Origin of the sequence: Parapedobacter pyrenivorans (assembly GCF_014636865.1) — a bacterium.
Classification (GTDB): Bacteria; Bacteroidota; Bacteroidia; order Sphingobacteriales; family Sphingobacteriaceae; genus Parapedobacter; species Parapedobacter pyrenivorans.
The window spans coordinates 298,718-356,388 of sequence record NZ_BMER01000001.1 but is presented as its reverse complement, the minus strand read 5'-3'; the positions used below and the strand labels follow the sequence as shown (position 1 = coordinate 356,388).

The 57,671-nt window shown below is 50.1% G+C and carries 38 protein-coding genes; 14 read left to right on the top strand and 24 right to left on the bottom strand.

From position 1 onward, the window contains the following. Positions 1–31: 31 nt before the first annotated feature. From IEV98_RS01350 to IEV98_RS01335, 4 genes are all read right to left on the bottom strand, one after another. Positions 32–619: an RNA polymerase sigma factor gene (locus IEV98_RS01350; protein ID WP_188504142.1), complete on the bottom strand. Its 588-nt coding sequence runs from the start codon at positions 617–619 to the stop codon at positions 32–34. A gap of 246 nt (positions 620–865) precedes the next feature. Continuing rightward, positions 866–2,641, bottom strand: a complete 1,776-nt coding sequence (locus IEV98_RS01345; RefSeq protein ID WP_188504141.1) for a DUF4091 domain-containing protein — start codon at positions 2,639–2,641, stop codon at positions 866–868. Positions 2,642–2,746: 105 nt separating this feature from the next. Beyond that, positions 2,747–5,587 carry a hypothetical protein gene (locus IEV98_RS01340; RefSeq protein ID WP_188504140.1) on the bottom strand — a complete coding sequence of 947 codons (2,841 nt, stop codon included), beginning with the start codon at positions 5,585–5,587 and terminating at the stop codon, positions 2,747–2,749. 156 nt (positions 5,588–5,743) lie between these two features. Then, on the bottom strand, positions 5,744–7,228 hold the full coding sequence (locus IEV98_RS01335; RefSeq protein WP_188504139.1) for an NAD(P)H-hydrate dehydratase: 1,485 nt from the start codon (positions 7,226–7,228) through the stop codon (positions 5,744–5,746). A gap of 122 nt (positions 7,229–7,350) precedes the next feature. Here IEV98_RS01335 and IEV98_RS01330 point away from each other — a divergent pair, with 122 nt between their 5' ends. Next, a complete protein-coding gene (locus IEV98_RS01330; protein WP_188504138.1) occupies positions 7,351–7,671 on the top strand; it encodes an iron-sulfur cluster assembly protein in 321 nt (106 codons plus the stop codon). Between the two features lie 25 nt (positions 7,672–7,696). On the opposite strand, the gene IEV98_RS01325 is transcribed toward IEV98_RS01330, so the two are convergent. The 14 genes from IEV98_RS01325 to IEV98_RS24675 all read right to left on the bottom strand — a co-directional run bounded on the left by IEV98_RS01325 (position 7,697) and on the right by IEV98_RS24675 (position 27,045). Then, entirely contained in the window at positions 7,697–8,308 is a 612-nt protein-coding gene (locus IEV98_RS01325) for a hypothetical protein (RefSeq protein ID WP_188504137.1), read from the bottom strand. 2 nt (positions 8,309–8,310) lie between these two features. Then, entirely contained in the window at positions 8,311–9,561 is a 1,251-nt protein-coding gene (locus IEV98_RS01320; RefSeq protein WP_188504136.1) for a cation:proton antiporter, read from the bottom strand. Between the two features lie 28 nt (positions 9,562–9,589). Further along, entirely contained in the window at positions 9,590–10,066 is a 477-nt protein-coding gene (locus IEV98_RS01315; protein ID WP_188504135.1) for a cation:proton antiporter regulatory subunit, read from the bottom strand. A gap of 118 nt (positions 10,067–10,184) precedes the next feature. Beyond that, positions 10,185–11,765, bottom strand: a complete 1,581-nt coding sequence (locus tag IEV98_RS01310; RefSeq protein ID WP_229738507.1) for a calcineurin-like phosphoesterase C-terminal domain-containing protein — start codon at positions 11,763–11,765, stop codon at positions 10,185–10,187. A gap of 117 nt (positions 11,766–11,882) precedes the next feature. Further along, on the bottom strand, positions 11,883–13,718 hold the full coding sequence (locus tag IEV98_RS01305) for a carbon starvation CstA family protein (RefSeq protein ID WP_188504134.1): 1,836 nt from the start codon (positions 13,716–13,718) through the stop codon (positions 11,883–11,885). Positions 13,719–13,779: 61 nt separating this feature from the next. Continuing rightward, positions 13,780–14,868 carry a hypothetical protein gene (locus tag IEV98_RS01300; RefSeq protein WP_188504133.1) on the bottom strand — a complete coding sequence of 363 codons (1,089 nt, stop codon included), beginning with the start codon at positions 14,866–14,868 and terminating at the stop codon, positions 13,780–13,782. Positions 14,869–14,873: 5 nt separating this feature from the next. Then, on the bottom strand, positions 14,874–18,023 hold the full coding sequence (locus tag IEV98_RS01295) for an FAD-dependent oxidoreductase (protein ID WP_188504132.1): 3,150 nt from the start codon (positions 18,021–18,023) through the stop codon (positions 14,874–14,876). 13 nt (positions 18,024–18,036) lie between these two features. Then, positions 18,037–19,305, bottom strand: a complete 1,269-nt coding sequence (locus IEV98_RS01290; protein WP_188504131.1) for a polysaccharide pyruvyl transferase family protein — start codon at positions 19,303–19,305, stop codon at positions 18,037–18,039. Between the two features lie 34 nt (positions 19,306–19,339). Beyond that, complete coding sequence (locus IEV98_RS01285) at positions 19,340–21,022, bottom strand: RagB/SusD family nutrient uptake outer membrane protein (protein ID WP_188504130.1); 1,683 nt, start codon at positions 21,020–21,022, stop codon at positions 19,340–19,342. 12 nt (positions 21,023–21,034) lie between these two features. After that, a complete protein-coding gene (locus IEV98_RS01280; protein ID WP_229738506.1) occupies positions 21,035–24,355 on the bottom strand; it encodes a TonB-dependent receptor in 3,321 nt (1,106 codons plus the stop codon). A gap of 169 nt (positions 24,356–24,524) precedes the next feature. Further along, a complete protein-coding gene (locus IEV98_RS01275) occupies positions 24,525–25,694 on the bottom strand; it encodes a FecR family protein (RefSeq protein ID WP_188504129.1) in 1,170 nt (389 codons plus the stop codon). Positions 25,695–25,778: 84 nt separating this feature from the next. Beyond that, on the bottom strand, positions 25,779–26,384 hold the full coding sequence (locus IEV98_RS01270) for an RNA polymerase sigma factor (protein ID WP_188504128.1): 606 nt from the start codon (positions 26,382–26,384) through the stop codon (positions 25,779–25,781). Between the two features lie 99 nt (positions 26,385–26,483). Beyond that, a complete protein-coding gene (locus IEV98_RS24795) occupies positions 26,484–26,789 on the bottom strand; it encodes a hypothetical protein (protein ID WP_503826835.1) in 306 nt (101 codons plus the stop codon). Positions 26,790–26,832: 43 nt separating this feature from the next. Then, positions 26,833–27,045, bottom strand: coding sequence for a carbon starvation CstA family protein (locus IEV98_RS24675; RefSeq protein WP_371870648.1), 213 nt, complete (start codon positions 27,043–27,045; stop codon positions 26,833–26,835). 250 nt (positions 27,046–27,295) lie between these two features. Between IEV98_RS24675 and IEV98_RS01255 the strand changes: the two genes are divergently transcribed. Next, positions 27,296–27,577, top strand: a complete 282-nt coding sequence (locus IEV98_RS01255; protein WP_188504127.1) for a CBU_0592 family membrane protein — start codon at positions 27,296–27,298, stop codon at positions 27,575–27,577. On the opposite strand, the gene IEV98_RS01250 is transcribed toward IEV98_RS01255, so the two are convergent. Then, on the bottom strand, positions 27,545–28,159 hold the full coding sequence (locus IEV98_RS01250) for a TetR family transcriptional regulator C-terminal domain-containing protein (protein ID WP_188504126.1): 615 nt from the start codon (positions 28,157–28,159) through the stop codon (positions 27,545–27,547). The two genes, IEV98_RS01255 and IEV98_RS01250, sit on opposite strands and share 33 nt — an antisense overlap. A 401-nt stretch (positions 28,160–28,560) precedes the next feature. On the opposite strand from IEV98_RS01250, the gene IEV98_RS01245 reads away from it, so the two are divergent. The 6 genes from IEV98_RS01245 to IEV98_RS01220 all read left to right on the top strand — a co-directional run bounded on the left by IEV98_RS01245 (position 28,561) and on the right by IEV98_RS01220 (position 36,938). Continuing rightward, the gene (locus IEV98_RS01245) at positions 28,561–31,869 is read left to right on the top strand and encodes a SusC/RagA family TonB-linked outer membrane protein (RefSeq protein ID WP_188504125.1); all 3,309 of its coding nucleotides are present in this window, start codon (positions 28,561–28,563) and stop codon (positions 31,867–31,869) included. 18 nt (positions 31,870–31,887) lie between these two features. Beyond that, entirely contained in the window at positions 31,888–33,678 is a 1,791-nt protein-coding gene (locus tag IEV98_RS01240; protein WP_188504124.1) for a RagB/SusD family nutrient uptake outer membrane protein, read from the top strand. A 43-nt stretch (positions 33,679–33,721) separates the two neighbouring features. Beyond that, complete coding sequence (locus IEV98_RS01235) at positions 33,722–34,114, top strand: hypothetical protein (RefSeq protein ID WP_188504123.1); 393 nt, start codon at positions 33,722–33,724, stop codon at positions 34,112–34,114. A 113-nt stretch (positions 34,115–34,227) separates the two neighbouring features. Beyond that, the gene (locus IEV98_RS01230; protein ID WP_188504122.1) at positions 34,228–35,091 is read left to right on the top strand and encodes a metallophosphoesterase family protein; all 864 of its coding nucleotides are present in this window, start codon (positions 34,228–34,230) and stop codon (positions 35,089–35,091) included. Positions 35,092–35,093: 2 nt separating this feature from the next. Next, positions 35,094–35,978, top strand: coding sequence for an endonuclease/exonuclease/phosphatase family protein (locus tag IEV98_RS01225; protein ID WP_188504121.1), 885 nt, complete (start codon positions 35,094–35,096; stop codon positions 35,976–35,978). A gap of 12 nt (positions 35,979–35,990) precedes the next feature. Beyond that, positions 35,991–36,938 carry an endonuclease/exonuclease/phosphatase family protein gene (locus IEV98_RS01220; protein ID WP_188504120.1) on the top strand — a complete coding sequence of 316 codons (948 nt, stop codon included), beginning with the start codon at positions 35,991–35,993 and terminating at the stop codon, positions 36,936–36,938. Positions 36,939–36,956: 18 nt separating this feature from the next. Here the strand turns inward: IEV98_RS01220 and IEV98_RS01215 are convergent, their stop codons facing one another. Together IEV98_RS01215 and IEV98_RS01210 are read right to left on the bottom strand one after the other, a co-directional pair. Then, positions 36,957–37,199: a quinol oxidase subunit 4 gene (locus IEV98_RS01215; protein WP_188504119.1), complete on the bottom strand. Its 243-nt coding sequence runs from the start codon at positions 37,197–37,199 to the stop codon at positions 36,957–36,959. A gap of 44 nt (positions 37,200–37,243) precedes the next feature. After that, a complete protein-coding gene (locus tag IEV98_RS01210; protein ID WP_188504118.1) occupies positions 37,244–38,035 on the bottom strand; it encodes an MBL fold metallo-hydrolase in 792 nt (263 codons plus the stop codon). A gap of 184 nt (positions 38,036–38,219) precedes the next feature. Between IEV98_RS01210 and recJ the strand changes: the two genes are divergently transcribed. From recJ to der, 4 genes are read left to right on the top strand one after another with little or no spacing between them, the layout of a single operon-like run. Further along, complete coding sequence (recJ, locus tag IEV98_RS01205; RefSeq protein WP_188504117.1) at positions 38,220–39,920, top strand: single-stranded-DNA-specific exonuclease RecJ; 1,701 nt, start codon at positions 38,220–38,222, stop codon at positions 39,918–39,920. Then, positions 39,921–40,655, top strand: coding sequence for an LPS export ABC transporter ATP-binding protein (gene lptB, locus IEV98_RS01200; RefSeq protein WP_188504116.1), 735 nt, complete (start codon positions 39,921–39,923; stop codon positions 40,653–40,655). Between the two features lie 16 nt (positions 40,656–40,671). After that, entirely contained in the window at positions 40,672–42,189 is a 1,518-nt protein-coding gene (locus IEV98_RS01195) for a GH3 auxin-responsive promoter family protein (protein ID WP_188504115.1), read from the top strand. Positions 42,190–42,226: 37 nt separating this feature from the next. Beyond that, positions 42,227–43,528: a ribosome biogenesis GTPase Der gene (der, locus tag IEV98_RS01190; protein WP_188504114.1), complete on the top strand. Its 1,302-nt coding sequence runs from the start codon at positions 42,227–42,229 to the stop codon at positions 43,526–43,528. A 36-nt stretch (positions 43,529–43,564) separates the two neighbouring features. Here the strand turns inward: der and IEV98_RS01185 are convergent, their stop codons facing one another. From IEV98_RS01185 to IEV98_RS01175, 3 genes are read right to left on the bottom strand one after another with little or no spacing between them, the layout of a single operon-like run. Then, the gene (locus IEV98_RS01185; protein WP_188504113.1) at positions 43,565–45,385 is read right to left on the bottom strand and encodes a sensor histidine kinase; all 1,821 of its coding nucleotides are present in this window, start codon (positions 45,383–45,385) and stop codon (positions 43,565–43,567) included. Between the two features lie 14 nt (positions 45,386–45,399). Continuing rightward, positions 45,400–47,352, bottom strand: coding sequence for a sensor histidine kinase (locus IEV98_RS01180; RefSeq protein ID WP_188504112.1), 1,953 nt, complete (start codon positions 47,350–47,352; stop codon positions 45,400–45,402). A 33-nt stretch (positions 47,353–47,385) separates the two neighbouring features. Then, complete coding sequence (locus IEV98_RS01175; RefSeq protein ID WP_188504111.1) at positions 47,386–48,018, bottom strand: response regulator transcription factor; 633 nt, start codon at positions 48,016–48,018, stop codon at positions 47,386–47,388. A gap of 247 nt (positions 48,019–48,265) precedes the next feature. On the opposite strand from IEV98_RS01175, the gene IEV98_RS01170 reads away from it, so the two are divergent. Beyond that, the gene (locus IEV98_RS01170) at positions 48,266–48,445 is read left to right on the top strand and encodes a hypothetical protein (RefSeq protein ID WP_188504110.1); all 180 of its coding nucleotides are present in this window, start codon (positions 48,266–48,268) and stop codon (positions 48,443–48,445) included. 76 nt (positions 48,446–48,521) lie between these two features. Then, positions 48,522–57,671, top strand: a 9,150-nt coding sequence (locus tag IEV98_RS01165; RefSeq protein ID WP_188504109.1) for a beta strand repeat-containing protein, incomplete at its 3' end; no start/stop codon positions are given.

Genomic DNA, 57,671 nt, shown 5'->3' with positions numbered 1-57,671 from the left:
AGATCGCTAATTTTATGATGCGAATGGTTCATTATAAGAGATAGAGTGCAAATGCCAGGGCAATCGCATGTTCAGACCGGTAGTGCGCCTTGAGTGATTTGGTGGCTTTGACGATGTGGTCGCTGATGGTAGAGATGGAAATACCAAGTGTTTGACTAACGTCTTCATAGCTTTTGCCCTCTATCTTGCAGAGGGTATAGACCAGCCGACGTTGTGGGGGGAGCTGCAGAATTCCATTGGTGATGATGGCATGGGTTTCCTTGAAGGCCATTTCCTCATCGATATGCATATACGATGCGGTTGATTTTCCGATTAAATAGGCTTCGATATTTCGTCGCCTGGTTTGTAGGTGAAAGAAATCGTACACCAGGTGCTTCGCAATAGTAAAGAGGTATGATTTGAATGCTTTCGAGGGATCAATAGTTTCGCGCTTTTCCCACACGCGCTGAAATAAGTCTTGTAGAATCTCTTCAGCGACATCCGTAGATTTGACCATTTTTAGGATATTGCCATACAGTCTTTTGCTGTAAAGATAATACAGTTTTTCAAAGGCGGAGACGTCACCCTTTTTTAGTGAAATGAGTAATTCAGATTCATGATGTTGATCATTAATGTGCATACTTTTCCCTAATTTTTATTTAAGATGGTTTATCTTGCAGCCGAAAAGTGCTCACATGCGCACACTGGATGGCGGTGTATAACGCTTTGTTACTTAGTATGTATAACTGGCCGTTTAATAAACAAATCTTTGGTTCGTTCGAAAAACGCCCAATATTACACATTAAAAAAATAGGGTCATAATTTAATTATGATCCGCTTGTATGCAAATCGATTACAGCCGGTTAATCGGCGAATATCGAGCCGTCTATCTGCTTAATTCCGCTAGTACTTTCTTTCCCTGGTTAACCAATGCGGCAGTGCCAACTTCCGGTGCCGCTTTGATGTCGAACCGGGCCAGCACTTCTTCCAGTACCGCTAGTTTCTCCGCATCAGCCCCCACAGTAAATTGTTCGCGCAGGATACGGATTTTCTCGGCATCCTGAATGCCTTCCTTCATCCGCTCAAACCGGATGGAGCTCCTGCCATCGGGATAGATGACATAGGTGTCGCCGGCGGGCCATGTACGGAATCGGGAATCGGTCAACGGACTTTCGGTCCACGAATTATAAGACCAGTGCAGGTAGCCGTCGAGCCCGACAGCTCGCGTATACCAGCCCATAAAAACGGCTTCGGACGGGTCTGAAAACGTAAAGACGTTGGGGAATTCGTCAGCACAGCATACGTAGTAAGTACTGATCAGGTCATTTTCCTTCCGGAAAGCCAGATCCTTTTCATCGAACTCCGCTCCAAAAGCGATGCAAATGTCTTTCAGCATGGGGTACTGTTGGTAGCTTTTGTGGTTATCAGCCAACGCCACTCCCAGATCCGGTACAACCTTTTCCAATAGCGCCAGCGCGATCTTCATCTCTTCCGGTGCGCGCTCGTCCATGGCAATATTGGTCATTTCCAACCATCCCTTGTCTTTCAGATGGTCACGGAACGATGTGAGGAACGGCGTCCAAAGCTCGGTAAATTCCTTACTTCCTGGTTTGGCGCTCACGTTAACGGTATCTCCCGATGCCTCATCGAGGTAGTGGATTTCGTGATTCCAGGGAAGCAGTGAATAGCAATTGATCAGCTTGTCGACACCAAGATCCATCATGAAATTGACCCATCGATCAAAGATAACATAATCGTATTCCCACGTGTTGTTTGCTTTTTTTGTCCAGCGGATCATATCCTCGTAGGGGTCGAAACACTGGTTGTTCCACGGGTCTTTGTTCACATTGGCGGTGATGACTTTCTGACCGGCATCGGCCAGCATCTTCATCGGGACTTCCATCAGCTTCCAGTGTTCTTCGGACCAGACCTTCACGCCGTGCACGCGAGCGATAGCCGACGGGTGTTGCCATAGATCGAGGTGGAATATCCAGTCGCTTGGTGGTGGGAGGGTTTGCGGAAGCACTTCGATCGATATATTTAGCTTTTTCGTGCCGGCATTTTGCGTTTGCATACTTAGGGTGCCAGTATAGCTGCCCGGAGAAACATCCGAGGGGATATCAAAGCTTAGCCATACGGGTAACGTAGTATTGGCCGCCATGTCAAAGCACGCCACGTTATCCAGGGCATCTGCGGATAAGGATACGGGAAAGTCTTTGGGTTTCCGGTAACCGCAGCCGGGAGCGAAAATATCGGTTAATACATACCTGACAAACCGTGCTTGGCCGATGGCCGCATCCATCGTTGATCCGTTATCAGCCTTGAACGTTGAAAACTCAAATTCGATCTGATCGACGGCTTGGTCTGACCACAGTACAAGTTGCGCGGAAATGGTCTCGCCACGCCAGCCGCTACCGCTCCATGACGTGGATGGATCAACTTGGGGGATGGCCGATTTGGCGTACCGCTGATCGATCGTCCCAAACGAGTAGTGTAGCCCATCTACTTGCGACCAATCGACATGGGTGGTGTCGGGGTCATTGGCTTCGGTATAAGTCTCGCAAGATTTTGTCGGGCGCGATTGATTACAGGCGGCAATCAGTACGGTACCCAAGAAGAGAATAAGGTATCTCTTTTGGTTATATTCTCGTTTATATTTCATCTTTATAACGGAATCATGAACGGATTATAATCCAATGTTACATAATGCGAGCCTGTTTCGCAAATACAATGATCACGCAATCGATTGTGCAATTTTGTCGATGGATCACTTCAATACATACCAAACCTGTCCATTGGCCGGGATGGTTATGGGCAGCTGCAACGAAGTGCCGTCCAAGGACATTACTTTCGAGCCTCCATCGTTTGTGCTGACCGTCGCTTTGTCTCGCAGCCCCGTATAATAGAGGTCTACCGTGAGCGTCCGTTCGATGGGGGTATCCAACGGATTGTAGACCATCAGTAACCCTTTTTCTTCGCCCATAGGGTCGACGTGTAGGATGGCATCGTAGTCTCGTCCGTCGGGCCGCCGCAGGTGGATGATGTCGCTATCGAGTATCCGACGGTGGCGTTTGTAGAAGTCCACCCATTTTTTTACAAGCACCTTGGTTTCGGGCGTATCGTAGAGTTGGGGCCCACGGTAACAGGCCTGTACCCCCGCTCCAAAAAGATTGGCGAGACGCTGTTCATAGTGGGGGAGGTGATCATGGAGCGGTTCGATGGTAGCGGCTGGGCCACCGCCGTGGTATTCGACCAAAGGGACAAACATCCAGCCCATGGAGGGGGTCTTTTCCCAAGTACCATCGTAGATATTCTGTCGTTCGATGATTTCCTGGTATTCGCGGGGCAGCGACCAATTGGTCTCCCGGTAACCCATGGCGATTTTGGTACTACCCTGCAGAAAATACCAGTCCGGCACATTGAGATAGATTCCCCTCGACCGGCACCAGCGGTAGAAATCGCGTATTTGGACGAATTGTTTCCATTGCGAATCTTCGAGACCCCGATGACCGGGATGGTTATGCGATGCACAGACGTCGCCCGGGTAAGACCCATCGTGTTCAAGGATATCCATGCCAGTCTTTTCATAGAAAGCATAGAGCGTTTTGAAATAGCGGTCGCCCCATTCACTTAATAAGCAGGGGGAACGGCCAAATGTTGGTTTCATGCCCGGGGGCATCACCACGTCGTTGTCCGCATCGATGGATCGGCTGGCTAATAGCGAATAGCCACCCAAAGCAATCCCTTTGTTATGCGCATAGTCTCGCAATGCTTTCATTCGTTGGATGTTGGCCTCGGTGGTGTCTTCGATGTTGAACCCGCTACCGAACGTCATGATCACCATTTCGAAACCTACGTCGGCACTTTGGTCGATCGCTTTTTTGACAGAAGCGTCATCGGCACTCCGTACGTGCATGATGATCGGATTTTCCTGCGTCCAAGGGGCGATGGTGCGGTACATTTTCCGCTGTGCCAGTCCCCTTCGCTCGCGGTCGGAACTGTCGTAGAGCATTTCCCATAGGCGCATGCTTTCAAAAGGCATCCCCCGAGACACTTCCTGCCCCACACCGTGTTTCGGTTCACAGACCAGTACAGTTGGCGTTTTGAGTAGGTAGTTGACTTGTGTGGTGTAGGTAGAATCTTCGCGCCATTCCACACCGGCATTTTCCGATGCGTTTGGCGACATGGAGCCAAATGCAAAATCACTTTGCGCGAAAATCGGCGGAAGATGCCAGCGCTGTTTGTGTTCGACGGCGCTCTCCGCCTCGGTTACGGCCAGATGCTCCGTGCGGATGTTGTTGATGATAACCTCATCGTTCCCGTCATACTCGACGGTTATCCACTTGCTCAACAAGGGAATTCCGTTATATAGCTCATAATGAACATGAACCGTTAGATCACGGAGGAAATCCATGTCGCGAGACGGGGCCACCGGGTCGCCAAGTAGTACCAGGTTTTCCACACGACTTCTTCCAATATGTTCCGTTTTCGGACCTGATGTGGCGTCTCCAGACGGATCTGTTTTTCCGATCCTGATTTTTTCGGCTATGGCTGTTGTGTTGACAACGGCCAACGTTTGGTATTCTTTGCCGTTTGCCGAGACGGCGCAGCGGACTTCCCCTTCTTCCAGTTGCAGTCGTAAAAAATGGGATACGGAAGGATCCATGCCACGGAAATATTGGGTGGACCCATTGTGAAGCAATCCAAAGCTGCGATTTCCGGGCGAAAGGAATAGTTTAAGATTATCTTCGGCGTAGACCAATGTGATGCCCGGACCGTATTCGGTGGATTGGTCGGTGCCGGCATTGATCCGTGCAATGACCACGCGGGTATCCGTAGGCAGCGGTTGTTCGGCAAAAACAGGATGGTTTTGGGGGGCCATCATTTCGCCGGGCTTTCCTTCATTGATAAATGACGCGCTCCTGTCGTCGTTTGCCGAAACCAACTTCCATGCCTGGGAAAGCGTAGTAAACGGATCGTCCAATAGTTTCTGTCGTTGATCGTCACTTGTAAGCCGCACGAGATGCTGTTGGATGGTCGCCTCGTCTGCCTGGTATGAAAACCGCAGCATCGTGCCTTTTGCTTCTTCCGGTGGTTTTGATAACCATTCGCTACGGGGCGTCCACGCAAAGCGGTTTTCAAGGGGTTGACTATCCCACGATACCAACTTCAGACTGAGGGGATCGGCCTCGAGTTGCGGTATCCATGTAGGGTCGAGATAGTTTTGAACGGGTTGCCCGATCAGTCCACCCACCTTGATTTCGTGATCATTGATCCACAAGACGGCCTCGGGTGATATCGACCGGAGCAATGCTTCTCCGGTAGTCAGGTTGTCCAAACCGATGGTGGCCCCGCCGGGGGTTATTGAAAATGTACGTGTGATCAGCCCGTTGCTTAGGGCGAGATGGTTGTCTATTGTCTGATAGACTGTTGCTTTTTGGGAGACGCTATTGATCAGCCAGTCTTTTTGTACGGATGGCTGATCTGTGTACCTCGGTAGACTTGTCATGTCGTCGGTAAGCGGTTGGGCTAACGACATTCCATGAGGGAGGCTGCAGAAAGCCACGATGACAGCAGCCAGAAATCTTATTAGGGTACGATTTATCATCAGGGTTGTTATTTCTCAGCGTTGTCTGTATTAGCGTATGTGAGCAACAGAACAACTTATTGGTTCACTGCATATTTACCTAAAATAAAGTTTATCGTATTCATTTCTATTACCCTAACAATCCATCATCTTAGCGAAGATGCGCAATCGATTGTTTCAGATGCCCACCGATGCGATGGCTCGTGGGAGCTCTGCTATTAATCGCGACGCTGGCACCACCGCCATTCCCGCTGCAACCAGCTGGTTGCCGGCAGCCCCGTGCAGGTAACACGCCAGTACAGCTGCTTCCTGTGGATCGTAACCCTGTGCGAGAAACGATACCAGCATCCCGGTCAGTACGTCGCCCATGCCGCCACTGGCCATCGCCGGATTGCCGGTAGGGTTTATGCGCACGGTTCCGTCGGGCAGCACGATAAAAGTGTACCGGTTTTTCAATACGATGATCGCTTGAAGGGCCACAGCTTGCTCCCTTGCTGATTGTACGCGATCCCACCAATTGCCATGCGGACCAAATAAGCGGTCATATTCCTTCATGTGGGGTGTGAGAATGCTGTGCAGGGGTAGCTGCTTAAGCAATGCTGTCTTTCCGCCGAGGAAGGAAAGGGCATCGGCATCGACCACGAGTGGTTTTGACGAATAGGTGAGGATAGTTGGTAAGTTATCGCATGCCTTGCCGAGACCCGGCCCGATACCCACAGCGTCAAAGCTACCCCAAGTATAGGGCAAATCAGCCCAGGAGCAATACATGACTTCGGGATGGCTGGCATTTAATGCAACAAGGCCTTCTTTTGGGATACATGCCGAAGTAAGCCCTGCTCCGGAATATAGGCTTGCGCCGCAAGATAACAGTGCCGCTCCCATGGTGTCCGTACTGCCAGCAATGATCAATGCATGGCCGTAGGTGCCTTTATGGGAGAACGGTTTCCGTTTGCGGTAGATACGCTGGATATCGGCAGCTTCCACTAGCCCGAAATCGCTAGGGAGACTTTCGATAAAATCTTCGTCCAGACCGATATCGACGACCTGGAAAGCATCCATGGAATTGGCAGATTCCGGGAAGAAGAAGCTGAGCTTGGGCCGTTGGAACGTCACGACCTCATGCGCGCGAACGGTATATTCTCCTTCGGGAATGGCGCCGTCTGCCCGAAGACCGGATGGAATGTCAACGGCGACCGTCTGCCGATTGGCCTGATTGATATGTTGCGCCATTCGTAGCCAATCGCCTTCCAGCGGTTTGTTTAGCCCCGAACCCAATAATGCATCGATGACAACGTGCTGATGGATATCCGGTAATTGATCTGCTGGAAAAAACTCGGTGACGGCGATGGGTGTGTGGTATAATCTGGAAAGATTAAAGGCAAAATCATCGCTTTCATAGCTGTTAAATCGTGCAATCCATACGGTGATGGCATCGTAACCGCGCACTTGGAGCAACCGGGCAATGGCCAGGCCATCCCCACCGTTGTTTCCTGTGCCGCAGCAGACCACTATGCTCGTATTCTTGTCGGGATAAAGCTGCATAACTGCGGTTACGAAGGCCGATGAGGCTTGTTCCATCAGGTCGATGGACGCGATCGAAGTGACCTCGATGGTATGTTGGTCGGCTAGCCGCATTTGCGCGGACGTAAGGATGCTGTTCATCTGTTTTCTATTGGTCGTTTAAAGTTAAGGCTTTGTGGGTATAATGTCAAGAAGACGGAGCGCAATAGGATGAAGTGCGGAAAATACGTTAGCTTTGCATAGTCATAATTGAAGGAAGAACCATGATTATCAATGACCCCCTGCATCTTGCACCAGCTATCACCGACGTATTGGAAACCGTGTTCGATCCGGAAATTCCTGTCAATATTGTTGAATTGGGATTGGTGTATGAGGTGATTACCAAGGAAGACGGCATTGCCAAGGTAGTGATGACACTCACAGCACCGGGTTGCCCAGTAGCCGGTGATATTATAGACGAAGTACAGCGCAAAGTAGGCGAAGTGGAAGGTGTGAAGCAAGCACTGGTAGAACTGACCTTTGACCCCGCTTGGGACAAAAGCATGATGAGCGACGTGGCGCGTTTAGAGCTTGGGTTTATGTAATGGCTACCTCGGACAGGCAGATTCCCTATTCGCCAAAGGTGCGCACAATCTGCGCACGGTACTGTGTACCTTTCTCCTGAAATTCGATGGTTTTCTTGTAGGTGTCATACGTGAAGAATACTTCACCCGGCACTGGCGCATTTTCCTCGAAAAAGAGCTTGAAGCTATTCGTAAACGGCTTATTGTGGTCTACGGGCGCCCGATTTGATGAGAACGCCAGTGGCTGTACCGGCTGCGCTTTCATCCGGGTAACCCCCTCGACCTTCCACAAGGTAGCCAATGCCGCCACGAACCTGTCGCTTTCTGGGCCTGACCGGAGGAACGTGATGGTGCCGGTCTTGAATCCAACCTCTTCGTTTACGGAACCGTCGGAATTGATTCCCGCCGGGATATCCTTATCCAACTGGATGGTGAAACCCACCGTGTCCTGCTCGTAGATCGCCCTGGCGGAGTACGTGATAGCCGTATCCCCATCCCTTCGATCCAACAACCGCATCGCGATGTACTTAGGGTTCTCAGGATTGTTAGTCAGGGCAAATAAAGGCGCTGCATCCCCACTGCCGCCATTGGTTTTCGGTGCATTGCTGCATGAGGCCAGTACGACGACCGATAGTAACATGATGAGGGTGTTTTTCATAGCTACGTGTTTTTATTATCGGATTGGTTTTCCAAATCGCTCAGTGTTTTTACAGGCTTTTTTTCCACGTTATCCTTTCCAAACAATGCATTCCAGATGTTGCGCGAGTCTTTGGTCAGCAGGGGTGCCACAATCGCTAAGATTAAGACATATACGACCACAAAGGATTGGATGACCGGGAGTAAATTGCCTGCTTTGCCGATGTTGGCCATGATAATGGAAAATTCTCCCCGAGCGGCTAGCGTGAAACCGATATCCACCGAATTTCTTTTCTTCAACCCCGAAAAACGGGAAGCGAAATAGCCCGATGCAACGTTGCATATGATGGTCACCCCAGCCGCAACGGCGGCCCAGAAGACAGCACCGCCCAAGGACATGGGGTCTATGGAAAGCCCGAAGCTGAAGAAAAACATGGCCCCGAAGAAGTCTTTGAAAGGCAACACAAGCTGTTCAATACGCTTGATGTATTGCGAGTCAGCGAGGACCAATCCGGCCATGAGCGCGCCAATGGCCTCTGCCACGTGGATGGTCTCGGAGAAACCAGCTACGATGAACAGGAGGGCAAAGATAACCAATACGAACAGTTCGGATGATTTATCCTGGAGGATTTTATCGATGGCGGGAACCAGTTTCCGGCCCAAGATCAGGAAGGCCAGGATGAATCCCAAAGCGAGCAGCGATGTACCCGCTACTGTCCAAAAAGAGCTGCTGCCAGTCAATATCAATCCCGAAAGGAAGGAAATATGCATGGCGATAAACAGGTCGTCAAACATGATCATTCCCATGATTACCTCCGTTTCAGGGTTCGCGGTGCGCTTCAGGTCAGTAAGCACCTTGGCCACAATAGCTGTGGATGAGCTCGTCATGATGCCGCAAAGTACCATGATTTCCTTAAAGGGTAGGTCCATCAGCCAGCCGATGAGTAACCCCGAGCAAAAATTGAGAATGACGTAAAATGTGCCGCCCGTGAGGATAGACTTTCCCGATTTGATGAGCCTGCCGACAGAAAATTCCAGTCCGAGGTAAAACAACAGGAATAGTACCCCCAAGCGCCCCATGAAATCGATGAACGGTTTGCTTTCGGTAAAGGTGAGATCAATATTACCGAACGTCGGCGCATGCTGGCCAAGCACCATGCCAATTAAAATGAAAAAAGGAATCACTGAAAACCGGAGCCTGTTCGATATCAGTCCGACAAGCGCTACCAACCCTACGGCAATACCTATTTCTAATATCAGGGTATGTGACAGCATCCGGTTTCTTTAATCTTACGATGAGCTACTATAGTATTTCCTTTAATAACTTGATATGGCTACGCTTGCCCGCTACCACCATGGTGGTGGCTGCGGCGATGACGTAATCGGGGCCGGGATTGATGATGGTGTCCTCCGCTTTTATCGCCGCAATGATGGATGCGCCGGTACGTTTGCGCACCTCTAATTCTCCGATTGATTTTCCGATGCTTGGGGAACCGGCACTTACTTTAATCCATTCGATGCTGAGGTCATCCAGCGCAACCTCAATGGTTTCGAGGGCCTTTGGTTTGTAGGACAGTCCGCCGATAATCCCAGCCACTTGGCGTGACTCCTCATCAGACAGGGTCATCACGCACTTCGACTCGCTTTCCTCTTGGTCATAGCGATAGAGTTCGCGCCGTCCGTCGTCGTGGATGACCACAACCATGTTGTCTCCGGCCTCGGTTTCAATTTGATATTTCTTGCCGATACCAATCAGGTCTGATTCTCTTACAATTGACATAATCGTCTCTCCCTAAGTTTAAAATCCAACAAAGATACGACTTTATTGGGAATGATGAAATCACACCCGGCACCTTCCGGTGCACGGGTGTATTGGGTTGATTATTGAAAGCTGTGAGTTATGGGATGGTTACCGGCTCGGCAAGCCGATAAGAACTTTGCTGAGTGAATGTTCTGCCAAACATATCTGTGGCCCGCACCTCAATCCGGTGCTCACCGACGGGCAGGTTGGTCATTATGTTTCCGCGCCACAGATGCTTGCTGTTGACCGCATTGGAGGGCCGACGGCCCGGAACCAGCTCATCTGCCATATCCCATTGGAATAATTGGCTCAGAAAGGCCGGATCTGGTGCTTCTACGTAGTGCATTGGCCGCCAATCACCGTCACCGATGCGGTATTCCACGGTGTTACCTTCATGGCCCATAAAGAAGTTGGCGAAGATGCCGGCTTGTGTGCCGCGACCTTGGGCAACCACCTTGGGGTGAAATAGGTTGATCTGAAGGCTATCGGGCTCTCCGGCTACTTTATAGTCTATGGTGTATTGGTTGCCGTTGATACGAAGGAATGCGTAGCCTTTCGGGGTGCCATCACGCATGGTAGATGCCGGTACGCCCAGGGCATTGGATACGCCGGAATACCAATCGCCGGATGTGGTGCCTGCGTTGTATTCATGGTGGGGGGTGTCTTGCCGCCACCCATCTTCCCTGCCGTAAAAATTCTGCCGTTGGAGGTGGCTGTGCGCCGACATGGACAAGGTATTCGGGAAGTCCCTTAGCAAATCAAACAGCCGTTGCCGGTCTGCGTTGCGGAATGCGTCTTCATCGGTGTGCTGCAACGGGATGTGGAAAGCCAGTACGATCAATTTATCTTTGCTCACGTGTTTCAGGTTATTTTCCACGAAATCCAGTTGGTCCTTACGGAAACCACCCCAATAGCCCTTGCCATCACGCGGATCGGGATACAGAATATCGTCTAGCACGATAAAGTGCGCGTTACCGTAGTTAAAAGCATAGTTTGCGGGGCCAAAGCTCGCTTCAAACGTTTCATCGGCCAGGGAATCGGCGGGCGCATCGTAATCCATGTCATGGTTGCCCATCAGGTTGTACCACGGGATGCCAACTTTGGCAACGGCCTTGATATAGGGATTGTGCAAGGTCAGGCGATCACCTACCAGGTCGCCCAGGCTCAATCCGAAAGCGATGTTTGCCACCCCCTCGAGTTCGGCCACCACGCCCTTGGCGAAATAGGCGATCTCCTGCTCGGTGTAGGCTTGCGGATCGCCAAAGATCAAAGCGGTGAAATCAGTCGGTTCAACATGTTGGATCAGGGGGAAATCTACCGATTTGGGCAACCGCCCGGTTGGTGCCACACCACCATATTTAAGCGTTGGCGAGCCCTGGGGTTTGTGAATGTGGTAAAATTTCGGTAGGTTGTGTGCATCCGTGGGGATTGTGTAGCCCGATGGCTTGATGACAAAGATGATGTTGTCCAACCCTACCGGTAGCTCGTAGTGGCCGCTTGCGTTCGTTACCGCGACCTGTACACCGTTGCTTACCGAAACGCCGGCGACGCCTGGTTCGCGCCGGTCACGCCGGCCGTTGCCATTGGTATCGTTGTAGACATAACCTGTCGCGGTCATTTGAGCGTATAAGACACTGCTGAAAACCAGCATGGAAAGGATTGTGAGTAGCTTTTTCAAGATGAGTTGTTTTTTGTTTTGGGCAAATAAACGTTTTCGGGCGAAATTGAGCGTTAAGAAGCGATGACCTTATCGTTAAATCAGGTTTCTTATCCGCAGATATATCGGGATGCCCATTTACACCACCTCTTTCACCTGTTCGCCATAACTATCCACGCGTTCCGCAGGTATAGCCAACAGCCGATACCACTTCCGGAAAGCTCCGACGAAGACAAAGGCCATCAATAGCATAGCCAATATCGCCAAACCAGTGAGTAGGAACTGACCGTTGGGAACATAAATATCTACCACCTGGGCGTACCCGGCCCAGAAGGTGATGATGGCCATGAACACTCCCGGAATCGCTGAAACCAGTGCGTATTTGCCGCGGTTGAGCCTGATGAGCATGGTTGTGCACACGATCAGGCCACATGCGGCCAGCAATTGGTTGCTGATGCCGAACAATGGCCAGATGCTGCTTACGTTGCCCGTATACACTAAGTACCCCCACGCGAAGGTAAACAGCAGGCTGGCAATCAGCATACCCGGTACCCAGTTCTTGTCGCGGAAGCGGGGGAAAACCCCACCCAGCATCTCCTGAAGGAAGAAGCGTCCTACCCTTGTGCCCGCGTCGATGGCGGTGAGGATAAACACGGCTTCGAACATGATGGCAAAATTATACCAGTAGGCCATCACCTCGTCCATGAATGGGATGCTGTTGAAGATATGCGCCATACCCACGGCCAAGGATACCGCACCACCTGTACGGCCTTGGAGCTCCACGCCGATCTTGTCCACGAAATGCTGCAATTCTACTTGATGGAGAGAAGGGTTGGCCGCGAGGAAACTTTCATAAGCATGCGCAGGGGTATTGATAGCGAAATAGTCGCCCGGCATTAGCGTACACGCAGCTATCAACGCCATCAGCGCCACAAAGCCTTCTACCAGCATGGCACCGTACCCAACGAAAAGGATGTCCTTCTCATTGACGAGCATTTTGGGAGTAGTGCCGGTTGCAATGATGGCGTGGAAGCCAGAAATAGCACCACAGGCGATGACGATGAAAATAAACGGCAGCACGGGGCCACCGATGATGGGCCCGCCCCCCGAAACGAACTGTGTGATGGCGGGCATCTCCAATGTGGGATGGACGAAGATAATTCCTACGGCAAGCATCAGGATCGTGCCGATCTTCAGGTAGGTAGATAGGTAATCCCTGGGTACCAGCAGCAACCATATTGGCAATACGGAAGCCAGAAAGCCGTATACGGCAATGGCGATGGAAATTGTTTTGATATCCCAATGAAACAGGTTGCTGATGGTTTCATACTGCATAAGTCCGTGCCCGCCGATGATGCCGATAACCAGCAGGATGCCACCCAATATGCTTGCGAAGGTTACGCTGTTCTTCCTGTAGCGCATAATCAGCCCCATGATGATTGCGATAGGCATGGTGGCGATAACCGTAAACAGCGACCAGGAGGCCTCATGCATGGCACTGATGCAGGCCAGAGAAAGACCTGCAAGCGTAAGGATAAGGATAAACAGCACGGCCACTCCTGCGACAACGCCGGTGGTTTTACCAATTTCTTTGGAAGCGATGGTGGCTAGGCTCTGCCCTTTGTGACGTACGGAGGCGAAGAGTACCACCATGTCATGTACACCACCACCAAGCACACAACCGATGAGGATCCACAGCGTTCCGGGGAGGTAGCCGAACTGGGCGGCCAGTACTGGCCCCACTAATGGCCCGGCGGCCGCAATAGCTGCAAAATGGTGGCCGAAGAGCACGTTGCGGTTTGTAGCTACGTAATCGCGGCCATCGGCCATGGATATTGCGGGTGTTATGTTGTTTCCGTTCAGCTTCAGCACGCGCTGTGCCATGAAAATACCGTAAAACCGATAAGCGATAGCGAAAATCAGTAAGGATGCGAAGACAAGCGTGAGGGCGTTGATGCCGTTTAGAAATTCCATAAAAAAAGTCAAATGGTGGCTGCAAATATATAAGTTATCATCATATCACAGGCACGATATCCTACCTGTTTTTGAGAAAGTTACTCAGCGCGGCCTTCAACGGGGCATGTTGTGTGTCTACCACCTTACTGATTTTTTTCCGTTCTGCTGCGGTGAGTGGCGTACGGCTTTGCTCGAGCAACGTTAATATCTTGATGAGCACCCAAGGCTGTGTCGCCGTGGTAAATTCGGCGAGGAGCGTGGCCCGCAACGCAGGGTGGAGTTCGGTTGCCCGTTCGAGCGGTGTCAACACCCGCACTTTTTCGCTGGCTTCCAGCTGTAGATAGGCAATTGCAAGCCCATCCTGCACGGTTTTATCAGCGAGGTTGAGACCGGTCAGCGCTTTGAAGGAGAGGCTGCGTAGGGATTTATCCGTACTGGTAAGCCCCTCAAGTACGGTTCTTTCGATGGTGGGGTCAGACGGAAGGTTCCCATCAATTACCCCGTTGAGGACAAAATTGCGGTTCGCCGTGTTCGGAGCGGCCAGCAATTCGTGGGCAATGGATGGGTTTTCGGCTGTCTTACCGAGGGCAAGCAAACTCAGTTGCTCCGGCTCGCCCACATGGATGAGGTGCCAAATGGTATGCGTGGTGTACACGGCGTCTTTCACCGCTGCTTCACTGACGGCCTGTTTGGTGGCGCCGGAAACACCGTCTAGTTCTTCGCTTACATTACCTGAGGGCTCAACGAGCTCTTCAGCAGTATATTCCCGCAGATCTGACCATTCATTTTGGAGGATGTTTTCCAGGCGGGCGTAGTCGAGGGGAGCGAATTCGCTATGATCGGTCTTGGTTAGCGGCTCGCCGTATACTTCGATGCCCACATATTTGCCGGTAAAGTGCCAATAGATGCCAATATCCACGGGCCGGCATTCGCCGGTGAGGCATACCGGCGTAAAAATACGCCGGTACCAGTAACGCGTCCCACTATCGCCGGTCAAGGCGACCACAGACATCGGCTGTCCGTAGTCGTCCTTGATGGTGTATTCAAATTCGTAATGCGCAGGATCGAGGCGCTCGCTCCGCAATGTTGGACTGCTGTAGAACACCGCTGGTTGCGGGTCAAATGCCAGAAAAAGGAGGCTATGCAATATCAAAAATCCCTTGGCCATTCGTTTTAACTATTCAACGGCACATTAGGGCGAGGATAATCCAGCGAACCGACGAGGCGCTCCCATGCGGCGGCATCGTAGTTGAATTCCTTCCCGGTTATGATATGCAGTTCGGAGGCCGCGAAGGTTTTGAAGGTATGGTGCACGTCATGCAGGTAGTCAGCCAGTAATTCATAACCTCGTTTTCCGCCAGACCGCGCCAATGCGGCCGCCAGGAAAAGTTCCAGATCACCACCGTATACCCGCCAACGTGTTTTTTCGTATTGGGAAGTCCGGTATCCGCCAATATATTGGTCTTGCAGTAGCGCTTCCAAACCGGGGATAAACTGCGCATCTGGCAGCCGTTCGATAAAATAACTCAAGTTCAGGATACGGTTATGAAATGGAACCAGCTTTAGATCGATCCGGCCGTCAAAATAGTCGCTTTCTCGTTTCATCATGGGGCCTCCGGATGTGGTGTGTTCCAGAATGGTGCGGATCGTGCCTTTAGCTGGGGCATACCCCGCCCGCGCCAAGAGGGCAATGTGCTGGTTGATACGCCAATAGAGTCCCTCCAAAACATTGTGTTTGCGGCCGCGTATGAGATCGTAGTTATCCACAAAATCTGCGGGATAACCTGCTGTCCGTTCTTCTGTGTACAGTGCTTCCAAATCAGCCATGATGAGTTCATTGCCCGTTTTTTCCCCGAACCACGCGAGCGCCTGCGCGATGAGTAGCCGGGTAGGGGCATCTGATACTGACTGAAGTGCATGCTGGAGCAGCGGCACAGTCTCATCCTTTGGCAGTTTAATGCAGTCGTATAAAAACTCTCGCTTACCCTGAGACAGCGCTTCCACGCGGCGCTTAACTTCTGCCGGAGAGCCGCTCCGGTTGCCCGCGGGCTTCGATAGTAATCCTTCGGGGTAATACCCCAGCGCCGCCCATTCCTGCTGAAGGGTTGATACCTCATAGTCACGGGCGTTTGTATCGGTGAATGAGAGGTCTGCAGCGATCTGGCCGGTCAGGTAACCCAGTACGATCAGGTCCGAGGTCATCCGTGTAAACTGGTAAGCCTCTTGCGTCTGGCTGAAGCCACGGCCCGAAAGCAGCAGCCCATTCAGGTCTTTCGGTACGATGCTTCGGTATGGGATTTCCACTAAAATATCATTGGAATGCGGCAATAAAAAGCCACAGCGCGTATAATCAGACATTCCCACGTAGTGCGGGTCAAAGTCACTGCTCGCCAAGCACAATACATCCGCAAAATGTGTCCCTTCCACGGCATCTAGCAAGGTGAGCTCATATTCACCCTTGGTTCGCCTTGATTCGCGGACAGCCATCATCGGGTAGAAATCATAATGGTGGGCTTCGTAATGGGAAATGAACAGTGCACGCTGCACCTCGCCGATCCGGGTGTTGTCGATGATATCATAATCGCGATTCGTATTGGAAGGCATTTTGCCCGCACCGCGGATATCCCATTGGCTGTAGTTCTGTGTTTTGCCGGTACGGGCATCGCCGTGGTCGAAGGAAGCCCCGGCGAAAGCAGCCAGGTCACCGTCGCCTGTGGCGTCGATGGATACGTCCGCATGTACTGCTTCCAGTGAGCCATAGCGGCATACCAGCCCGCCCTGTACGTTACGGTCCGAATGCAATGCCCCACAAAGAATCGCATTCCCGAAAAACCGCCCATCACCCTGCACCGTCTGTTGCAGTAAATAAGCCATCCGCCCCAAGCGCTTACTCATGTGTGCTTCAATGGCCAGTCGATTTGCTTCATCGTCTTGCTGCTTGAAATAGGGCTGGCTGCGGTAGCCATGGTAGTAGCCCATCACACCGCACATTGTTTTGGTGCCGCCGAGGTCTTGGAAAAAATCGGCTACGATGGTACTTGCTCCTTTTGAGACCGCACCGATGGCCGCCATGGCACCCGCGGTGCCCCCGCCGGCCACGAATACTTGGCAATCGTGCCGGCCAGTGATTGCCGCGCTATCGATGGTGCATCGTTTAAGCGGAATGGCCAGTCCGGGCTCATCAACTTCCGATAATGCCACACCCCGCTTCGGGATCGTGGAACCGACGATCATCAACTCGGCGAGTGTTGCCGCGGCTGTGGATCCGTTCGGTAGCCCCGCTACCAATTGCGCAGCTTCTTGCTGGATGGCCAGCAACTGTGCGCAATCTGCCGGAGCGGTGGTATCGCTGATGATGTGGTGGCCTGAAAGTCTGGCTTTTGGCAATGTGGGATCAACCAACTTCGCCGTGGTTTCCCAGGCAAACTGCATGATCTCTGCTCCGGCAAACATCGGATCAAGCGAGGGCAGGGTCTTTCCGATGACCACGGCCAGCTCACGTGCACGGTGCTCCACGGTTTCCATGTCCAGATCGGTGGCGTCGAACCCGAATTCGAGGAAAACCTGGTGGTCGGCGTGTTTACCACGATGGATGTTGACCGCATCGTCCGTTACCCCGAGTGAGGATGGCACCGTGATGGATTTCCTCACAGGCGATTCGGTCTTCCAGATTTCCAACGTAAATGTCGCCTCCGCCAGGCGTACATCGCTGCCCAGCAGGCGGCGGCTAAATAGCGCATGCTCTGATGCATCAATAAACTGGCGGCATTTTACCCCGAAAAGGCCGTGCTTACAGGCAAGGAGTGCTCCCTGCACGCTTTTCCCTTCGGTAAACAACCCGCACACATCGGTCATCAGCAGGATGTCCACCTTGTGGGTCAATGCGTTGTGCAATAATGCTTTCTTAAAGCTACCGGCCATCAATGCCAGCTCATCGCCAAAAACGCCGCCGCCCGGCCCTGTACCCGCCGTAGCATGTACTTCAGATGATTCAGCAGTTGACCAAAGTAGATCGCGGATATCTTCCGGTAGTTCGTCCATGCCATTGGCGCCCAGCCAAAGCCTGCCTTTGGCAGCTAATTCGTAACCGAAGCTGCTCCGCCGTTCAACCAGCAGCACCCGCTTACCCGCTTTTACCGCATGGAGTGCCGCAAAATAGCCGCGCAAGCCGCCGCCGTTGATGACGATGTCATACATATCGAAATCGGCCCGGCCGGTAAATTGGCGGTTGATATCGGCCAGTGCCTGTGAGGCCAGTGAGGGCGCCAATAAAGCCATGCCGGTGGCCGGCACGCTGAGTTTTATGAAATTTCGTCTGTTCATATTTTTCTGGAAATTAAGCATTCAATATTCTGTTTCTTACGTCGAGCATCGTTTCGCGGTAACTATTGCGTACCGAATCCATCGCCGTTTCCAGTTTCCTTTGCGCAGCGCCGTAGTCATCATACACTTCCATGAGCCGAGAAGCGATTTCCTGGCCGGTGGTTTCTTCAATTTCAAAAACCCAGTCTTCCAGCCCGATGTCATACCACATCTGTCCTTTGATGGTATCCTGCGGTTGCCGCAAATAAAAGGCGGGCGTGTTGTTAAAACACGCAATAATGGGTGAGTGGCATTCCATGCTGATTACTGCCGTTGCGCTTGCATATAAAGAGGCTGCCTCATCGCAAAACCAGTATCGATCCATCTTAATGACGTGGCTGCGTACATCTGGTGGTAGGGGATCGATAACCAATTCGTCCATGATGGAAAGCTGGTAGCTCATCTCCGGGCAGACTACTACCGGCAATCCGGTTTGCCTCACCCAGGTGATGATGGCTTCACGGAGCTTCTTGTTGTCTTCCTCTTTATGCTGGTCATTCAACGTATCCACCTCCTTGATCTGTTCGGCACTCCAATCCCTACCCAACTGATAGTAGGGCGTTCGCCGGAGCCGGGTAACCACGCAGAGGAATTGCTTGCGTTGCAATTGGTGTGTGTTCATGAAGTTGACGGTATCGTGGTCATTGCGGAGGTCCATCGCAAACGTGGCATCAGGAGCGAAGCCTATCGCGCCTGCTTTGATGTTGTTGTCTCGGAGGTTTTTTTCCGAAAGGCTATCACGGAGGTACACAAATGCTGCGTTATCCAATACATCCCGCCGCTCCGCCCCGATGTCTTCAACGGTAATCCCGTAGATGCCATAAGGTTTTTTGATGTGGGATTTCCACCATTGCAGTTTAGGCTGCGCTACCACCGAAGGGCCCGAGCCGTGCAGCATGAAATCGGCAGTTTCCGCGGCGCGGATTACCGCTTCACTTTCCACGTTGCCATCCCTGAGGGATCCCGTAACAATTTGCAAGTCCGGGTACTTTTGTAATAGCATTTGATCGATTGCCCGCACTTCATGACCGGGCCAAAGGATGACGTTGGTGTCTGGCAGGTAAATATTTAACAGCGCCAGCAAGCCGGGGGTATGGGCGATATCACCGATGTTATAATATTGCCATCCCGATACGAGTAGGATGGTTTTTGGTTTCGCTGACTGCGCCAGTAGCCGGGGCAATGGAAGGCATGATGCGCCGGCAAGCAGCATCAGTTTTTTTAAATGTGTTCTGCGATTCATATTTATGCGTTTACTATCTATGGATTGGCCATACTTAATTATATCCGGGATTTTGCGTCATTTCGGCTCCCGTATTGGCGTCGATCACGCTTTGTGGAATGGGCCACAGTTCGTTATGTGGCTGCACGGATGTGCCAGAGGACGGGTTGTACTTTTTTACTCGTTCGTATAAAACACCCATTCTTGATAGCGTACGCCTGCGCGGTTCTTCCACAATCAGTTCTCGGGCCCGCTCATCCAGAATGAAATCCACGGTGACATCTTGCGGGCCAATGGGGAGGGCATGCGCCCGATTTCTCAGCACGTTAATGTCAGCAGCGGCGTCAGGTAAGTTGCCTTTTCTAAAATAGGCTTCGGCCCGGAACAGATACGTTTCCGCCAGTCTCATTTTGATAAAGTCATTTTCAGACTGTCCACCGACAACATTATCGTCGAAGGCTTTTCCGTCGGCTTTCCGAATCCAGGGATAATATTGCATCAGGGTATCTAGTACCACATCCGAAAGTGTGCCATCATTCCGGACGAGCACTTTCTCTCCCTTGGTATTGATGGCAGTTTCCATGGGTTTGCCGAAGTATTCCGGATCATCCGGATTATTGTAATAATACACGCGCCGGATGTTGTACGGCGAATTACGCATGTCGTTCGGATCGATCCGCCAGATGTCATACTTGACATAATTCAACGGCGAATTGACGCCGATTCCGCGGAGCATGCTATCCGTAGTGAGGTTAAGGGCACCATTAGGGCTGCGAATCTTTTCCCATTGCGGAAACCACAACCGGGGAGAATTGTTTCCACTATTGCCCCCGCTGGTTCCCCCGCCCAAGGTAAAGCTTTCAAATTGCCAACTCCAGATTACCTCCATGTTACCCGATTCACGGCTTCGTTGATCGGTTTGAAACAGATCGGAAAAGACGTCTCCGGGGCGGGATAGGTCGCCGAACCGCTCCGTCATGATCCGATAATCGCCTACTTCCTTATTGATTACTTTACTGGCTGCATCAATGGCCAGATCGTAATAGGAGGCATCATTGGTTTCCAGACCTAGTGACAGATAGACTTCGGATAACACGTGGTAGGCTGCCGCCTTGTAGATTCGTCCGTCGGATACACTCCCTACAACGGGAAGCTGCGCCCCGGCCTCTTCCAAGTCCTGCCGGACAAATTGGAGCACTTCTTCTTTGGTAGCGCGTTGGAAATCGAATTTAGGCTCAGCGATTACCTCGGTGACAATCGGTACGCCCCCATATAAGGTGGCTAGGATGTTGTACGTGTACCCCCTGAAAAACTTGGCCTGTGCTTCAAACCTGTGGCGGGCATCTACGTCGAGCTCAATGGCGGGGTCGTTCACCTTATCCAATATCAGGTTACACTGACGGATCATATCCTGATACGCCCACTCCCAATACTTACTTACCGCATCTTCTTGGGACGTTAACAAGTGATAGTCTTTGAATCCCCGTGAATCGTACCGTCCCCATTCAACGAGGTCCGTCCCGAGATTCATATAGTCAAAATTAGCGCCTCCGTTCATGTGTTCGTCCCGTGCAGCCTGGTAGAGGGCTACGGTGGCCGCTTCAAACCCCGCTTCGTCTACCAGAAAGTTCTCCGGACTGAAGCGATCGAGCGGTATTTCATCCAGGAATTTGCTGCCGCATCCGTTGAACAGCGCCACAGCTGCCAAACTCGTTATTATCGTGGTGATTGCTTTCATCTTCAATACTTTTTACAATTGGAAATTTAAACCGACTGTGTACGACTTGAGTATAGGGCCATTATTCTCCGGGCCCCTTCCACCACCGCCATATTCCGGATCCCATCCGTTCCATTTGGTCCAGGTAAATAGGTTTTTGCCGCTGACAAATAACCGTAGGTTCTGAATCCGCATTTTTTCAAGCAGGGAGCTGGAAAAATTATAGCTTAACGATACGTCCTGTAAACGGACGAAACTCCGGGATTGGTAAAAACCGTACCCCAGAGGGTTTCCGTAATTAATGGCCGGATAATCGTTGATCGGGTTTTCTGCTGTCCAATAGGGCACATCGAGGGTATTGGATTCGTAATAGAAATTCCGACCGATATTAATCGATGGATTGGCGCTATTGCCGCCCTGGCGGACGTTAAACATGACCATGAGCGAAAACTGTTTATACGAGAACGTATTGGTGATACCGGCTAAGAAATCGGGGTGGGTATTATGCAGCACGCGTCGATCAGCCGGTGTGATGCTGCCATCGCCATTTACATCCTCGAATTTTACATCGCCGGCCTTGGAGCCGGGAAGCAGGGAAAAGTCGTCGCCTTCTTGATAAATGCCATCAAAAACATAGTCAAAGTTTGACCCAAGCGGGTAGCCGATGAACCATCCACTGGCAATGTCATCGTCTTCAATTCCGTTTCCATCCAGATCATTCCCGGTCAGTTTCAAGATCTTGTTCCGGTTCAGGGAAAAGGCAACGCGGGTTTCCCAGCTAAAGCTACCCTTTTGGATATTCACCGTATTCAGCGTTACTTCAACGCCTTTGTTTTCAGTTTCCCCGATATTACGCAGGAATGAAGTAAATCCAGACATGTTCGGAATACGCTGTCTCAACAGCAGGTTGTATGTATTGCTGTGATACAGTTCTACGGAGCCGTTAACCCGGTTCGAAAACAATTCAAAGTCCACACCGAAGTTCGTACTACTGGTGGTTTCCCAGCCCAGGTTGGGGTTACCCATCGAATTGGTGTAAAGGCCGACGGACGGCGCGGCACCATTCCCGAACACGTAATTGGTTTGTGCAACGGAGCTTAACGAAGAATACCGACTTACCCCCCGGTTTCCATTCCTGCCCCACGACAACCGCACTTTCAGGCTGTTGATGTAGGGATTTCCGGCTAAAAAGTCTTCCTCAGAAACCACCCAGCTGACCCCCGCTGAAGGGAATAATCCATATTTCCGGCCTTTTCCGAAGGCCGAAAAACCGTCTCTCCGAATGGTGGCGTCAATGATGTATTTTCCCTTATACCGATAGCCGGCCCGCCCCATCATAGATACCTGTTGGTCTTCACCCGCGTCGGTGTTGATGTTGAAATTCTCACCGATTTCCAAGCCATTGTAGCCCAGCGCATCGTTGAATATATTATCGCTTGAAAGGTTCGCAGTGTTATCGGCTGATTTATAAGCCCCATACATCAATGTCACATTAAATGCATGGTCTTCCGCAACGGCCCGATCGTAGCGCAATATGTTTTCTACCGTCAGGTTCCGGGATTCCGCGAACGCTTGACTTCCATTTCCTAAATTAAAAAATTCTGCGCGGTTAAATGTAGGCTCATAATTGAACGTTTTGTCGTTTCTCTGCGTATAACCCGTGTTTAGCCGGAAGGTCAGTCCTTCGAGCGGAAGTTTGACGTCCAGGTAATTGTTGGAAAACAACGTATTTGTTTTGTCGAGGTTATCGTTCAAAAGCGCATTCCGAACCGGGCTTTTCACTTGCCCTACATTCATCGGAAGCGGCCGTGGAACCCCATCTTCGTAATAAAGATCTGCATAGGGGCTTAAAAAGGTAGTCATCTCCAAGTTTGCTCTTACGCCCGAATTGTCTTTCGCGGTGTAACCCGAATTGGTTCCGATGCTGAGCCAATCGGTGACCTTGACATTCAAATTGACCCGCGTACCTAGTCGGCTGAAATTATCGCCCATTACGGGCGATTTGACGCCCGAGTAGGATCCCGAGAAGTAATAGGTAAACGCTTTGCTTTTGCCCGACACACTCAATTCATTGCTATGAATGGGTGAATTTTGACGTATTTCATCAAAAGGATCGATTGTGCGCCCGGCGTCGATGTTGTCCTGCTCCAATGGGTTGAACGGAATGGCGCCACCATCGGCGATCTCGGCATCTTTCCGTACCTGAAGGTACTTCTCCGCATCGAGGTATTTGGGGATGTGGGCAAAGTCCGAAAAGCCCACATACGAATTCAGTGCAATCCGTGGCTTATCGGTCATGCCCTTTTTGGTGGTAATCAAAATAACCCCGTTTGCAGCCAGTGATCCATAGATCGCGGAAGCGCTCGCATCTTTTAGGATGTCAATGGATTCAATATCGGTGGAGTTAATGTCGGATAAACTACCGCCCGCGTAAATGATCCCGTCCAATACAATCAGCGGATTGTTACTGGCCGAAATGGAATTGGCCCCGCGGATTCGGATGGTGCCATCCGAGCCGGGCCGGCCGTTATCGGTGATGTTCACACCAGCAACGGTTCCTCTCAGGTTTTGCACCGGATTTATATTGGGTTGCTGTCGGTTTTGATCAAGGTTAACACGAGTCACGGCTCCCGTTAAATCTCTTTTTTGGGATGTCCCGTAGCCTACCACCACCACCTCTTCCAGGTCACTCACCGAAGCGGTCAAGGTGACATTGACGGTCGGGTTGGTGCCGATGGGGCGTTCTGTAGCATTATAGCCCAGCATGGAAAATACCAGTGTACCTCCTGCTGACTGTGGCGTGATCCGGAAATAGCCATTGGCATCGGTAGTGGTAGCAGCAGTAGTGCCTTTGATCGTTACCGTTACCCCCTCCAATGGATTTTGCTGCTCATCAATAACCCTACCGCTCACCGCTTGTTGTGGCATGGCGATTACTGGTCTAGAGGTTGTCCGCAGGGGTAGTGTAGGCTGCTTTTTATGGGTGACCAAAATGGTCTTATCTTCAATGGTATACGTAAAAGGCTGGGCTGCGAAAAGCTTGTCCAGCAATTTGGTCATCTCCATGTTGTCTACCGAAATACTTACCGGTTTGGCGCGTTTCAGCTCTTCATAATTGTACAATACCACATAGCCGCTTTGCTGCTCAATGGATTGGAAGATTTTTTCGAGTGGAGTACGTTTCGAGTTTAACGTAATTGTCTGCGAATAGCTTCGTGCATGCAGTTGCATGCAAGTGATCAAGAGCAATACATAACTTACTTTGATGACCATAATGACTTGCCGTAAAATAGATCTATTGGTATACGGTCCGGGGCGCAGGCAAAAGCCTTCCAGGCCTCGCTTTTTATTCATAACTTTGTAATGCTAAGGTTATACTTTGGTGAAATAATCCGATTATCGTATCAGGGTACCTGTAGCTTATGGCGGGGTAAGTGGTGCAAACACTTCCCTGCTTTTCTTTGGTATCCCTTTGGGGGTTATGGTGGGGTTTTCATCATATCAATCATTTTTAGTTTATCAATCAGTCGGTTTTATTTTTTTCCGAAGCATAAAGGACCAATGTACGGTCTGCCCTTAATTCGGATTTGATTTGGAAATCTTTTTCCAGGAAGTTGAGGAACGTAGATAGTTTAACTCCACGGCTCATTTTCCCACCTAGGTACCCAGCGGGTTTTTTGCCTTGGTAAATGACATCAACGTCATACCAGCGCTCCACCTGCTTCAGCGATTCATCGATGCTGAGGCCATGGAAATTAAATAGACCATCTTTCCAGGCAATGGCTGCCGAAACATCCACATCGCTGATAGCAACGGTGCCATTGTAAAGTGTGGCTTGTTGGTTGGGTTTTAAGGGGGTAGGCTGCTGGTTGTAGGCCGTTAGTGCTACACTACCTTCTACAAGTGTTGTCCGGATTTCGTTTTCATCGGGATAGGCTGAAATATTGAATTCGGTGCCCAAAACTTCTATTTCCTGCCGCTCGCTAAGCACCCTGAAAGGTCGCTTGTTATCTTTCGCTACCGCAAAATAGGCCTCGCCTTCCAATTTAACGATGCGCTCCTTACGGCTAAACCGGCTAGGATACTCCAGCTTGGAAGCAGCATTTAGCCAAACGAGTGTACCATCTGACAAGGTAATCTGGTACTGGCCGCCACGTGGTGTGCTGAGCGCCAGTTGGCTTACCGGTTCATCGAGTACTGATGAACCATCAAGGTAGGTAATTTCATCGCCCACAACAATCCCATTCTGCGCTGCATTTAAATCGATGGTGCGACCACCGTCTAATTCCAAAGTCGCCCGGTTTGTACCGGGTAATACCCGTTCGGGCGTAATCGTAGCAATAAGGTCATGGGGTTCGCTTTTGCCAGTAAAGTACCATACGATAGCCACAAATACCAAAATCACCGCGGCAGAAACGACGCTTCGCCAGATGAGTAAACGGTTTACCTTTGGTTTGGCAGGTTGTGTCAATTTAGTTTGCAGCCGTCGGTATAACGCAGCGACCTGTTCGTCAACAAACGAGGTATCGGTGATGGTTTCCGGCTCGTTGTCTAATGCCCGTAGTATGATTGTCTTCATCTCTTCGTCTTCCATGGTGGCCAACTGGGAGAAAAGCTGATCAAATTCTGTACGGCTTATTTGTTTGTTTAAATACTCCGTCAGCAGTTGCGCAATACGGTGGTTATTTTCCACAGTTTGGTAATTCGTTTATAATCCGTTTCATCCCTATACGTTCGGGCGGAAAAAACACACTACTGGAAAATGAATTTTTTTTGGTTAGGCGGCAAGCGCTAGGCCCATGAGGTATAAAAGTACAATCTCTTCACCATGTGTAGCTCTCAGGATGTGCCGTTTAACCTCTTTAACGGCTTTAACCAAGTGGCTGCTCACTGTCGATACCGAAACGCCCATCATTTCGGCAACCTCTTGATAACTCCTGCCTTCCAGTTTACATAGCAGCAAGATCTGTTTACGCTTGGGAGAGAGGTGTTCGATGGCTTGGTGGACGAGCTGATACTGTTCTTTTGCAATCAGCGTTTCTTCAGTTTGGAGGTAGAAGCTTACGGTACTGGCCCATAATTCTTCTTGCAAAGCCTTGTCGCGGCTTATTTTGCGGAATACATCAACAGCTAGGTTGTCCGCAATGCGGTACAGGTAAGTTTTGGCTGCTTGTTCCGGATTGATCTGCTCACGCTTTTCCCAAAGTTTCAGAAACGTGTCTTGTATGATTTCCTCAACGGTATCGGTATCTTTAAACAACCGCAGCAGGCGCTGGTAAAGTACCGGAGCGAAGGCCTTGTACAATCGTTCAAAAGCCACAGTATCTCCATTACGCAATCTACGCAGCAAGGTAATTGTGATATCCGATGAGAGACGGAGCATAATTGGATTTTATCCAAAAGTAGATATTTTTGGATAACAATGCTTTTTTTTTCTCGCTAATAATTTTCCTGACAACCCAACGCGTCGGCTAGGCGATAGCTAGCTGACGGTTTCTTTTACCCGTTCGCCATAGCTATCGACCTTTTCAGTTGATATCCCCAAGAGCCGGTACCATTTCCGGAATGCCCCAACGAATACGAATGCCATGAGCGGCATCGCCAATATGGCCAAGCTAGCGGGCAGGTACTGGCTGTTGGGGAGGTATATATCCGCCATCTGGGCGTATCCGGCCCAGAAGGTGATCACGGCCTTGAACACGCCGGGGATTGCCGAGACGAGTGCGTATTTGCCGCGGTTGAGCCTGATGAGCATGGTCGTACACACGATCAGCCCGCATGCGGCCAGCAGTTGGTTGCTGATGCCGAATAAGGGCCATATGCTACTAGAGTTAGCCGAACTGGGCGGCCAGCACCGGGCCTACCAATGGTCCCGCAGCGGCGATGGCGGCAAAGTGGTGGCCGAAGAGCACGTTCTTGTTGGTGGCCACGTAATCCCGACCATCAGCCATGGATACCGCCGGCGTCACATTACGTGCACTAAGGCGCAACACCTTTTGTGCCATGAAGATGCCGTAGAAACGGTAGGCGATAGCAAAGATCAATAGGGATGCAAAGACCAGGGTAAGCGCGTTGATGCCGTTTAGAAATTCGATAAAAAAGTTAATTGATGGCTGTAAAAATATTATTTATCATCATATCATCGGTATTATATCCTGCCTGTTTTTGAAAAAGCTGCTTATTGCGACCAAGCGGCATCAAGATTAGCCAGACGTAGTTTGACATTGGCAGCGGGAAAATAACCGGTTTTGGTAAAGTTTCTGTACTTTAGCCTCCTATCAGTAGATTGAAACGATGACGGAAACAACGGTAACGATTATTGGCTGGCTGGGATTTATTTTTTGCACGGTGGCATATCTGTTGCTCAACGTCAAGGTGCTGCGTTTTGACGGTGCGCTCTATCAAACATTGAACGTGATTGGCGGGCTGGGTTTGGTTATTAGTGCGTTTTATTTTGCCGATACGCCCAATCTTGCTGCAAACGGTATGTGGGTGCTTATTGGCTTGTTTGGATTGGCTCGCTATTCGAGGCGAGGCGGCAGGTCAGGGCGAAGCAATCGTGTCACGGATACTTAGCAAGCGAAAGGCCTCGGCTTTGTATTCCGTGATTTTTTCGTCGAAAGCTTTGGTATCTGTTGCCAAACTTAAATAGAAATAGGCACCATCCACCAATGCAAAAATAAGATCCGCGGTCCGGCGTGGGTCGTCGACCTCGACCAATTGTGCGGCTTTACCACGATCTATCAGTGCAGTAAGCCGCTCCCTTAACGAGTCGGTTAAGCCTTTGTACATCGCTTTTACCTTTTTATCGCGGAAAGCTAATGCGTAGCAGCTATAGAATAGCCCATCATCAAACAATTTATTCCACTTTTTTGAAAACAGGTCGTCGATGACGGTGATCAATGCTTGTTTTAATGGGATATTATTATCCTTGCCAATTTTATAGATCAGCAAGTATTTGTCGAGGATGTAATCGATGAGCGCATAGGTAAGTTCTTCCTTGGTCTGGAAATAATGGATGATCAGGCTGGGGTTGATATCCATTACCTTAGCAATCTTGGCAATTGACGTGTTTTCCAAGCCCTCCTTCTTGGCAACTTTATAAAAGACCTTGATGATCTCCAATTGCCGGGTTTCCCTTAAGCTTTTTCGTCCCATGGGTGTGTGTTTATAACCGAAGCGAAAATAAAAAAATTCGTTAGTATTAAACTTCATTTTTTTATTAATTGTATGTTCATTCAATGTATTTTTACCAATGAAAATAACGCAACCGTTTGATTGGTGCTTATCAACCGATTGCGTTATTTTTTCCCTTGTAGATTAAATGAAAAGCATTTATAATTGCTGGTAAGAAAATAACTAATCAATAACGTGTCGCTCACTGGTTGAGTGTGAAGAATCGGCGATAAGATCGAAGAAGATATACGTGTAGTTGGCTTGCAAACCAATCGATTAAAGAATAAATAACATTTCGGTTAACTCAAGTTCATAAGACAGAAGTATTTTTGTTTATTGACTAAATGTTCAATTAATAAATTAAGAAACCTTAAAATTCGATTATGAAAGAACAACGACAACAAAGTAAGACCCAATGGTGGGTTATTCAAAGTTGCATTGGTGTTGTACTGACATTGATGCAGATCGTGCCTTTTGAAGCCATGGCACAGAGTCGATTGGTGGGGAAGGTAACGGACCAATCCGGACAGACGCTGGTTGGCGCGAGTGTAGTCGTACAGGGTACACCATTGGGGACAGCAACCGACGACGGTGGACAGTATATACTCGAAGGTCTTGAGACGGGGGCCACATTGGTGTTTCGCATGGTCGGTTACAAAATGCAGGAAATCCAGTTTACCGGGCAGTCCCAATTGGATGTGCCGTTGGAAGCCGATGCCGGCAACCTGGATGAGGTGATTGTGGTAGGCTATGGTACACAGCGGAAAGTGAACGTAACGGGTGCCATAGACCAGATATCGGGTAAGCAACTGGAGTCACGTCCGGTAGCGAATATCATGCAGGGCTTGCAAGGAGCAAGTCCGGGCCTGAACATCACCTATGGCAACGGTAGCCCTGGCGGAATTCCAAATATCAACATCAGGGGTACAACCTCCATCAACGGGGGGGCACCATTAATCGTAATTGACGGAATCCCGGTATCCGATACGTATGACATGATTCGAATCAGTCCCAGTGATGTAGCTTCCTATACGGTTTTACGTGATGCGGCATCTGCAGCGATCTACGGCGCAAGGGCGGCTTATGGGGTAATCTTGATCACCACCAAACAAGGTAGCCAGGGTACACAAAGCATCAGTTACAATCTGACCACGGCTTTCGGACGTCCCACCGAATTGCCAGATCCGGTGACCGACCCCTATATTTTTTCGCGTGTACTGGAAACATCAACGCTCAACACACCTTGGAATGGACCGAGTTACGTGCAGTTCAGTGAAGAGTATTACCAATGGGCCAAAGAACGTTCGGATGACCCTTCGCTGCCGGATGTCAGAATCAGTCCAACGGATGCAAATCGGTGGGAGTATATGGGGAATAATAACTGGAACGACTATTTTTTTAAGAAATCTACGGTTTCCCAGGTCCATAGCCTCGCCCTTTCCGGCGGTGCAACGATTAAGGATAAACCTATTTCGTATTACCTATCCGCCGATTATACAAAAGACAACGGGCTGAATAAACTGGCCGATGACTATTGGCAACGGAAAGGTATACGGGGGAGGCTCTCGTTTTCTCCGCTAAATTGGTTGAAGCTGGATAATAACATGAACGTCTACCAAACGGATATCGCGCAGCCCTACGCGCGCATTACCGATCTGTATTACCTCCAACCCACCAACGTGGTCAAAAATCCAGATGGTACATGGGCGAATAACGCTGCAGGGCGGCTGGCCGCACAATTGGTTGATGGCGGAAACCGGAACGAACAGATGTTTGGGTTTCAGAATATTTTCAATGCAGTAGGTACCTTCCTCAACGGCGACCTGACCGTGACGGGTGATGCCAGCTTCAAACGGGAGTACTGGCGCTACCCCCAAAATTCGAAAAAATACAAAATCGGCTATGGGCCAGATGATATTCGCGAAGAAGGCGGCAACGGGTTTGTGTATGATCGGCGGGGCGAGATCCAGAACAATGTGTTTAACCTTTACGGCAATTATAACAAGCAATTCGGCATCCATGCGTTCAGCCTGACCGCTGGCTACAATCAGGAAGACTACGTATGGGCCACGACCATTGCCGAGCGAGACCAATTGATTTCTTCCACGTTGCCCTATTTGCAGTTAACTACCGGTGAAGCCCGCCTCAATGCCGAGTATAGTACCTATGCCACAAGGAGTTTCTTTGGGCGGTTCAACTATACGCTTAATGAACGTTATATCCTTGAGGCCACAGGTAGGTACGATGGTTCGTCACGCTTCCCCTCCACCAACCGCTGGGGTTTCTTCCCTTCGATATCCGGCGCATGGATTGTCAGTAATGAGCCTTTCTTCGAGTCTCTGAAGCCAACATTCTCCAATTGGAAACTCCGCGCTTCTTATGGCAGTCTGGGTAACCAAGCGGTAGGTGATTTTTCCTATATCCAAACTATGGGCACCGCGCTTTCCGGCTACCTCATCGATGGCGGCCAACGCCAAATCATTACGGGTGCACCTTCACTCACCATTGACCCCTTTAACTATACATGGGAAAATGTGGCCACCCTGAATTTCGGTACGGATATCGGGCTACTACGTGACCGCATTTTCGCGGGTTTCGATTACTACATCCGAGAAACCACGGGTATGCTTACAGCCGGGGAGCAATTGCCGGCAGTTTTGGGAACAGGTGTTCCCAGTCAGAATTCGGCTGATTTGCGAACCAAGGGCTGGGAGCTTTCGCTGACCTACCGTGATCAGTATACGGTAGCTTCTAAACCCTTCGGACTGGAAGCGAAGCTGTTGCTTTCCGACTCTCGGGCACATGTCACCAAATTCAAGAATGATCAGCGGATTTTGCTAACACGAAATCCCAACGGAACTATAAGAAACGAATATTTCGAAGGTTATGAATTCGGGACATTGTATGGCCTGGTTGGCGATGGCTTCTTCCAGTCACAGGAAGAAATTGATCAATTGGACGAAACCGCCATCATCCCATGGGGAGCGCTCGATATCGTGCCCGGATGGCCGAAGTTCAAGGATTTGGACGGGGATGGTAAAATCGAACTCGGACAAACGGCCGATGACATGAAAGACCGTACCATCATCGGCAACACGGCAGATCGTTACCGGATCGGGTTCAACCTCAATATGGATTGGAACGGATTTGATGCCTCTGTATTTTTACAAGGCGTGCTGAAACGTGATTTTTATCCGCAGCATTATTTGTTTTGGGGACCTTATCAGCAGCCATACGCGAATGTCTACCCATGGCATTTGGATCACTACCGTGCCGCTGATGATGCTCCGGAGCAAATGGCCAAACACTCAGCGGCTTATATCGCTTCAGGGCTTGCAAATGCCAACCTCGATGCCTCTTATCCGGTATTGCAATCTTGGCTGGCAGACTATAATTATACCACCTCAGACCTTAATTGGTCAGGTCTTGCCATTCCAAATACGCAATATTTGCTCAACGGTGCCTATTTACGGGTAAAGAATATTACCCTCGGCTATTCGCTCCCCCACGAGGTGATTCAACGTTGGGGAATGGGTCGGCTGCGGTTTTTTGTCACTGGCGAAAACATCTTCGAGTTTTCCGCAGTGAAGCGCTTTGTCGATCCGGAAGCCATCAACAACAGCACAGATAACAGCGCTTGGGCCTACCCCTTCCAGCGTAGGTTTGCATTCGGAGTGAATATAGGTTTTTAGTCGTTAATGAATTACATCATGAAAAGATATCACATATTATTTTTGATCGGGCTAATGACGATGACGGTTTCCTGTGAAAAGGACTTCCTCGATCGCTATCCGCAGACTTCCATCACGCCGGAAGTCTTCTTCAATACGGAAGAGGATTTGGCGCTTTACGCAAACGGACTATTAAGCCTATCGAGCCACGGCATGTACATCTCCGACCAAAGCACAGATAACCTGGCGACAACAGCGGCCGTTGAGGTGAAAAATATCATGACCGGAAATCCTTCGTCGCAAAACGTCTCAGGCGGGTGGTCGTGGGGACGGTTGCGTACGATCAACTACTTTCTGGAAAACTACGATCGGGCTGCTGTGACTGATGAAGTAAAGAACCACTATGCGGGTTTGGCCCGCTACTACCGCGCCATTTTCTATCACGACAAGGTCAAGCGGTTTTCCGATGTGCCGTGGTATTCGGGCACACTCAATCCGGGTGATGAAGAACTCTTCAAGGCCCAGGATCCCCGGGAATTGGTGATGGATAACGTGATGGCAGACCTCGATTTTGCCCTTGCAAATGTGCGTGAGGACGTGCCAACCGGTACCCCCGGAAAATGGGCCGTAGCGGTGATGGATGCCAAGATCGCACTCTACGAAGGCACTTACCGGAAATACCATCCGGAGTTGGAACTGCAAAGCACGGCCGAGGCTTTTCTGCAACGGGCAGCGGCGGCAGCCGAACGCATCATGGCTGAGGGCGGATTCAGCGTTCACAATACCGGCAACCCTGCATCCGATTATGCAGACCTGTTTGGCAACCAAGACCTGATGAGTAATAGCGAGATGATTTTGGTGAATAGCTTCGACCAGACCAAAAACGTAAGCGGAAATCAAAACACCGGTATATTCGGTAATTATGAGCAATCACCGGCACGGGATCTGGTGCAGACCTATTTGATGGCCGATGGCTCACGTTTTACTGATCAATCCGGCTACGAGACGATGGGTTTCGTAGAAGAATTTGAAAACCGTGACCCCCGTTTGGCCCAGACCCTCGCTTACCCCGGTTGGCAGCGGGCGCAGGACAATGCGCCATATGTGCAGTTTATAGCTCGGAATTTCTCCGGATACCACCAGTTAAAGGGTTATGTCAATAGTACGGATCAAGTGATCCTGAATAGTTCGGACGTACCTGTACACCGTTATGCAGAGGTATTGTTAATACTGGCGGAGGCAAAAGCCGAATTGGGCACACTTACCCAAACCGATTTGGACAATACCGTCAATGTGTTGCGTGACCGTGTCGGCATGCCACATTTGAATTTTACCGAAGCCAATGCTGATGTTGACCCTGTGTTGGCGGCAAGGTATCCAAACCTCACCGACGGCAACCGGGGCGTAATCCTCGAGATCCGACGCGAACGTCGTGTGGAATTTGCATTTGAAAACATACGGTACGATGATTTGATGCGCTGGCATGCCGGTAAATTGTTGGAAGGGATCCCGGTGGGCATGTATTTCCCCGGTGTGGGCGATTACGATTTAACCGGTGACGGTGTTCCCGATATCCGGCTGATTCCCGACGGGCAGACCATTCCCGCTGAGCGCGAGCGAAATTCGCTTGGCGTGCAGTTGATCTATTATACCATCGGAACAATAGGCAGTGGTGCTTCCATTTATCTCGAAAATGGCGTGAACGGCGGCTTCTTGGTCACTGATGATCGGGAGCGCAACTTTATCGAGCCCAAGTATTACTACCGGCCCGTGCCAAATTCCGAAACAATACTGAATACCAATTTGTATCAGCTGTTTGACTGGGAGTAGTCTTTGGAATAATTATTTAACTTTAATTTAAACAGGGTTAATCATGAAAAAGAGTCAATTTGTTTTTGTTTGCCTGCTGTTTTTTTCTGTCTGCACAATTTCCTTTACTGGAAAAGACAAAGTTGTCGATGCCACACCAACTGCAGCCGCTAACATTTACTTTTATGCAGGAAGCGGCCCCTCTGGGGCCTCAGATCCAGGAGCCTGGTCACAGATTTATTCTCCTCCAACCCATGATATGTGTCCTTCAGGTAGTGGAGATTACTGTTTAATCAATTTCTCTGGCGCTTCTTATACGTTAGCCGAAGCCGTTTCGTTATTGACAAGTTATGTCAATAACTCTGGAGGATTATCAAATAAAGGTCCATCTTTTAGTGTTTTAGACGAATTTGGACAAGCTGCAGGCATTACTGCTTCACAACGAAGTCTTTTTTAGATCTGAAGAGAATTTGTTTCAAGTACGAAATAGCTGACAACAACTATGTATACCGGTTGCCCAGACGGTCGTGTAACCTGCACGACTGTACGGGTAACCTTATAGAAAACGAAATGATGTTGAAAAAAATTTTAGGTACGGTATGTATCGGTTTGCTAACCCTATTCTCGGTGCATGCCCAAGAAGCTTTCTCATTCGCATTTTTAACGGATATCCATACCAATACGAATCCTAAATCCAGGAGTTTGGAGGGTTTCAAACAAGCCATCCAATTGGCCGAAACAAAAGGCGTGGACTTCATTCTGACTGGAGGCGACAACGCTGATGTCGATGCAATGAAAAGCAATCAACGTGAAACCGCGGTCAGGCTGTTCAGCGAATACAAAGCAGTTGTTGATCAATCATCACTCCCTTTTAAATACACCATCGGCAACCATGACCGGTATTGGGGCGATGGTGAGAAAAGCGGCACGTATGGCGAAAAGCTGTTCGAATCTTTTTTCGGGGAGACCTATTATTCATTTGAACATAGAGGGTGGCTATTTATCGTCCTGAACTCTGCACAGATCTGTGACGGGCAATATTGCGTGGATGACACACAGCAGCTATGGCTATCTGATTTGCTTGCGCGAACCCCTGCCGATCAGCCCATCATCGTATCCACGCATGTGCCTTTCCTGTCACTCTACTACCCTGTGTTGGAAGGAAAATATACCGATGCGGATACCTTCGTCAACCAAAAGGAAATTTTCGATATGTTTGGGGCGCACAATCTTAAATTGGTGCTTCAAGGCCATCAGCACCTGTATGAGGAAATCAAGGTGAAGGGCGTACAATTCATTACCGCGGGAGCGGTGAGCGCCAATTGGTGGGGCGGCGCCTTCCACGGTACGGAAGAAGGGTTCCTGAAAGTGGACATAGCGGGTGATGATTTCGACTGGGAATACGTTGACTACGGATGGGAGGTAGCCAGGTAAGTATGAGGAACGTCTGGAATACATGGAAATACGTATTAACAATCCTGCTTACCACAGCTATCCAAGCAGATGTGCAGGCACAATACCTAAAGGTGATGACCTTCAACATCTGGCACGGTGGCCGGGAAACCGGGGAGGAGGAAGGCCCGATGCGTGTTGTGAATGTGATCCGTGATTCGGGTGCCGATATTGTGGCCATGCAGGAAACCTATGGCTCAGGCGAGCGGATCGCCGAAGCGTTGGGTTATCACTTTTATCTCCGCAGTACAAACCTATCTATCCTAAGCCGCTACCCCATTGTGGATACATTGGATGCATACGACCCTTTCAACAGCGGAGCGGTAACGATTGACGTGGGTGGCCAGCCTATCGTTGTGGCCAGCAATTGGCTCAATTATCCCTTCGACTACTGGGACCTGCTTGAAAAGGGGAAACGGATTGATTCGGTAGCGTGGCGGGAGCAGTTTGAGGGCGAAAAGAACGCCGGTATCCTGCGTGAAATCGTAGCCACACTAAGCCCTGCCATCGAAAATTCGGATCGTGTACCCGTAATCATCTGCGGAGATTTCAATACCGGATCCCATTTGGACTGGGTGCTAGAGACCCGGCACCTCAACGGAGGGTATGTCATGCCTTTTCCGGCCACGTTGTTGATGGAACAATGGGGGTTCATCGATTCATTCCGTGAAATACATCCTGACCCCATGACGATGCGCGGGATTACTTGGAGCCCTGCTTTTCCGCAAGCCTTTCAAGACCGTATCGATTATATTTTTTACCGGGGGAATAGCTTAAAAGCCGTTAATTCAGAAACGATCGACACACACCCTGTCGTGTACCCTTCAGACCACGCAGCGGTAATGACTACTTTTGAAATCAAAAAATAAAATACCAGAACGATGAACAGATCAATGATAACCATCCAAGCATTTGTTATTGCCTTTTTCTGTATTTCTTGCCAGTCTGCCGCTAATCGGGGAGCCGATGAGCTGAGCAAACTGCGCGTCATGACATTCAACCTCTGGCATGGCGGCGATGCGGTAAAGCTTCCTCGCGATACGACAATCAAGTACCAACTGGAAGCCATCCGCAAGGCAAAAGCCGACGTGGTGGGTTTTCAGGAGCAGACCACCAACCAAAGCGATAATCAATCGCGGGCACAGCTGCTCGCGGATAGCCTGGGCTGGCAGTGCCACATCGTGGATGGAAGCCGAGCGATGATATCGAAATATGGCATGAAGCCGGTCGGTAGCGTCAAAGACTCACAGGCTGTACTGTTGCAGCTGCCCGGTGATAAAGAAATCGTATTCGGGGTGATGCACCTGATGTATACACCATACGAACCGTACGATATTGCGGATAAGAAACTGCTGAGCACGGAAGCTGCTGAAGCCTCTGCCTGCGAAACGAGGTTATATCAGGTGCAGGATATGCTAGACCAAATAGCGGCTTATGCCGACCTCCCTACCGTGTTGGTGGGCGATTTCAATGAGCCGAGTTGCCTAGACTGGACTGAGAAAGCCATCGAGGAGCGGGGCGACACGCTATTGCCTTTTGCCGTCAATTGGCCGGCTACCGCGTTGCTTATTGAAAAAGGATTTAAGGACGCTTACCGGGAAGTCTATCCGGACATAAAACAGAAGCCGGCCTATACGTGGACGTCCGTGGAAGGGCTGTGGCGCACGCCCGAAATCCACGATCGCATTGATTTGATTTATGTAAGCAAAAATAGGTTTAATGTAATCGAAGCCCAGGTCATGGGCGAACCCTCGCCTATGAGTGACATCGTCATAGATACTTGGCCTTCGGACCACCGGGCGGTGGTAGTGGAGCTCGTCTTAAACTAAGCCACGACGACCATACGGCTAATCGGTGGATAGATTAAGATTGAAATAATGAACGTCATGGCGGTGATGACTGCCTCTATGCTTTTTGCCTTTCTTTTTCTGCTGACCTGGTGCAAAAGGTTTGGCGGATTTGGTGCCAAAAATCTTTTTGGCCTGTCCGGGTGGAAGCCCCCGATTTCCTCGCCCATGCGGATGTGCGGCACACGATGCCAAAGCACCAATGCTCACCGATAATGCCAAATAAAATACTATTTTTTTCATGATAGATAGGTAGGGGCAACAATCGAACCAATTTTTTCGATTGATTAAGCTTTCTTTGGAGAAGCCGCATCGACCAGCCGATACTCCCCATTTTCCTTAACTTCGGGCCTACCGATGGCAATGTTGGTAGAATGGTACATCAGGAAAATCCAACCTTCCACACTCCCTTGGTCCCAGTACTGCTGGCGTAGCGCCATCGACTTGCGCCCGTCATAATCGTACTTGGCTGCAAACTGGCGGAAAAACTGCTCCGGCTCGGGGGCTTCGTCTCCACCGAAAAAGAAATGCTCGCCACCGGTACGGATATGGAAGACCTGATGATGGGGGGTATGGCCTCCTGATACTTCGTAATTAATTTCGTCATTCAGCACGCCGTTACCTTCTACCAACAGGAGATTGCCGCTGCGCTGTAACACGTCAAAGATTTCCGTTCGGTACGAGTCGGATTTGCCGCTATAAGCATCCTCCCATTCGCCCCGCTGTACCACGTACTCTGCTTCCGGAAAGGCAAGCCGGAAGGTGCCATTTCGATCCACGACCATGCCGCCCGCATGATCTTTATGCAGGTGAGAAAGCAGTACATACCGGACGTTATTCGGTTCAAAGCCAGCTTTCCGGATGTTGTAACGCAGTTGGAGGTCGCCATCGTTGTCGGCGAAGCCGATGCCGGTATCAAGCAGCAGTAATCCATTTGCCGATTCGATCAAGAATGGATGGACATGGATGAACAGCGACCCCGGCCGATCTTTTTTGCTGTCTTTACTGGCGTCAAACGGAACGAACTTTTTGGAAGAATCTACGGAAAATGAGCCTTCGAATAAGGAATGTGCTTGCATGTTTTTATCTTTACCCCTTCGTAGTGCACAAACTTAGCTAAATTTGCCTTCTTTGCAAATTTAACGGGTTGCATAAAGGAACAAATTGATCGATCTGCTCGGTCGCCATTGAGAACGGCGAAGCCCTCTTGAACACCATTAAAAGAAATTGTTCAAGTAGAAAATGGCTCTATTGAGGAAACATATGCAAAAAAGATGGGCAATCGCTTCTTGCCGTAACGAGGCAGTAACACAAAAACTAAGCGATGAGCTAGGTGTCGACAGGGTATTGGCTGAACTCTTGGTAAGTAGGGGAGTAGGAACCTTTGAAGACGCGCGACGATTCTTCCGGCCAGACCTGTCATCGCTGCATGACCCATTCCTCATGCGTGATATGGATAAAGCCATTTTACGCATTGAGCAGGCCATCGGCAATAAGGAAAAGGTGTTGATTTATGGGGACTATGACGTGGATGGCACGACGGCCGTAGCCGTGGTGTATAGTTTTTTCAGGCAGTTTCATTCGGGTTTGGAATTTTACCTGCCTGATCGCTACGCGGAAGGATACGGTATATCCGGACAGGGCATCGACTATGCGGCGGAAAACGGCTTTACACTCATCATCGCATTGGATTGCGGCATCAAGGCTGTGGACAAAGTGACTTATGCCCGCGAGCGTGGTGTCGATTTCATCATTGGCGACCATCACCTCCCTGGTGATCGCCTGCCCGATGCCGTAGCAGTGCTGGACCCCAAGCGGTCCGATTGCCCATACCCTTACAAGGAACTGCCTGGGTGTGGTATTGGTTTCAAGATCATCCAAGCATTCATCCAAAAAAACAGTATGGACATCAACACGTGTTACCAATACCTGGATCTGGTGGCTGTGGGAATCGCTTCGGATATCGTACCCATTACCGGCGAAAACCGGGTACTCGCACATTACGGCCTACAGAAGCTCAATACCAATCCGTGTTGCGGGTTACAGTCGCTGATCGACCTGTCTACCCACCGGAGTGGCCATTTTACTGTAAATGATATTATTTTTCAGATTGGGCCGCGCATTAATGCGGCCGGAAGGATAGATCATGCCAAAGATGCGGTGAAATTGTTGGTTTCCAAGTCGCTGCAAGAAGCGGCAGTTTACAGCACCAGCATAGACGTTCAGAATACGCAACGGAAGGACTTCGATTTGCGTATTACGGAGGAAGCGTTGGCCATCATCGATGGTGATGAAGCACTGAAACGGCAGAAAACGACAGTGGTTTTCCAACCCGATTGGCACAAAGGAGTCATCGGCATCGTAGCCACGAGGCTAACCGAAAAGTACTATCGCCCAACCGTGGTGTTGACCCAAACCAATGGACATGTCTCGGGCTCGGCCCGTTCGGTGGTGGGATTTGACCTGTATGAAGCGCTAAGTGCATGCAGCGATCTGCTGGATCAGTTTGGAGGGCATAAGTATGCCGCGGGCCTTACCATGAAACCGGAAAACGTCGAATCCTTTCGGCGACGATTCGAGCATGTCGTCGCAGCGAGCATCCTGCCCGATATGCTCCAACGGGAGATGCATATTGATGCGGTACTGGAGTTATCGGAAATCAACGCCAAATTTTTCCGTATTTTGCGTCAATTTGAGCCATTCGGACCACAAAATGAAGCTCCGTTGTTTATGAGTAAAAAGGTGCAGGTTTATGGAATGGCGATGGTGGTGGGCGGTAGCCACCTTAAAATGACCGTGATGCAGGAAGGAACTTCCAGTTTTGATTGTATCGGGTTTGGTTTGGCGGACTACGTAGACGCCATCAATGCTGGCCGGGAGTTTGATCTCTGCTATACGATAGAAGAAAATGTGTGGCGTGACAAGCGGAGTTTGCAGTTGAATGTGAAGGATATTAGAATTTAGATGATACTAAAAGCGGAACACCTCATCAAGAAATACAGGCAACGCACCGTGGTAAACGATGTATCCTTTGAAGTGGCGCAGGGTGAAATCGTGGGGCTGTTAGGGCCAAATGGCGCCGGTAAAACCACATCGTTCTATATGATCGTTGGCCTCATCAAACCCAATGAAGGGCATGTTTACCTCGATGGTGAAGAGATTACGGAAGATCCGATGTACCGTAGGGCACAGAAAGGGATCGGTTATCTGGCGCAAGAAGCATCGGTATTCAGGAAGCTGTCTGTGGAAAGCAACATCATGGCCGTATTGGAAATCCATCATCAGGATAAAGCAGACCGGAAGGAAAAGCTGGAGCAACTTCTGGCGGAGTTTAGCTTGAATCGGGTGCGAAAGAATCGAGGCGATTTGCTATCGGGGGGCGAACGCCGCCGGACGGAGATCGCGCGTGCCTTAGCAGCAAATCCCAACTTCATCCTATTGGATGAGCCGTTTGCGGGTGTAGATCCTATTGCCGTAGAAGAAATACAGACCATCGTCTCCAAGCTCAAACACCGCAATATCGGGATTTTGATTACCGACCACAATGTGCAGGAAACGCTATCCATCACCGACCGTGCTTACTTATTGACAGAAGGTAAAATCATGCTCGACGGCACACCGGAGGAAATAGCGGTGAATGAAATGGCCCGCAAATTTTACTTAGGCCGGAATTTTGAGCTGAGGAGAAAGAAACTTTAGTTTACTAACGATTACCATGGCCCTGATCAATTCGATATTTACGTGGATCATGAAGAAGCGCATCCATCAGATCGAGCTTTTCATGAAGTACCCTCATGAGGTACAAGACGAATGGTTCCAAAGCCTGATCTCTACGGCCGAAGCGACCGAATGGGGCAAGAAATATGACTACAACTCCATACTAACTCCCGAAACCTATAAGGAGCGCGTGCCAATACAGGATTATAATAGCCTAAAGCCATATATCGACCGTATGATCAAGGGTGAACAGAACATCCTTTGGCCGTCGGATATCAAATGGTTTGCCAAATCATCCGGCACCACTGCAGACCGCAGTAAGTTTATTCCTGTAAGCGAGGAGGCGTTAGAAGATTGCCATTACCAGGGAGGCAAGGATATGCTTTCGGTGTATTGCCATAATCGGCCCGACACCAAGATACTGACTGGTAAAACCGTGGTCCTAGGTGGAAGTTCCCAAATCAACAGCTTCAATCCGGATTCGTACTACGGAGATCTTTCATCCATCATCCTTCGTAATCTCCCCTTTTGGGCAGAGATACATCGCACGCCTGATTTGGAAACTACATTGAACCCTAATTTCGAGGAAAAAATAGAAACGGTGGCACAGATTACGTTACGCGAAAATGTGACCAATCTGTCCGGGGTGCCTACATGGAATGTCGTGTTGGCCAAGCGTGTGCTGGAGATTGCCGGTAAGGAAAACCTGTTGGAGGTGTGGCCCAATCTCGAATTTTATAGCCACGGCGGCGTTAGTTTTAAACCTTACCGTGAGCACTTCAGGAAACTGATCCCATCCGACAGCATGTATTACCTGGAAAACTACAACGCCTCGGAAGGATATTTCGCCCTGCAAGACCAATCCGATTCTGAAGATTTGTTGCTCATGCTCGACTATGGTATTTACTATGAATTTCTACCCATGGAAAACCTGTTTGACGAGCACCCCAAAACATTGCGACTCGATGAAGTGGAGCTGGGAAGAAACTATGCGCTTATCATCTCTACCAATGCGGGGCTATGGCGATATATGCTAGGCGACACGATCAAGTTTGTAAACCTGCACCCTTATCGTATTCAGGTCACCGGACGTACCAAACAATATATCAATACCTTTGGTGAAGAAGTCATCGTGGACAATGCTGATGATGCATTGAAGCGTGCGTGTGCTGAAACCGGAGCCACCATCCGTGATTACACGGCAGGTCCGGTTTATTTTAAAGACAGCGAGGCGGGTGCACATGAATGGATTATCGAATTTGAGGAGCAACCCGATGATTTCGATAAGTTTTGCCAGGTAATGGATGCCACCTTACGCGAGGTTAATTCAGATTATGATGCCAAACGATTCAATGACATGGCGCTGCGTTTCCCGATCATTCACAATGTTCCGGACGGCACGTTTTACCGTTGGATGAAGTCGCGAGGCAAGCTTGGCGGCCAAAACAAGGTGCCGAGGCTGGCCAACGAGCGCACATACCTCGACGATATTTTGGAACGACTGAACCGAACTTAATCCGTTTACCATTCCTTATCCTTACCTTTGTACGCTTATGGCAAATATCATCGCAATAGTAGGTCGGCCGAACGTCGGAAAATCAACACTGTATAACCGGCTGACGGAAAGCCGGAGAGCCATTGTGGACGACTTCAGTGGCGTGACGCGCGACCGGCATTACGGACAGGGCGAATGGATCGGAAAGAAGTTTACGGTAGTGGATACGGGTGGATATGTACATGGCTCGGAGGATGTATTTGAGTCGGCGATCCGCGAGCAGGTATTGATTGCTATTGAAGAAGCTTCCGTCATCCTATTTATGGTAGACGTAAAGACGGGCATTACCGATTTGGACGACGCTATAGCCGATGTACTACGCCGGAGCAAGAAGCCGGTCTTCGTCGTAGTGAACAAGGTAGACCACCCATTGCTGCAGCAGGAAGCCAGTATTTTCTACAGCTTTGGCCTCGGCGAAATCTACCCCGTATCGTCGATGACCGGGTCCGGCACCGGGGAGTTATTGGATGAGGTAGTCGAGCACTTTGAGCAGGAAGAGGAAGAAGTAGACGAGCGCCCAAAATACGCCATCGTGGGTCGGCCCAACGTGGGTAAGTCATCACTCATCAATGCGTTGGTGGGTAAAGAACGCAATATTGTAACAGCTGTAGCAGGCACCACCAGGGATTCCATCCGCATAGATTACAAGCAATACGGGCATGATTTTGTCCTCATCGATACTGCCGGACTGCGGCGCAAAACCAAGGTAAAAGAAAACATCGAATTTTATTCGGTAATGCGCACCATCAAAGCATTGGAAGAATCGGATGTGGTTATCATGATGCTGGACGCCACCGAGGGGATCGAAGCCCAGGATATCAATATTTTTCATTTGGCCGAGAAGAATCGGAAGGGAGTGGTTATCCTGGTCAATAAGTGGGACCTGATTGAAAAAAACAACAAGACGACCAAGGTGTTTGAAGACCTCATCCGGGAGAAGATCGCGCCGTTTACGGATGTACCGATCGTCTTCACGTCAGTGACAGAGAAGCAGCGAATATTCAAAGCAATAGAAGCCGCCGCTAAGGTTTACGATAACAAGGTGAAGAAAATATCAACATCGAAGTTGAACGATGTGATGCTGCCCATCATTGAAAATTACCCACCTCCGGCTACCAAAGGGAAATACATCAAAATCAAATACGTGACCCAGGTAGGAGCTAAGTCGCCGATGTTTGCCTTTTTCTGTAACCTACCGCAATATATTAAAGAGCCTTATAAGCGTTTCGTCGAAAATAAACTGCGCGAGAACTTTGATTTTGAAGGAGTGCCTGTAGAGGTGTATTTCCGACAGAAATAATACACCGGGCTTGCCACGTGATACATCAGCTAACAGCTAAGCGGAGAGCAAAGGGATGGATACCGTTATTTCAGTACCATTGCTGTCTGACTGGATGTTAGCTTCGCCGTTGAGGTATCGAGTTCGACGGCGGATGGATTGCAGGCCCATCGCTGATTTTAAGTTGGCGCTTTTAATTTGTCCCAGTCCCTTCCCATTGTCGTTGATGATCAGTATAAGGTTATCCGCCTCTTCATAAATCAGGACGCCCACTCGGTTGGCCCGGGCATGTTTGATAATATTGGTGATGGCCTCTTGGATGATGCGGAGCAAGGTAATGCGGGTATCCACATTGACGCGAAGTACCGAGCAGTCGTCAATGTGGATGTCTTTATGATAACGGCTATCGGGTAGGGCGCTGTCTGTAAGTAGCTTAATCCGTTGCGCAAACGACTGCTCCTCACGTTCATCTGCGGCAGTGAACCATTCATGGCTTTTATTTCTCGCTGTTTCGTAGGCCTTCGCAACCTCCGTTTGTAACTGGGCCAACTTATTTTTTAAAGCGGGATCATCGGTATCCATGGATATCACTTCAAGCTGATGCCCAATGCCTGCAATGGATGAGGAAAGACCATCGTGAAGATCTTGACTAAGCCGTTGCTGCTCGTCCCTGACCGCCTGGTGTTTCGCTTCCTCCATGGCGATGATCTGCATGTTGGCAGCAGTGTTGATGGTCTCGATCTGTTCTTTCGCTTTCCGGCTACGGCGAAGCATGATCAGATAAATAGCCAGCACAATAATCGATGCGGCAGCCGAAATGATTATCAGCCAAAGGGCCCGTCGCGCATTTTTCTCACTTAATAGCTTGTTGTCATGTTGTATGCCATTATACTTGACGTAGTCCCCCATAAATTTTCTCGACCTTTCCCATTCCGCAGACATCGACTTTTCCAATTCCACATAGATTTTGATGATCTCGTCTTTATCGCCCAGTAGTTTAGCAACTTCTAAAGCATTGTTTAAAATGTAGATTTCTAAGGATTTGTCGCCGCTACGCTGTGCCACTTCATATGCCTTATAGAGATATTCAAGTTTTTTTTCCGGATTATTCTCATAATTAATCAATGTAGCGAGTGAGTTGAACTCCAGCTTTGTGTTGCCAATACGCTTCGCATCGGATTGTGACTGCTTCATAAGGGGCAGTGCTTCCTCCTTTTTACCAATTGAAACCAATTGGTTTGCTTCCCACGAATCAATGGCAATCAGCATGATTTCATCCTTATAGCGGTTGGCAATTTCTCGTGATTTCTCGTGGTAGTACCGGATGCTGTCTTCAGAAAGGTCTGGCCCTTGATAGAGATAGGTTAAATAAACTTCTGACATAATGCTGTCGTTTTCCGTTTTTATTCCAGCTTCGATAGCTTTTAGCAAAAGTGATGTGATTTTTTCCCTGTCAGAGATGCCTTTGTTCTCAACTCTGACCATATCCAGATAGACCAGAGCAATTTTTTCGGTATCACCAAGTCTTTGATACTGGGACAGCACGTCGCTGAGCAGTTCCAGCGATTCCGCGTACAGTCCTTTTGTAAATAAAGCAAAAGCAATTAAGTGGTCTGCATCTGTCTGTCCTTTCCGATACCGTATAGTGGTCGCTGTACGTTTGGCCTCCATACCATAGTAAAAGCAGCTGTCTGCATTTCTGGTTCGGTAAAGTGTCCCCAAGCGGTTCAAACTGTTGACCAGGCTGATGCTGTCTTTGAACAAAGGTAGCCTGTGTAGCTCCTTTTGGATTTGTTGGATTTGGCCTTTTGCTGGGTTAGCACAAAGAAAGATCAGAACGAATAGGGGTAAGGAAGTTGTAAATTTTAGTGCATACATGATGTGTTCCGGTATTACGATGTCGTTAGCGGAATAGAGATGGTTATCTCGGTGCCCTTTGTCGTTGATTGTATATTCGTCTCGCCGTTGAGATACAGAACGCGACGGCGGATGGATTGTAAACCCATCGTTGATTTGCCATTGTCCGGTTTCTTTTCCCCTAACCCTTTCCCGTCGTCACTGATGACCAATAGCAGATTATCAATCTCTTCATAAATCAGGATGCCCACGCTTTTAGCCCTGGCATGTTTGATGATATTGGTGATGGCCTCCTGGATGATACGAAGCAAGGCAATCCGGGTATCTGCATTGACGCGTGCCAATGAACGGTCGTCGATGTGGATGTCTTTGTGGTAGTGGCTATCGGGTAAGGCGCTATCCGTAAGGAGTTTAATTCGACGTGCAAACGACTGCTCCTCACGTTCTTCTGCGGCAGCGAACCATTCGTGACTTTTGTTTCTAGCCACTTCGTAAACATTTGATACCTCCGTTTGCAATATGCCTAGCTTATTTTTCAATGAAGCATCGTCGGTATCCATAGACATCACTTCGAGTTGGTGCCTGATGCCTGCAATGGATGAGGAAAGGCCATCGTGTAGATCTTGGCCCAATCGCTGTTGCTCGTCTCTTACCGCTTGGTGCTTCGCTTCCTCCATCGCCATGACCTGCGTATTCGCCGTGTCGTTGAGGGCATCTAGCTGTTCTTTCGCTTTCCGGCTCTGGCGGAGCATGATCATATAAATGGCTAGCACGATAATCGCTGCAGCAGATGAAATGATTATCAACCACAGCGTTCGCTGTTGTTTTACGTTCTCTGCCTTTTGCAGGGCAATTTCGTTATGTTCTGCTTGGGTATACGCGTAGAGGAGATCACTTGATTCTGCCATCAGCGCCATTTGCAGTTCGCGCTCATGCTTCAACGCCTTAGTAACCGATACATAGGCTTCCTGATAATTACCGTGCATGGCCTGTAGCTGGCCTGTAAATTCGTCGACATCTGCCCGCTGACTGTCACCGAAAATGGGGGAAGATTCGTATTTTTCAAGATAGAAACGGAGACTGTCAGGATGCTTTAGATTGCGATAATTTTCTAAACGCAGACGAATCAGGTTGATGTCGATAAAGTTCGTCGCCTGATCTTTATAGGTTGTTTTCAGTGCTTCCATACGATTCAGGATGGCGGCAACGCTGTCGTATCTGTGCTCAAAGTTGGCTATGGAATGGGCCATTTCAATCATCAGTAGGTCATTGTATAGTTTCTGGGTTCTGGAAATCGAGTCGCTACGTTGGAGCGCGGTGCCAATTTGCTTTGCCAGCAATGCTGTTTGATATACCGATGCCGTATCATTCATTTTGACATACCCAGTTAAGACGGGAGACAAAATATACATCGCGTTTAAGCCTACCGACTCATCCACGCGATCCGCTTGCAGCAGCTCAGGCAAACTTGCCAGGTAGCTGCGTTCATTTTCGTATACCGAAATGACTTTGTCATATAACCGCAGTTCCTGATAGATTTTAGTTTTTTGTAACGGTTCCACCAACGGATGTTCTTGCCCCAGTTTTTTAAGCTCCTCCGTGATTTTTTCGGCATAATACATGGACGCACCTCTCTTTTTGAACATACGTGCGTTGTTAAAGAGTAGGAAGAAGTAGCTTGCGCGGGCACGGCCATGCTCGGGGTTGCTCCAAGCGATTTCTTCGTATAAGCTGAGCAGACCCAGCAGTTCCTTGGTTTCAAAGTGCTTTCCCTCGGAGAACAGCTGGTGAGTCAATGAATCGGCCTTAACAAAATACTGCTGCGCTGATATGCGATTCGAATGGTAAGCTTTGGCTAGCTTGTCAAATTCAGCTTGTGGTCGAGTTGGTGATCGAGCGAAGGCAGTCTTGTTTTGGCTGACCATGCCGATAAACAACAGTGTAAAGCAAACTAAATTCCCTGCGGAACGGTAAAGTTTGATATTCATTAACGTATAAAATATAGATTTTCATGGGCGCTGCTAGATTAACTCATGCACACGCGCATACGCCAGTAATTCTGTGATAGAATTTACATTTACCTTAGCCATCATTTTGCGCCGGTGGGCCACAATCGTGTGTTTGCTTAGGTGCATATGTTCAGCGGTATGGACAATCGATAATCCCTGCGCAAAATACTGCAAAATTTCCAATTCTCGTGCAGTAAATGGTATTTGGTTTGGTTGGTTTTTAAATGTGATAAATTCTCGGATTACCGGACAGGTATATTGTTCACCTTGAGCTATGACAGACAGGCATTCGAGTATGGTGTTGAAGCCAGATGATTTGCTGATAAAGGCATTTGGACTATAGGCCATGATGTTGCCCACTGTAGTAGGATTGGCTACGGAGCTAATTACAATGACCATTGTATACCGGTTCAACCGCCTGATTTCATTAATGAGGGGTAGCGTATTTTTATCCTTTAAATAATAATCCAAAAATAAATAAATAGGTGTTTGAGGATTTTGGACAAGGAACCTCGTAAATTCTCTCTCATCGTTGAAGGTGTGTACCGCCCTGAAAAGTTCCAGCCGTTCAATCAAAGCTGAGAAGGAATCAGCAAATAAACTGTGATCATCAAAAATGATGGCAATGGCGTTCTTTCTTTCCATAAGCAAATGCAATGAGACAAATGTATGGGAATGATTCATCAAATAACCATTCGATTATCAATAGGGTTTATCAATAGCTAATATATGCTATAATTATCGTAAGCAATAGCAAATTTTTGCTATTTGCTTTTATCGTTCATTTAGGTTGAAAAAAATATCCGTTTAATTGCTGAATATTTACTTATGACGATCTATTCCTGCATTCATGTTGGGTACTTCGACAATTTATAAATTAACTATTGTTGAGATGAAACAAGCTATCGACAATAATTCTGAAAGCCGATATGCCGAACTTCTACAGGAGATCGACATCAGCATTGCAATTAGCTATTTTGGCAGCACCGAACTATTGGATAATATCGGTCTTTCCACTATTGAACAATATTTGGCGATATGCCGAGAGGACGGTATTAGGACTAATCTTTAGTCAGCCTACTTAATAATTTCTATCATGTTACCCGCTCTACCAGCTGGATTAACATCATATTCTGAAATAACTTTCTATGGAAAAAAATGTTACTTCGACTAGACTAAAAACATTCAATTTTTTCAGTCGGCAGGGTTCGAGCGTGATTGCTTCCTTGTGGTTTGCGATAGGGTTGTTTTTTACCATAATTCCTTCAACGAGTTATGCCGATGGTTCCAAAGATCTATACCCGGTTGGTATTGAGGGTAGCCGGGCTGGACTAAGTACTTACACAACAGTCAGTCCGAACTATCCATTTCCCAATGTCGGCATACATTATGTATATGCGCAGGCAGGAGAAACCATTACGTTGGCGTCCAGTGCACAACAGTCGGCCGGAACGCAGCGCATCCGACTATACGATCCTTCGGGTATAGAAGTAGCGCTTACCATCTCGGGCAGCGCGGGGCATATTGCCGATCGAGCTGCGGAGCTGGCGGGTCCGGCTGAACCGGCTGCGAGTGCGGTTGGCAGCCAATATACCCCAATTTACCATACGGCAACGCAAACCGGTATTTACAGGGTAAGTTTCGTGGGCTATGGAAGCGGCCGAGTTGGTTTGGCGGATGCTGACTGGATATCGGGAACAGATTCATATGTATCTGCGTGGGATATATCTGTATTTAATCCGGATGAAGGTGGGTTTATCCCCGGACGGGTATATGCCAATGTCCTGAACCTCGCGGCAAACGCATCAGGAGACGTTTTTCACGGAACAGTATATATCTTAACGAAGGACGGGTATACGTACCGGGTGAATGCGAATGGCATGATGGGCTATCTGTTTACCTTTTTTGCCAACAACAATGGTTTTACCGATATAGAAAACAACTTGCCGCTCTACAAGAGTCTGAATACCACGACAATGAGTGTGATTACAGACGATGGCCATCAGATTCACGACCCCAATACTGCGGACACGGAAACGAGTATCACACATAAGACGTTTTACACTCTGCCCGCCGGGGATTTGCCGGCATCGGCTCCCGGTGCGGTGCCGGGAGGGAATACGTGGTTAATAAACACAGTAGTCAGTCCCAATGTGCAGGATGTACAGATCACCGGGATAGACGGGACCGTCGGGCAGGTGAGCAACAAGGGCGGATATATTTCGTTTGATACCGATGCCCAGGGACAATATACCGTGGAAATCGAAAGTCAGGAGATTCCCGCCGCTTTTGCCAAAAAAACCTTATACGGAATAGCTCGTATCGGCGGTAACGAAGTGTTTTGGGACGGCAAAGACGGTGATGGCGTCATGCTCCCGGAGGGGGATATTCCAGTTTTGGTGACGGTAAAGATGCAGGGGGCGGAAGTGCATTTCCCATACTTCGATGTGGAGGAGAATAGAAATGGTATTGTGATTGAATTGCTTGATCCGGATAATTTAAGCAACGCGGTGTCGGATATGGTGTATTGGGATGACTCGGATATCACGCCGTTATTTCCAACTTCAATACCCCCCACCCCGGTCAACAACAGCCACCTCCCGCCGGCGAACAGTTCGGGCGTTAGCAGCAACAGCAACGGGCATATTTTTAGTGTTTCTTTTGGGGACAATAAATCGTTGGATACCTGGACTTTTATTGTAGGGGAGGAGGAGACCGTTTCAACTGTCGTCAGGGTAAACCAATCCGATTTAGAGGTAGTAAGTATCAGTTCGAATTCGTCGGGAATGGGTTCAGTGGGAGATGAATATACTTATACCAGCGTAATCCATAACCATGGGCCAAGTGCGGTGGAGACCAATACAGACCCTTTAAATGGTGCCATCACGCGGGGAGCAATTTTTCGCTTGTATGTGCCGGAGGGCATCGCTATCAGCACGGATCCTTCGGACATGACCTTCGGTTCGGGCTGTGCAGTTTTAGTGGGAACACCGACATTCAGTAGCGGGGTTTTTGAGGTGTTGGTCGACATGCCGGCAGATTGCGGGGCGACGATTTCCGTGAAGGCTTCCGTTGTCGGCACGGTGTCCGTGTTTGACGGGAATATTTACACTTGGGCAACGATCCTCAGGCCTGATGATTATACCGATATTAATGCGACAAATCCCGATCTGTCAAATCCGCCTACAGATCCGTTTTATGAGGCTAATGGTATCTGGACGGATTATGCGAGCGTAGCCCTCGAAGATCCGGCGACCATCGATTTAAGTCAAACGAACAATATCAAGCTGAATGCAATACCCGAGTTGCCTCCGTTTGATTGTAATGGCTCGGCTTACCTGATCAGCGCTCCTTCAGGTGGCTTAAATCCATCAACGATCTATGTTATCGAACCCAATAGCCCAAGTACCGTTGTGGCCACGATCACGCCGTTGATAGCCGAAAAATACAATGGAATCGGCTATAACATTGAAGATAATTATATCTACGGATTTTCCGAGGGGAGTACGGGTGCTATTGCGCGGGGAAATGTGGTTCGGTTCGGAGCAAACGGCGCCGTCAGGGACCTCGGACAGCCTCAGCCCGATCCTTCAGGATCAACGACCGGATTGGCTACTTGGACGACGGATCCGGTCGTTAATCCTAACGGGGGAAATGTCTATATCCCGACCGGTGTTGTTGGTGTAAATAATATATTTTATACACCGGTTAGAACGAATAATACTACTGAATCTTATTTAGCCAAGGTCGATTTAACCTCCATGACGTATACGACGGTGCCGCTATCACTGAATGTCTTTGGGATGGATGATCTTGCCTTTTCGCCATATGATGGCTATTTATATGGGATTTTTCAGGGACAGGTATATCGGACAAACCCCGCATCGGGGGTACAAGAGATCGTAACGCTTGCATCGGGATCTGCTACTGCACCTACCGCTGCCGGAGGGGCGTGGAATGACGCGCAGGGAAGGGTTTATTTTTATGTGAATCTGGGAAGTCCTACAGTAGGATCAGGGCGCTTGTTTCAATACGATCCATCCAATCAACTGCTGAATGATCTATCTGCGGTTACAACTTATCCAACTTTTGACGCTACGGCATGTTTCCCTACTCGGTTGGAAAAACGCGTGATCATGCCGGTGGACGGCGTAGGTCCAGGAGATATCATTGACTTTGAGTTTAGTATCTACAATAACCAGTCTTTACCAATAACTGTCGATTTCGAAGACGAGTTGACTTCTTCTAATCTTAGTTGGGTTGAGGGCTCTGTTGTTTTTGCCGGATCCGGAAGCGGAACAGTCTCTATTTCGGGCAATTTACTGCAGATAACCGGGATTACAGTTGATCCTTTGGTATCGAACGGAGGAATTCCGTTAACATTTACGGTTTCTGTGCAGATTGCCAATACTGCGGAAGGGGGAGACTGCTTCGATAACCAAGCATCGATTTCGTTTGGGGGGACTTCGGTAAACAGCGACAATCCGGAAACCGCTGAATTGGTTGATCCAACTTCTTTTTGTCTAAATCCGGCAGCCCCATCCTTTATCTTGGAAAAATCGTTAACGTCCATCAACGGTGATGCTGCCACGACGGAATACAATGCGGTTGGCGACGAGCTGTCATATACGATCACGGTTACCAATACGGGTAATGTAACGCTGAGCAATATTGAGGTAAACGATGCGCTGACCGGCTTAACGGAAACCATCGCTACATTGGCTCCCGATGGCGTGCAGACGTTTACGACGACCTACACGATTCTGCAATCCGATCTGGACAACGGTTCGGTGCTGAATACGGCTACGGCCACGGGCGAGGATCCGGACGGCGGTCCGGTTGACCCGGAAGACCCGACGGACGGCGAGGAGGAAACCCAGGGCACGCAGACGCCTGCACTGACGGTCACGAAAGTGATTACGAGTGCAGGGCCATACAATGCGGTTGGCCAGGAGATCACCTACGACATCGTGGTATCCAACACGGGCAATGTCACGATCGACAACATCGTGCTGACGGACGCTAACGCGGACATCCCAGCGGGCGAAGATAATATCGGCACACTGGCACCCGGCGCAAGCACTACCATTACGGTTACGCATGTAATCACACAGGCTGACCTGGACAACGGCAGTGTTTCCAACCAGGCATTGGTGAACGGAGACGGTCCTGACGGTACGCCGATCACGGAGGTTCCCTCGGATGATCCGGGCACACCGGATCCGAATGACCCGACAGATACGGATGTTGACCAGACCCCATCCTTCACACTGGTGAAGGCATTGACCGGTATCAACGGCGATGCAGCCACAACGAGTTACAGTGCGGTAGGGGACGAGCTGGAGTACACGATTACGGTGACCAATACGGGTAACGTGACAATAAGCAATGTCAACGTCACCGATCCGCTTACCGGCTTCAACCAGACGATTGTAAGCCTGGCTCCCGGTGCTGTTGAGACCTACACGACCACGTATACGGTTACCCAGTCCGACCTGGACAACGGCTCGGTACTGAACACGGCGACCGCTACGGGCGAGGACCCGGGCGGCGATCCTGTCGGTCCTGAGGATCCGGATGACGGCGAGGTAACCACGCCGGGCACGCAGACCCCTGAACTTACGGTTACGAAAGTGATCACGAGTTCGGGTCTATACAATGCGGTCGGCCAGGAAATCACCTACGATATTGTTGTATCCAATACGGGCAACGTAACGATCGATAATATTGTACTGACGGACGCTAATGCGGACATCCCTCCGGGTGAGGAGAACATCGGCACATTGGCACCCGGTGCAAGCACTACCGTTACGGTTACGCATGTAATCACGCAGGAAGATCTAAACAATGGCAGTGTTTCCAACCAGGCATTGGTGAACGGAGACGGTCCGAATGGTACACCAATCGCGGAGGTTCCCTCGGATGACCCGGGTACGCCTGATCCGAACGATCCGACGGATACAGACGTTGAGCAGACCCCTGCACTTACGGTCACGAAAGTGATCACGAGTGCTGGTCCGTACAATGCGGTCGGCCAGGAGATCACCTACGATATCGTGGTAGCCAACACGGGCAACGTAACGATCGACAACATCGTGCTGACGGATGCAAACGCGGACATCCCTTCGGGAGAAGAGAACATCGGCACATTGGTACCCGGCGCAAGCGCTACTGTTACGGTTACGCATGTAATCACGCAGGCTGACCTGGACAACGGCATCGTCTCCAACCAGGCATTGGTGAATGGAGACGGTCCTGACGGCACACCGATCACGGAGGTTCCCTCGGATGACCCGGGCACGCCTGATCCGAATGACCCGACAGATACGGACGTTGAACAGATCCCGTCGTTCACACTGGTGAAGGCATTGACTGCCATTAACGGCGATGCGGCCGCGACAAGCTACAGTGCGGTCGGTGATGAACTGGAATACACGATTACGGTAACCAATACGGGTAACGTGACCCTTGAAAACATTGCGGCCAATGATCCGCTGACGGGCTTCAACCAGACGATTGTAAGCCTGGCTCCCGGTGCTATTGAGACCTTCACGACGTTATACACAATCGATCAGGACGACCTTGATGCGGGCAGTATACTGAACACGGCGACCGCCACGGGCGAGGACCCGGATGGTAACGATGTTGATCCGGAAGACCCAACAGACGGCGAGGTAACCACACCGGGCACGCAGACGCCTGTACTGATGGTCACGAAAGTGATCACGAGTTCGGGCCCATACAATGCGGTTGGTCAGGAGATCACCTACGACATCGTGGTATCCAACATGGGCAATGTCACGATCGACAACATTGTACTGACGGACGATAATGCGGACATCCCAGCGGGCGAGGAGAACATCGGCACGCTCGCACCGACAGAGAGCAGAACGATCACAGTTACGCATGTTACCACACCGGACGACCTTGATGCGGGCATCGTCTCCAACCAGGCATTGGTGAACGGGAACGGTCCTGACGGCACACCGATCACGGAGGTCCCGTCGGATGACCCGGGCACGCCTGATCCGGACGATCCGACAGATACGGACGTTGAACAGACCCCGTCGTTCACACTGGTGAAGGCATTGACTGCCATTAACGGCGATGCGGCCACGACAAGCTACAGTACAATCGGCGATGCATTGGAATACACGATCACGGTAACCAACACGGGCAACGTGACGCTGGTAAATGTCAACGTCACCGATCCGCTTACCGGCCTAACGGAGACCATCGCAAGCCTAGAGCCTAACGGCGTAGAGACCTTTACTACCACATATACAGTTACGCAGGCTGACCTTGATGCAGGTAGTGTGCTGAACACGGCTATGGCCACGGGCGATGACCCGGACGGCGGCCCGGTTGACCCGGAAGACCCTACGGACGGCGAGGTAACCACACCGGGCACGCAGACGCCATCGTTCACACTGGTAAAAGAGCTGACGTCAATTAACGGCAATGCTGCCACAACGGAATACAATGCGGTAGGCGACGAGCTGTCATATACGATCACGGTTACGAATACGGGTAATGTAACGCTGAGCAATATTGAGGTAAACGATGCGCTGACCGGCTTAACGGAAACCATCGCTACATTGACTCCCGATGGCGTGCAGACGTTTACGACGACCTACACGATTCTGCAATCCGACCTGGACAACGGTTCGGTGCTGAATACGGCTACGGCCACGGGCGAGGACCCTGACGGGGATCCTGTTGATCCGGAGGATCCGGAAGACGGCGAGGTAACCACGCCGGGCACGCAGGCGCCTGCGCTTACGGTCACGAAAGTAATTACGAGTGCGGGGCCATACAATGCAGTTGGCCAGGAGATCACCTACGACATCGTAGTATCCAACACAGGCAACGTGACGATCGATAACATCGTGCTGGCGGACGATAATGCGGACATCCCTTCGGGCGACGCGAACATCGGCACGCTTGCACCCGGCGCAAGCGCTACTGTCACGGTGGTACACACCATCACACAAGCTGACCTTGATGCGGGCAGCGTTTCCAATCAGGCATTGGTCAATGGAGCCGGTCCTGACGGTACGCCGATCACGGAGATTCCATCGGATGACCCGGGCACACCGGATCCCGGTGACCCGACGGATACGGGTGTTGAGCAGACCCCAGAGCTTACGGTCACGAAAGTGATCACGAGTTCGGGTCCATACAATGCGGTCGGCCAGGAGATCACCTACGATATTGTTGTATCCAACACGGGCAATGTGACGATCGACAACATCTTGCTGACGGACGATAATGCGGACATTGCCGCGGATGAGGAGAACATCGGCACGCTTGCACCCGGCGCAAGCGTTACTGTCACGGTGGTACACACCATCACGCAGGCTGACCTGGACAACGGCATCGTCTCCAACCAGGCCATGGTAAACGGAGACGGTCCTGACGGTACGCCGATCACGGAGGTTCCCTCGGATGACCCGGGCACACCGGATCCCGGTGACCCGACGGATTCGGACGTTGAGCAGACCCCGTCGTTCACACTGGTGAAGGCATTGACGGTTATCAACGGCGATGCAGCCACAACGAGTTACAGTGCGGTAGGTGACGAACTTGAATACACGATCACGGTAACCAACACGGGCAACGTGACATTAAGCAATGTCAACGTCACCGATCCGCTGACGGGCTTCAACCAGACGATTGCAAGCCTAGGACCTAACGGCGTAGCGACCTTTACTACCACATACACTGTTGCGCAGGCTGACCTTGACAACGGCAGTGTGCTGAATGTGGCTACTGCTACGGGCGAGGACCCCGGGGATAATCCGGTGGGTCCAGAGAATCCGGATGACGGCGAGGTAACCACCCCTGGCACGCAGGCGCCTGCGCTTACGGTCACGAAAGTGATCACGAGTTCGGGTCCATACAATGCGGTCGGCCAGGAGATCACCTACGATATTGTTGTATCCAACACGGGCAACGTAACGATCGATAATATTGTACTAACGGATGCCAATGCGGACATCCCTTCGGGAGAGGAGAACATCGGCACATTGGTGCCCGGCGCAAGCGCTACTGTTACGGTTACGCACGTAATCACGCAGGCTGACCTGGATAACGGCATCGTCTCCAACCAGGCCATGGTGAACGGGGACAGTCCTGACGGCACACCGATCACGGAGGTTCCCTCGGATGACCCGGGCACACCGGATCCCGGAGACCCGACGGATACTGATGTTGAGCAGACGCCTGCACTGACGGTCACGAAAGTGATCACGGGTGCGGGTCCGTACAATGCGGTCGGCCAGGAGATCACCTACGACATCGTTGTATCCAACACGGGTAATGTCACGATCGACAACATCGTGCTGACGGATGCGAATGCTGTTATCCCCGCGGGCGAAGAGAACATCGGCACGCTTGCACCCGGCGCAAGCGCTACTGTCACGGTGGTACACACCATCACGCAGGCTGACCTGGACAACAGCAGCGTTTCCAACCAGGCCACGGTAAACGGAGACGGTCCGGGCGGTACACCGATTGCGGAGATTCCCTCGGATGACCCGGACACACCGGATCCCGGTGACCCGACGGATACGGATGTTGAGCAGATCCCGTCGTTCAAATTGGTGAAGGCATTGACTGCGATCAACGGCGATGCGGCCACGACAAGCTACAGTGCGGTAGGCGATGAACTGGAATACACGATCACGGTAACCAACACGGGCAACGTGACATTAAGCAATGTCAACGTCACCGATCCGCTTACCGGCTTCGATCAGACGATTGCAAACCTAGCTCCTAATGCTGTTGAGGCCTTCACGACGACGTATACAATCGATCAGGACGACCTGAATAGCGGTTCGGTGCTGAACACGGCTACGGCCACGGGTGAGGATCCGGACGGCGGTCCGGTTGACCCGGAAGACCCTACGGACGGCGAGGAGGAAACCCCTGGCACGCAGACCCCCGAACTGGCGGTGACGAAAGTGATCACGAGCGCAGGCCCTTACAATGCGGTCGGTGATGAGATCACCTACGACATCGTTGTATCCAACACGGGCAACGTGACGATCGATAACATTGTACTGACGGACGATAATGCTGTTATCCCTGTGGGCGAAGAGAACATTGGCACGCTTGCACCCGGCGCAAGCGCTACTGTTACGGTTACGCATGTAATCACGCAGGCTGACCTGGACAACGGCATCGTCTCCAACCAGGCATTGGTTAATGGAGACGGTCCGGATGGCACACCGATCACGGAGGTTCCCTCGGATGACCCGGGCACGCCTGATCCGAATGACCCGACAGATACGGAC

Excerpts from the sequence above, each read along its gene's own strand:
- IEV98_RS01350 (WP_188504142.1), bottom strand. The coding sequence starts at position 619 with ATGCACATTAATGATCAACATCATGAATCTGAATTACTCATTTCACTA.
- IEV98_RS01345 (WP_188504141.1), bottom strand. The coding sequence starts at position 2,641 with ATGAAATATAAACGAGAATATAACCAAAAGAGATACCTTATTCTCTTC.
- IEV98_RS01340 (WP_188504140.1), bottom strand. The coding sequence starts at position 5,587 with ATGATAAATCGTACCCTAATAAGATTTCTGGCTGCTGTCATCGTGGCT.
- IEV98_RS01335 (WP_188504139.1), bottom strand. The coding sequence starts at position 7,228 with ATGAACAGCATCCTTACGTCCGCGCAAATGCGGCTAGCCGACCAACAT.
- IEV98_RS01330 (WP_188504138.1), top strand. The coding sequence starts at position 7,351 with ATGATTATCAATGACCCCCTGCATCTTGCACCAGCTATCACCGACGTA.
- IEV98_RS01325 (WP_188504137.1), bottom strand. The coding sequence starts at position 8,308 with ATGAAAAACACCCTCATCATGTTACTATCGGTCGTCGTACTGGCCTCA.
- IEV98_RS01320 (WP_188504136.1), bottom strand. The coding sequence starts at position 9,561 with ATGCTGTCACATACCCTGATATTAGAAATAGGTATTGCCGTAGGGTTG.
- IEV98_RS01315 (WP_188504135.1), bottom strand. The coding sequence starts at position 10,066 with ATGTCAATTGTAAGAGAATCAGACCTGATTGGTATCGGCAAGAAATAT.
- IEV98_RS01305 (WP_188504134.1), bottom strand. The coding sequence starts at position 13,718 with ATGGAATTTCTAAACGGCATCAACGCCCTCACGCTTGTCTTCGCATCC.
- IEV98_RS01300 (WP_188504133.1), bottom strand. The coding sequence starts at position 14,868 with ATGGCCAAGGGATTTTTGATATTGCATAGCCTCCTTTTTCTGGCATTT.
- IEV98_RS01295 (WP_188504132.1), bottom strand. The coding sequence starts at position 18,023 with ATGAACAGACGAAATTTCATAAAACTCAGCGTGCCGGCCACCGGCATG.
- IEV98_RS01290 (WP_188504131.1), bottom strand. The coding sequence starts at position 19,305 with ATGAATCGCAGAACACATTTAAAAAAACTGATGCTGCTTGCCGGCGCA.
- IEV98_RS01285 (WP_188504130.1), bottom strand. The coding sequence starts at position 21,022 with ATGAAAGCAATCACCACGATAATAACGAGTTTGGCAGCTGTGGCGCTG.
- IEV98_RS01280 (WP_229738506.1), bottom strand. The coding sequence starts at position 24,355 with ATGAATAAAAAGCGAGGCCTGGAAGGCTTTTGCCTGCGCCCCGGACCG.
- IEV98_RS01270 (WP_188504128.1), bottom strand. The coding sequence starts at position 26,384 with ATGCTCCGTCTCTCATCGGATATCACAATTACCTTGCTGCGTAGATTG.
- IEV98_RS01255 (WP_188504127.1), top strand. The coding sequence starts at position 27,296 with ATGACGGAAACAACGGTAACGATTATTGGCTGGCTGGGATTTATTTTT.
- IEV98_RS01250 (WP_188504126.1), bottom strand. The coding sequence starts at position 28,159 with ATGGGACGAAAAAGCTTAAGGGAAACCCGGCAATTGGAGATCATCAAG.
- IEV98_RS01245 (WP_188504125.1), top strand. The coding sequence starts at position 28,561 with ATGAAAGAACAACGACAACAAAGTAAGACCCAATGGTGGGTTATTCAA.
- IEV98_RS01240 (WP_188504124.1), top strand. The coding sequence starts at position 31,888 with ATGAAAAGATATCACATATTATTTTTGATCGGGCTAATGACGATGACG.
- IEV98_RS01235 (WP_188504123.1), top strand. The coding sequence starts at position 33,722 with ATGAAAAAGAGTCAATTTGTTTTTGTTTGCCTGCTGTTTTTTTCTGTC.
- IEV98_RS01230 (WP_188504122.1), top strand. The coding sequence starts at position 34,228 with ATGATGTTGAAAAAAATTTTAGGTACGGTATGTATCGGTTTGCTAACC.
- IEV98_RS01225 (WP_188504121.1), top strand. The coding sequence starts at position 35,094 with ATGAGGAACGTCTGGAATACATGGAAATACGTATTAACAATCCTGCTT.
- IEV98_RS01220 (WP_188504120.1), top strand. The coding sequence starts at position 35,991 with ATGAACAGATCAATGATAACCATCCAAGCATTTGTTATTGCCTTTTTC.
- IEV98_RS01215 (WP_188504119.1), bottom strand. The coding sequence starts at position 37,199 with ATGAAAAAAATAGTATTTTATTTGGCATTATCGGTGAGCATTGGTGCT.
- IEV98_RS01210 (WP_188504118.1), bottom strand. The coding sequence starts at position 38,035 with ATGCAAGCACATTCCTTATTCGAAGGCTCATTTTCCGTAGATTCTTCC.
- recJ (WP_188504117.1), top strand. The coding sequence starts at position 38,220 with ATGCAAAAAAGATGGGCAATCGCTTCTTGCCGTAACGAGGCAGTAACA.
- lptB (WP_188504116.1), top strand. The coding sequence starts at position 39,921 with ATGATACTAAAAGCGGAACACCTCATCAAGAAATACAGGCAACGCACC.
- IEV98_RS01195 (WP_188504115.1), top strand. The coding sequence starts at position 40,672 with ATGGCCCTGATCAATTCGATATTTACGTGGATCATGAAGAAGCGCATC.
- der (WP_188504114.1), top strand. The coding sequence starts at position 42,227 with ATGGCAAATATCATCGCAATAGTAGGTCGGCCGAACGTCGGAAAATCA.
- IEV98_RS01185 (WP_188504113.1), bottom strand. The coding sequence starts at position 45,385 with ATGTATGCACTAAAATTTACAACTTCCTTACCCCTATTCGTTCTGATC.
- IEV98_RS01180 (WP_188504112.1), bottom strand. The coding sequence starts at position 47,352 with ATGAATATCAAACTTTACCGTTCCGCAGGGAATTTAGTTTGCTTTACA.
- IEV98_RS01175 (WP_188504111.1), bottom strand. The coding sequence starts at position 48,018 with ATGGAAAGAAAGAACGCCATTGCCATCATTTTTGATGATCACAGTTTA.
- IEV98_RS01170 (WP_188504110.1), top strand. The coding sequence starts at position 48,266 with ATGAAACAAGCTATCGACAATAATTCTGAAAGCCGATATGCCGAACTT.